Source organism: Pseudanabaena sp. Chao 1811 (genome assembly GCF_027942295.1).
Classification (GTDB): Bacteria; Cyanobacteriota; Cyanobacteriia; order Pseudanabaenales; family Pseudanabaenaceae; genus Pseudanabaena.
In genome coordinates, this window is the sequence record NZ_CP101416.1 from 1,900,001 (window position 1) to 1,957,671 (window position 57,671).

A 57,671-nucleotide genomic window follows, 5' to 3' on the forward strand; every position below is an offset into this window, starting at 1 on the left:
GATAGATCGAAGTCCCCAACTACTTCTTGCCCTTCAGGGTCAGGAGAGGCATCAAGAATAAATAACCTACCTTGATCGATTAATTCTTGGAGATCCCAATTAAAGCTATAGGCATTTTTAATAATGTCTGAGGGAGATTCTTCAAAGGTGACAAATACACCATGCTCATCTAACCCTGTGATGCCGTTATAGAGAAATTGCATGGCTAAAAGTGTTTTACCAGTACCAGAAGTACCGCTTACCAGAGTCGATCGCCCCTTTGGTAGTCCACCATGAGTGATGTCATCTAACCCCTCAATCATGGTGCGTAACTTCTGTACACCTAGCTCTTGCCTTTTGTTATCGTTAATTTCGTTGTTATTATTAGGGGTGGTTGAGCTAGTCATTGCCAATTAGTTCCTCATATAGTAAATCTAGTCCAATTAAAACCTTTTCGCGATCGGACAAATCGCCAATAATTTTTCTAACAGGGGGAGGTAAAACCTTAGCTAAAGTTGGGGTCGCTAATATTTTGTCTTCTTCAGCTAATTGTGGGTTTTTCAGCACATCAATTACCTTTAATGTATAAACTCCCTGAAACTCTTTTTCAAGGATATCGTTGAGCATCTTCAGCGCCCGTACAGAGTTTGGCGTGTTGCCTGCGACATAGAGTTTAAGGACGTATGTTTTACGAATCATTTCATTAATTTGGTGTGCTTCGGCTATTTATAACTTAATCTCTTAAACTTCTATAGTTCTATAGAGTAAATTTTTGCATTTAGTCTATAGCTATGGTCAAATATTGATAAAGTTTCAAGATTTGAGATATTTTTTATAGATTTCAATCGAATTTTGCTTAGGATTCTCTAAAACTAGTACTCTAATTTCTTTAGGATCTAGGTATGGAGCGACGGTAGAGTTCGCAGAGGTGAGCAATCATATCAATTAGCGTAATCCGATAATCTAATAAAATTTCATCATTCCTACCTTCTAGTCTTAATTGTTTAGCAAATTCATCCATGAGTTCCATGTGAATTTCGAGAACTTGAGAGACAGAAATATCTGCAAAAAAGGAGAGATTGACAAATTCATCAATTTTCTGATTTAAGTCATTGTGTTTTTCTGAGAAATATTCCAATATGATGGATCGATAGATGCTTCTTAAGCGTCCGATATACTCCTGCCTATCTTCAGGAGATAGGTTTCGTAAGAATAACCGTGAATCGCGTTTGTAATACACCCCCAAATACCCTAATCGCTCATTGAGTTTATCAGCTAGTCTTTGTTGTTGGACACTTAAGGATTCGGAAACTGGAGTATCGGGAATATTGACATAGACTTGATGGCGAACTTGTGGGGAGATCTTGATAAAGGTGGCGATCGCCTGATCAATAATGGTTGGTAAATCATGGAGCTGATCGAAGCTGATGCTGATACTGGCTCTATAAAAGTCTCTTGATTCGCTTTGTTCATGAGGTTCGCTTTGTTCATAAAGATCTTCTAGAACAAGTATGGTCGGCATAAAAATATTTAGCATACCGAGGTGATCGACGACAGCCTCCACATCTCTGAATATAACTAAACAATCTTGTGCATTTTTGTTTTTTTTCAATAAATTTACAAGAGATTCTAAGTCCGAAACGACCGTTACGGTGTATCGATCCTCAGGCAAAAATTTTGCGAGATCTGATTTTGTTTGGATGACATCAGTTTCTGCCACCAAACAGCATACTTGTAAATTAGTCAAAACAGGCACAGGCTACTTGGTGGTTTGAGTGGCACGAAGTTTATCTTAAGCTTTATTTTCGCACTTAAATAGCAAAATCATGTGAGATTGATGATCGTACTATATAGAAAAATATACTAGCCGTTAGTGACAACAGACACCTATTAACAATAACCCGTAAGGGTTACAGCTTATGGACTCCCTCATCTTAAATCAGTCTTTAGAAATATATGGGCAGTCTCTGGTGGCAATTTGCCGATTGCCTGCCAGAACTTCCGAAGCATTAAACCTTCTGAAAAAGGGCTGGTCTAGTGTAGTGGTGCTGGATCAAAATGATCAGCCCCAAGGGTTGTTTAGTGCGCGTTGTTTGTTAAATTGGCAAGCTGAGTCCGATCAATGTACGTTTGTTGCACCTGCGATTGCTCTAGAGGATATTGATCTTGAGCCATTGCCTGCGATCTCAATCTCGATGACCGTGGCGGACTTTCTGCAAAGAATTTCGCAATATCGGCATTCGGCGGAGACTTGGGCTTTGGTTAGTGGAGATGGTAAATTTGCAGGTATCTTAGAGGTTTCTAGCCTATTAAGATTGCTCGTAAGAACTGAAGAGAGCGAGAAAACTTCGGTTATCTCGTTATTGCTACCTTTAATTTATCAAATACCTTTGCCTGTGATGGTGAGCGATCACGATGGGGCAATTGTGGGTATGAATTCTGCATGGCGCAATAGTCTCTATGAAATATCGCCGCGATCGGAAGTGCAGCGTTTAGATAGTGGGAGGGATGTAGCTCTTGAGCTAGCCTCTATGGAGGATTCTCCTCAAATACTGCAAGCGAATTTGCCAGAAACCCATGAATTTTGTACGACTGATGGTGCTTCTTTTACTTGGCAAGTCGTGAATGTGGCTTTGCAAGGTAGCCTTCAAGGGTTAGAAATGGCGATCGCCTATGATATTACAGCTCAAAAAAATCTGGCTCAAGAACTATCGGGGCTGAGTCGGCTCAAAGATGAATTTTTGACCTGTATTAACCATGAATTAAAAACACCATTGACTTCAGTGATTGGTATTGCCAGTTTGCTTAGCAACAATACCTTTGGAGAGCTAAATGAGCGTCAAAGTCGTTATGTGAAAATGATCCACCAAAGTGGTAGACAGCTAGTTTCGATCATTGACAATATGTTTGACCTTGCTAAAGCAGAAGCAGGGCAACTTGAACTATACTCTGAAACTATTTCGGTCAAAGATGTTTGCCTGAAAAGTATTCAACAAGTTAGAAAATTGGTGCAGCAAGACTCAGCCATTTCCCGCAATTATAACTTTGAGGAAGGCTGGGAATTGGATATTAATTTGGATATTGATCCAACTATCCAAACTATTTTGGCGGATGAAGCAAGATTGCAGCAAATGCTGGTGAATCTTCTATCTAATGCCTTTAAATTTAGTGTTTTGCCATCGGGATTGGTCGGGGATTTACCCCATAACGCGCCCCAAATCGGTATTACTGTACGCTGGTGGGAAGGTTGGCTAGCGATCACTGTATGGGATCAAGGGATTGGGATTCCTGAAGATAAGCAATCTTTGGTATTTCAAAAATTCCAACAGATGGAAAATGTATTGACTCGACGTTTTGAAGGTACAGGTTCCAGTCTTCTATTAACTAGACATCTCGCCCGTTTGCATGGCGGGGATATTACTTTTGTTTCCCAAGTCGATGTGGGTAGCCAGTTTACAATTTTGCTGCCTCCTGAGCCTGTGAATCCTGATACACAAACATCTCGAATTGATGGTGCGCGTACTCGGTTGGTCTTAATTGTCGAGACTTCATCTGAGGAAGTAGAAGTGCTGAGAAAGACCCTTGCAGATCTGGATTATCAAGTTGTAATTGCGCGATCGGGTACTGAAGCTCTAGAAAAAGCGCGACGGTTGCAGCCTTGTCTGATTCTGTTAAGTCCAAATTTACCGATGTTGTCGGGTTGGGATGTGTTAGCCCTGCTTAAGGGGGATCCTGTCACACAGCATATTCGGATGGTGATGATGAAACGTGTAGATGAGCCACGGATTAACACTCATCAAGCTGATGGAATTTTGTTAAAGCCAATTAAGGCTGCGGAACTTAATATTTTCTTACCCCACTATGCAAATATTCCTAAATCCCTCAAATTTGTATATTTAAATCAAAATTTGGACGATACGATCATTCACTTGTTGCAAGACCTCGGTCATTGCCTACTAGAGGCTGATGATTTGACACAATGTGATGTTTTATCTAAGATTTGGCAACCAGATTTATTTTTGCTTGATGGTGACAATCATTTTCTGTTGAAGCATCTGGAAACCATTAGTCATTTAGAGGTACTTGCAAATCTACCGATCTTGATCATTACGCGGTCGTCGGTTGCTGAGATCGATTGGTTGAAAAAACGCTTTCCGAGTTTGGGTTTGCATGATTGTATTGGTTTGCAATTAGAGCATTTAGACTCAAATCGAGCAGAAATTTTGCTGGCTTTACATCAGTCAATTACCAATGCAGTGAGTTATGTTACAACTCACGTACTAACGCACACTTTAAATAATTGAGTTTGAGCCATTTCGCCGAACATAATTTGTGGGTGATCGAGCTAAATTTGTTGTATGCGTGCTTTTTTTTGCTTTCTTTAATGATTTATTTAGAAACTATTAAAAAAAAACTTCTAATTCTGGTTAAGATTTGAAGTTTTTTTTAAGAATATTTCTGAGAAACCCGATGCCGCCAATGCCAATAATGACTTTTATCTTACTTAGACAGTGTTGGTATTTTTATTATTCAGAACTCTCTTAATGTAAGGAGCATCAGCCATTATGAATCGAGAGACTAAGTCCTCACATCCTGAAATTAATCATAGGACTGATGTCATACGAGTTGGAATTATGCACTTTCTCAGTGGGAGCTTAAGCTCTAGAGAAGTGCTAGTTAAAGATGCGACATTAATGGCGATCGCTGAAATTAATCAGTCTGGTGGAATATTAGGAAAAACAATTGAGCCAGTTGTTTTTGATATGACTCCCCATGAGCAGAATATTGCGGTTCAAGTTAGCTATTTTCTTGATGAATTAGAAATTAGTAACTTATTTGGAGTTTGTACATCTTCAGCTCGGAAAAGCTTGATCTCAATTCTCGAAAAGAAACATGCCCAGCTTTGGTATCCCTATTCCTATGAAGGACTGGAATTTTCTAAAAATATCTTTTATACAGGTGCATGTCCGAATCAGGTCGTGCAGCCAGCGATTGCTTGGTTAGCCCAAAATAAAGGCGATCGCATTTATCTGATTGGGACAGATGGCATTTATTCCCGTACTGTTAACAAAATTATTCGTGCTCAACTAAATCAACAAAATAGTTTGTTGTTGTGTGAAGACTATGTACCGCGCAATATTTATGACTATCAAGATAGTATTGCCAAAATTAAAAATATTGCCCCTGACATAGTCATTAGCACCTTAACTCCAGATAATTCGGTGGCGTTTTTGCAGCAGTACGCGATATCAGATATCAATGTTAGGGATATGCCAATCCTGTCGCTGCGCTTAACAGATATAGAACTATGTCAACTTACTCAAAGCCTTTATCCCTCATCTCTTGCAGGACATCTTGTAAGTGCTAATTATTTTCAGAGTCTAGATACTACTCAAAACCACGATTTTTTGCGTAAGGCTGCGGCTTGGTTTGGAGCAGATAATGGTCAAGTACCAGCCATTAACAATGTTATGCAAACTGCCTATGCTCAGGTATTTTTGTGGAAGATGGCAGTGGAAACGGCTCAAACTTTTAATATTGAATCAATGCGGCAGGCGGCTTATGGACAGAGTTTTTTAGCGCCTATGGGTAAAATTGCCATTGAGAGTAATCATCATATTTCGACAGCTTGTCGAATTGCCGAAGTAACCTCGACGGGGAAATTGGAAATTATATATACCGTTGATCCGATTAAACCCATGCCTTGGTTGGGTGTAGAGGAGCTAAATGGCAATACATCTAATGTGATTATGGAAATGTTAGCGGAAATCCCCCAAAGCATTCATCAAAGTTGGCAAATAGAAAAAGACGCTCAAGAACTAGAATTTACGATCGCAGAGTTATTAGGAAGGGGGCAAGGTAAAGGGCGGAATCAACTTGCGCCTGAAATTACTCGTGCTGCGATGTCAAAGCTTTTTAAGGCAAATCAGCGATTACTCAAGGCACAGACAGATCTATTAAATGTTGAAGGAGCCTTGCGTGAGGCAAATGAACGACTAGAGCAACGCATTGAACAGCGGACGATCCAGTTGCAACAAACGATCCAGCATCTTCAAACTGAAGCGACGGAACGGCAACAGGCAGAAATACTCTTACGGGAGAGTCAACAGCGCTTTTCGGCGATCGCAGACAATGTGCCTGGGGTTGTGTATCGAGCCGTGCTGCACCCTAATGGTGAAGTCTCCATGCCCTATATCAGTCCCCGTACTCAGGAAATTTTTGGTATTTCTGTGGAGGAATTTTCGGAGCATTTAGAATGGGTGTTTGATATGGCACATCCAGAAGATCGGGCTGATCTCAATGAGATTGTCCGAAGATCTGCTGAAGAACTGAGGTTATTTGAGCATGAATATCGGGTCTCTAGCTTATTTGTGAATGTGAAATGGGTTCGTATCATCTCACAACCCCATCGCAATGAAAATGGCGACACGGTTTGGGATGGTGTAATTATTGATATTAGCCATCAAAAGCAGATTGAGGCATCCCTCCGTGAGGCTGAAGAGAAGTATCGCAGTATTTTTGAAAATGCTATTGAAGGGATCTTCCAAGCACAGCCCGATGGGTGCTATATCAATGCTAATCCTGCATTGGCAAAGATCTATGGCTATGATTCGCCTGCAGAGCTACTTACTGGTGTGGCTTTAGATGAATATCGTCTGTTTGTGGATCCTAAGTGTTATCAAGAATTTCTCGATCAGCTTGCAACTAATGGCTCTGTGGTTAGTTTTGAAGCTCTAGCTTATAAGCGCGATCGCACGATAATTTGGGTTTTGATTAGTGCTAGTGCTAACTATGACGAACAGGGAAATTTCATTTCCTATGAAGGTATTGTCCAAGATATTACAGAGCGTAAAGAGTCAGAGCAAGCGCTTAAGGCTGAGCAAGAAAAATCAGAAAGCTTATTATTAAATATCCTGCCTAAAGCGATCGTGCATCAACTCAAGCATGGTGATAGCACGATCGCGTCTCGCTCCGATAATGTCTCGATTTTGTTTGCGGATATTGTGGACTTTACCGAGCTAGCCTCAAGTATTTCTCCTAATGAATTGGTTAATAAACTCAATGGTATTTTCTCTTCTTTTGATCGGCTGGCTGATCAGTTGGGATTAGAGAAAATCAAAACCATTGGTGATGCCTATATGGTTGTTGGTGGTTTGCCAACGGCGCGTCCCGATCATGCGGAGGCGATCGCTGAAATGGCTCTGGCGATGCAAAGAGAAATTGCTAACTTCAAGCGTGGTGATGATGGTAGTGCCTTCCGTCTGCGAATTGGGATTAATACTGGCTCAGTCGTTGCAGGGGTAATAGGTATCCGTAAGTTTATCTATGATCTTTGGGGAGATGCTGTGAATCTTGCCAGTCGCATGGAATCCCATGGCTTAGCGGGAGGAATTCAGGTTACGGAAGTAACTTACGAGTTACTCAAGGACAAGTATTCTTTCTGGCATCGAGGCAAAGTATATATCAAAGGCAGAGGTGAGATGGAAACCTATATGTTGCTAGATCAAAAGGAAAAAGTAAAATCTCTCGATCCGTCTTTAGAAATTGCGGCAATGGCATTAGAGCAAGCGCATCTAGTGACTCTAAAAACCCCATAGCAAATCATGAAAATTATTTGAAATGTAAGGGAAGCCATAGCAAAAAGAAACTGTTTAATGCCAGTTCTCGTTAAGCTGGCAAAATAGCCTTGCGTAGCAAGGCTGTTACTTTTGTGCTTTGAGAGAGAGTTTGCTACGCAAACCCTCTCTCAAAGCACGTTTCAAATTCGCGTTAGTTACTAGCTGCTAGTTTCTGGAGTTTGACCTCAAAGCGCTCCCAAGGTTTGGGTTCGATAATTTGAGTAGTAATATTCTTCGCGGTAAATAGCGATCGCAATGATTCAATACTTCCTTCAGCTTTTAAAAACTTAAGTAAAAGGCCACTGTAGCTTAGATCGCCACCTGCGGCAGTTGGCAGCAGTACTTGAGGCTTAAGCCATTGGGCTAGTTGTACAGCACTCTGTTGACCTTTGATCACCGTACCAACCAGAGGTAGCTTTAGATCGATAGTTGGCGTAATTACCACATCAATAGGTGCGAAGTCTTGAACAGATTGGGTATGATAACCGTGGGGTTCGTAATAAAGAGATGTGCCTTCTGAGAGATCTCTTAGAATATAACCATTCTCAATTGTTGTTGGTCCTGTGGGGGAACCAACTACTGCTTTAATTTCTAAAAGATGGGGGATGCTAAAAATTTCGCCGTGGGCAAGGGCTGTAACTTGGGTATAGCCCAATTCCCTAACTAGCTTGGCGGCACTAGGTGAACCGACGACAGGAATTTGACGATCCAGTTGCTTTAATGTGGCGGGATGAGCGTGATCTTCTAACCCTTGGGATAGCAAGATTAGGTCAATATTTTGGGGGATTTGTCTAGGTGTCAAGCGATCAGATTTGAAAAACCATGCAGCATTCCCAAACATCATTGAACCAACTAGCCAAGGATCAAGCAAAATGTGTTTACCAGCTATTTCGATGAGCCATGAGTTACTGTCTAGCCATGTTAAATACATAATTTCCTGCGTTATTCTTTGCGTTGGTAACTGTGCTAAAAATATTGTAACGAATTCTTTACAAATACAGCCATAAAAAACCCGCAGGAGGCATTCTTGCGGGGAAATTTATGTAGATACGTCGCTAGTGAATTAAGTATCTTTCTTTTTTCTACTGTGAGCAGTGACTAAGCTCACCCTAAACTTGCGATCGCAAAGCTGGCTTCCTGTGACTGTGATCACATGGGTTATTCATCTCTTAAAATCTTGTCAATACAGGCTTTGTGTAGTTTAGCGTTACTGTGCTAACCGATTAGTGATGATCTTAACTGTACTAATGGACACTTTTGCCGCGTAACCTTAAACGTATAAGAAATTATGGCTTTGCTAGCATTACCAAATTCTAAAAGAATAATTCTCACTATAGAAACATCAAAGTAGCAGATGAGCTTGTGCGGTTGATATGGGCTATTGCCGCAGATAATGCAAAACTCTGACCATATAGTAGTTTGCATTTTGTCGTAGGTAAAATGCAAACTAAAAGTCTTACTGGGTTTGATTTTTAGTTTGTAGATGAGCAAATCTTCATGTGCAAACTGCTATAGGAGGTAATTGCTTAGCAAGCCAACTAGCGGTGTATGGATATAATCATGGCAAAGGCAATTAAAAAAAAGAATCAGTGGGCGCGTTTTTTGGCGATCGCGATCGGGGCAGCAATTTTCGCCGCATTTACACCATCGATCGCCCATGCGGTAGAGACAGGTACATTGGAATCTTTGAGTAAATCCACAGGTGAACTCAAGCTATCAGTCAATACGAGTTGGGTCTTAATCACGGGATTTTTAGTTTTCTTTATGCAGTGTGGTTTTGCCATGCTAGAGGCAGGTTTAGTCAGACAGACCGCAGTGGTCAATACATTGACTGAAAACTTCATAGATGCTGGTGTAACTCTTCTCGCATGGTGGTCTACAGGATTTGCGATCGCCTTTGGTACAACTAGTAATGGTTTTTGGGGATTAGATGGCTTCTTCTTAAATAATGCCTTTACTCTAAGCAATAGTGGGACATTCGAATATGCAATGGGAGCAGGTGGTTCCACTGCACCAGTCAGTACCTTATCCCTGTTCTTTTTTCAGTTTGCCTTCTCCGCAACAGCCAGTACAATTACCACAGGCGCAATGGCTGAGCGAACAGACTTTAGGGGAGACTTAATTTATGCTTTCATCATGGGTGCTGTCATGTATCCCGTGGTAGTGCATTGGGTGTGGAACAATGGTGGTTGGCTCAATAAACTCAGCTTTCATGATTTTGCAGGGAGCGCGGTTGTACATACGGTGGGTGGATGGACATCGCTAATTGGAGCCTATCTGTTAGGACCTCGTCCTAATCGTGTATGGGGACAAATCCCGCCAGCACATAATCTTGGCTATGCCACAATCGGCACTATGATTTTGTGGTTTGGATGGTATGGATTTAATTGTGGTTCAACTTTGAGCTTGAGCAATCCGGGGTTAGTCAGCTTAATTGCGGTGAATACAACTCTAGCGGCTTCGACTGGAGCGATCGCTGCATTTCTCTATATATATTTCCGCTTTCGCCAGTGGCACCTATTTTGTGGACTGAATGGTTCCCTAGCAGGGTTAGTCGGTGTGACCGCAGGTTGCGCTTACATTATGCCTTGGGCAGCAGCACTTATTGGCTTAGTAGCTGGTGTACTTGTCTTGTTGGTCGTAGACATCATTGAGTGGTTTGAAATTGACGATCCTGTGGGAGCCTTTGCTGTTCATGGGGCATGTGGCATGTTGGGCGTGATCGCAGTTGGTTTATTGGGGCATCCAGCACTGACGATCAATAAAAAAGCTGGTCTATTCTTGGGTGGCGGCTTTGACTTGCTGGGAGTTCAGCTTGCGGGTGAAGTGGCAATTATTATTTTTGTCGTTATCTTTTCTTTTGTGATGTTTGGAGTAATCAATTCGATGGGACTATTGCGGGTTAATCCTGAAGCGGATCTCATTGGTATTGATGTCTACGAACATGGGGCATCTGCTTGGCCAGATGTTTACCCGATTGATGATCTGCAATTTGTGGGAGAGGCTGATGACGATGCAGATATAGAAGACTAGAGCTTGATGCTGCGAGGTATTGGTTGCTATTGTTTGTGCTTCTGAACTTCTGCCGAAGTACAAACAATAGGAGGGAAAGTGCGATAAGTTTTAGTTTTTAGGATTTTTCTGAGGTGATTTTGCTAGTATTGTTCGCATAGCTTGTACTGCTAAGGCTAAGTAATAGTTAATTAGTTTTATCGCAATCCTAAAAGGTTTGTGGAAGATTATCCTCTGACAGATTACTCTTCTCCAAATCTAAAAATCTACAAATGATTGAGGACTGCTATATTGAGATTTTATTTAGGTTGAGCAGGGAATTACAAAGATATTGGCAACATCCATGACTCCTGATTTCGGCTGGCAATTAGAATCATCTGAGGATCTGTCCCACGTAAGTCCTCAGTTATTAATCGAGCAACTGTACCATTACAAAGGCTTGCTTGAGGATCTGCTTGCTTTAGGGCTGTCTCTATCGAGTACTGACGATTTAAGGACTTTTTTGGAGTCGGTGTTAGGGACTGCCAGAAAAATGACGAGGAGTGATGCAGGCAGTATTTATCTAATCGATCGCACTGCGCCAGTACATACTGTCTGTTTTGAAGTGTCCCAAAATTCTTCACAGCCCGATCGCTCATTGGTGAATTTTGCAGTACCGCTTAATCAAGACAGCATTGTTGGTTACGTTGCACTGACTGGGGAAACTCTGAATCTATCGGATGCCCATGATTTGCCAGAGGATGCTAGCTACTGCCATCACAAAACCTTTGATTACGATATTGAATATCACACCCGTTCGGTTTTAGCCGTACCAATGTTTGACTCTCAAAAAAGAACAATTGGTGTATTTCAGTTAATAAATCGTAAAGTTCAGGATATTTCAATTACGAAAGAAAATGTGCAAGAAATTACCCTTGCCTATTCCGCTTTTGATGAAAAATTATTGAGATCGATCGCTAGTCAGGTGTCTTTGTATATTGAGCGATCGCAACTTTTAGGACAAGTCTTTAAGGCTTGAGTATTTATACTTAACTTGAAATAGCGATTCTGAAGGAAGTATCAGGAATTCCCATCTTTTCCTATAAGATTTAACATAGGATGAATTCTTAAATGAATTCTTAAATATTTATACGGAGATTATTTATATATGCTCACTTTAAAAATAGTGGTCTACATCACTGTCATATTCTTCATCAGTTTGTTTGTGTTTGGCTTCCTGAACAGCGATCCATCTCGCAATCCCGGTAACAGAGATCTCGAATAGTGCCTAATACCTCCAAAGATAGCTCTGCTATGGCTCAACATGTAAATCGTCCCAAGAGTAATGATGGGCGTTTACTGTTGAGTCTATTGCCCTATGCAAAGAAAAATTCTCAACAGCTACTGATATCGCTGTTTTTACTTGTACCTTTATCGATAGCTAGTGCGGTGCAACCTATTCTGGTGCAGCAGGCGATCGATGGGCCAATTAAGAATGGAGACCTGTTTGGTTTGCGGTGGATTTGTGTAGTTATCCTGCTTACAATTGCAGTGCGACTAATGTTTCAGGCATGGCAGGGCTACTTGGTGCAAAAGGTTGGACAAAAAATCACGGCGGATATTCGCCAAGATTTATTCCAGCATGTTACGTCTCTATCGACCAGTTTTTTTGACCGTACTCCCGTCGGTAAACTGATTACACGTTTAACTAGTGATGTGGAGGCGTTGGGGGATGTTTTTGCCACTGGTGCTGTGGGTGTACTCAGCGATCTAGCCGCGATCGCTACCATTGCGGTATTTATGTTTTTGCTGCGGTGGGATTTAGCACTGCTGCTAGTGATGATGGTTTTACCTGTCACAGCTTTAATCGTTTATTTTCAGTACGAATATCGCAAGGCGAATTTCAAAGCACGCGATCGCCTGTCCGAACTGAACTCGATCCTCCAAGAAAATATTATTGGCGCGAATATTGTCCAGCTATTTCGCCGCGAAAAGTTTAACTCTGACCAACATCTCAAGGTCAATCAGCAATATGTCGCTGAGGTTAATCGCACGGTTTTCCATGATTCGGCTGTGTCGGCAACGCTGGAATGGATCGCCCTAGTGGCGATCGCGGGTGTACTCTGGCTCGGTGGTGGGCAAATCGTGCAGAATAACCTCACCTTTGGCGAGCTTTCAGCATTTATCCTATTCTCGCAGCGTCTCTTTGACCCGATCCGTCAGCTAGCCGAGAAATTTACTACGATTCAGTCAGGATTTACGGCGGTTGAGCGGATCAATGCCATTCTTCAAGAACCCATCGAAATTCGTGATCCTGAACATCCTAAGTCTTTACCCATTGATGGCACAGGGGAAATTTGTTTTGACCATGTATGGTTTGGTTATAAGCCCGATGAATATGTGCTTAAGGATGTAAACTTCACCCTGAAGGCTGGTGAAAAAATTGCGCTCGTAGGTCCAACGGGGGCAGGTAAAAGCTCGATTATTCGTTTAATATCGCGCCTGTATGAACCAACTAAGGGCAGAATTTTAATCGACGGTATTGATATTCGCGAAATTACCCAAGCGGAACTGCGGCGCTATGTGGGTGTGATTTTGCAAGATGCCTTTTTGTTTTCTGGGGATATCAAAGAAAATATTACGCTCGGTGAGGACTATGCGATCGAGCAGGTGATCGAAGCTGCCGAGTTGATGAATGTCGATCGCTTTATCCGAGAGTTGCCAGATGCCTATGCAACGCAAGTGCGCGAACGTGGGACAAATCTGTCGGGTGGACAAAAGCAATTACTCGCCTTTGCTAGAGCCGCAATCCGCGATCCCCGCATTTTAATTCTCGATGAAGCTACGGCTAGCCTTGATGTCAGTACCGAATTTTTGATTCAACAGGCGTTAGATCGTCTATTGCGCGATCGCACCACGATCATCATTGCCCACCGTTTATCGACGATCCGCAATGTGGATCGCATTCTTGTCCTCAAGCAAGGTGAAGTGATCGAATCAGGCAGCCACGATCAGCTAATTGCTAAAAATGGTTTATATGCCAGTCTCTACCAATTAGAAATGATGGCAACTCATTAAAAAAGCGGTGCTTTGCGCCGCTTTTTTAATGGATTTAATGATTTTTCATAACCCGTTCGATATCACGTTTATCATCGCGCTTCTTCATGTCATCGCGCTTGTCGTGAAGTTTCTTTTGTCTCACTACTGCTATATCAACTTTAATCCAATTGTCCTTTTGGTAAACCTTGAGAGGGACTAAGGTTAATCCCTTCTGTTGCACTGATGCGATCAACTTACGGATTTCATCCTTATGCAGCAACAGGCGACGGGTGCGGGTTGGCTCATGGTTAAAGTACACACTAGTTGTATGGTGCGGTGAAATATACATATTCAGCAGCATGATCTGCCCCTTCCGCACAATGCCATAGGCATCCCTGAGATTGGCTTTTCCCCCTTTAATAGATTTAACTTCCGTGCCAAGTAGCTCGATCCCTGCTTCGTGGGTTTCGAGAATTTCGTAATTAAATCTAGCTTGCCGATTTTCGGCGAGAACACGATAATAATTTGCCATTGATTCCCATTACAGACTGTCTAATATCCTGATATTTCTAATAGCTTCCATTCTGGACTATCACTGAATGCCTTAGAAACGCGATCGGAGATGCTTTGACAGTGATTATTAACGCGCAGTGGTAACTCGGCGTTTTTAGTAACGCTAGTCAATTTTGCTTGATTGCCTTCGATTTCAGAGCGATGGATCAAAACTTCCACAGTCACGATTTTGGCGTGGGAAGTAGTTTCTGTCTCTTGAGCAATTACATAGTCATCGGTTTCATAGGTAATTACCAAGCTACAGGATTCCAACGTTTTGATAATCGTTGAATGCAAGTTTTCGGGAGCGATTTCAACTAAGAAATGTTGAGTGTATCTAGCCATAAATCATCAAAACAACTGGTGCGGCTAGCAGTTTACTAGTCCTTGTCTACAAACCGTTTCTAAAAGCTATATACCTATTCTAGGCTATGTCGTTTGTGGACATAGACACTTTGAGGAGTACAGCCTAACCATCATAAACCAACGTGTACTTCTATTGGTAAGGATATGAAGCTAGCAAGAAGCCTAACTTTTATTCTCTATACAGCGCAAAGCGCTGACTTGAAACGCAGAGGAATTTTTGAAAGTGCGGCGAAGCCGCACTTTCAAAAATTCCTCTGTACTACTTTAAGCCTCCACAGGCTGTAATCTCAAAGAGAGTTGTGGTATATCGCACCGCAACTCTCGATCTATCAAGGCAAGACGATGCACCTTGATAGATCTGGTTTTTTGCTATATTTATTGCAAAATTGGAGTGAGTGGGCATGATTGGTCAATTACTAGATGGGCGCTATCGCATTGCTAGCAAGCTGGGTGAGGGTGGTTTTGGGCATACATATTTAGCCCATGATACGCGCATACCCAATGAGCCACTTTGTGTAGTTAAGCACCTGAAGCCCGCTAGTGGCGATCGCGAATATCTCAAAGTCGCCAATCGCTTATTTACCAGTGAGGCGCAAGTCCTTGCCAAATTGGGCGATCACGATCGCATTCCGCGCTTACTTGCCTATTTTGAGCAGGCGGGAGAATTTTACTTAGTAGAAGAATTTGTCGAGGGGCGATCGCTAGAATTGGAATTAGTACGCGGCTATCGAATGGGGGAAGCCCAAGTAATTCAAATATTAGATGATTTATTAAGTATTTTGGAATATACCCATGCTCAAGGGGTAATTCACCGAGATCTGAAGCCAGACAATATTATTCGCCGTAAATCTGACGGTAAATTGGTACTGATTGATTTTGGTGCGATTAAACAGGTACAAAATCAGATGGCGCAGGAGGGACAAACTGTTGCCACAGTAGCGATTGGTACTCTAGGTTATATGCCCAGTGAGCAAGCCCAAGGAAAACCGCGCCCTAGTAGTGATTTATATGCGATCGGTGTTATTGGCATTCAGGCACTCACTGGCTTGCAGCCTCGTGAATTACAAGAGGACTATCAAACGGGGGAATTAATTTGGCAGCATCTTGTACCCAATAAAACAGGGTTAGTTGATGTATTAACTAAGATGACCCGCTATCACTACAAAGATCGCTATGAGTCGGCGGCGGAAATTCGCAAAGTGCTAGCAAATTTGGGATCACATCATTTACCAACCCATCAATCAGTGCAGTCTGCCAATGGTATTCAGTCTACGATTGTGAGTACTAATAGCGGCAATGATTTAGGGACTGAGGTTTTACCTAAGGTTCCACCGACACAACCCCATAGTCCTGCGATCGCCCAATCGCCAATGCCATCAATTCAACCTTTAGTCCAGCCTTTACCTGCCCCGACCACACCACCACCCACTACGCCCGTTAATCTCCATCCTGCTCCCTCCGAAAATTCTCCACAGCATACGGTACAGGTATCTGCCCCCTATCAAACTAGTGATCATAAAGGTAGTAATAAGGGCTTATGGATTGCGGTCTGGGTGGCTGCCTTTGCTACCGCGATCGCGATCGGGGCAGTGATGGCAACTCGTAATGGATCTAATACCTTGAATCCTGTTGCCAATAACTCAACTAGTAAGCCTACAGTCACACCTAGTCCCAATTCTCCAACTGTCGCCAGTCCTTCAACGCCTACTGAAACTGCTAGTCCTACCTCTACTCCTAAGGATTCTCCCTCTGCTACGGTTAGCCCTACCGCTACACCTACTACTAAGCCAACGAAAACAGCGATCGCGCCTTTATCGGAGGCAGAGGCGGTGGATCTTGTGAATAATTTAGTAGCGGCTAAAAATCAAATGTTTGCCCCACCTTTTGATCGCCAGCTATTAGCAGAACTCACTACAGGTGAAGCCTACGAAAAACGCAAAGGTTCAATTGACTGGTTGCAAAGTAATAATGCTTTTTATAGCTATGGTGACTTTAAGGTAAGCCGCGCAGGATCGTTTGGAATTCAAGATAATCAAGCAAATGTAACGGTCGAAATTTTTGAAAGTCCCACCCTTTACGTCAATGGCAAGATTGATCGATCGCAGTCGCAGCCATCAAGGGGGCGATATATTTGCAACCTAAAGTTTGAGGATGGCAAATGGAAAATTGCCAACTTAACTAAGGTGGACTAATACCAAAGATAGCTGTGATGCTTTTTAAGCAAGGGTTTATTTGCCCGCCTTCGGCGGGCAAATAAACCCTTGCTTAAAAAGCGCTATATCATAGATTTATTGAGATGTATTGAATGTGATAACTAGAATTTGGGTAATGTTTTGTATAGCTTAAATTCTAGAAACCTATAGTTGAATTATGGTGATGTTTTGAAGCCATTGAGCAACAAAAACATTACAACACGGGACTAATTACTCAAACTAGGACTCAATAAACTGAAGAGAGGATTGTATGTCCACACCAGAATCAGAATTTCCCCATTCAGAATTACCTCATAAGGCGGGGCGTGCCGATCAAGTTGGTGCAAGCCTCGTCACAGCTAAAATTGCAGGTAATCTTGCCCTTGCCTCTAGTATTACGATCGCCCTACTTGTGGGGATTGTATTTTCCCTAGTCACGGCAACAATTTTTATCGTCAATAGCCCCAATCCGATCCTTGGATTTGGCGTTGCGGTAATCGTCACTGTTTTAGTCAATGCGATCATCTTCTTTGTATCGCCTTGGATCATGGACTTGACTCAAGGTTGGCTCTATCACACCCGCTGGGTCAAGATCGAAGAAATTGAACGCCTCAGCCCTGAATCAGCTCGCACCATTCAACGTGTTTGCAATCTCAAAAAGATTACCCAGCCACGTTTAGGGATTATTGATGATAACAATCCGACTGCTTTTACCTATGGGGCTTTGCCTAATAGCGCTCGTCTAGTGGTCAGTGCAGGTTTATTCAAATATCTAGATGATGACGAAGCTGCCACTGTCTATGCCCATGAACTAGGGCATATTGTCCATTGGGACTTTGCGGTGATGACCGTTGCCTCGACATTGGTGCAAATTACTTATTTGCTCTATGTCACCATTCGCGAGGTTGGTAAAAGAATTAATGATGAACGGGCAGAAAATGCCGCGATGATTACTGCCTTTATTGCCTATGGCTTTTATATCGTCGGCACATATTTGCTGCTCTATCTATCGCGTACCAGAGAATATTTTGCTGACCATTTCGCTGCCGAGCAAACGGGTAATCCCAATGCTTTGTCACGCGCTTTGGTCAAAATTGCCTATGGCATCGTCCAAGAAACTGAAAAAGCAACGGAGCCAAGTCGTTTGATGCAGGGTACTCGCGCCCTTGGTATCTATGATGCTAAGGCAGCAGCTTCTACGGGTACGGCTTATCAAATTTCATCTTCTCCAGAAAAAATTGGTCGTCTCTTCCTGTGGGATTTGTTTAATCCTTGGGGTTGGTGGATGGAGCTAAACTCGACCCATCCGCTCACGGGCAAGCGAGTTCGTGCTCTCAGTAACTATGCTGAGCAGCTTGGTTTAGATATGGAGTTTGATATGGGGCGTGTAGTTGCTGAGGGTAAACGCCTCGACAAAAAACGCCTTTATGGTACGTTCTATCAAGATGTTCTGCTCTATGGTGCAGAATTCATTGCGATTATCCTTGGTTTAGCGATCGGTGCAGTTCTATTTAAGAGTATTGGTGGCTTAAAAGCATTTGTGGCGATTCCATTACTATTGCTAGGTGCAGTGATGATCTTTAAACGGTCGGTCATGTATCCCAGTTCCAAGAATGCGCCAGCAACTGATGTAATTACCCTGATGTCCGATGCCTATGCTAGCCCTCTACGTGGTCAACCTGTGCAATTGGAAGGAACTCTGATCGGTCGTGGTGATGCAGGTTATGTATTTGGTTCCGATCTGAAGTTACAGGACAAATCAGGGATGATGTATCTGCTCTATGCATCCCGTTGGGGTCCTCTTGGTAATTTCTTCTTTGGCATGAAGCGGGTACAGGGTTTGATTGGAATGGAAACTACTGCTAAGGGTTGGTTCCGTCGTGGTATTGCCTCTTGGATGGATTTAGAACTTCTATCTACTACTAATGGTAATAAAGTATCCAGTCATCCCGCTTTTTGGGGACTAGTCTGGTCAATCATCTTTTTAGCGATCGGCGCATTGCTATTTCTTACGAAATAACTTGCTAAACAAGTAGTTCAGATTAGATATTCCAATAAAAGAGAGGGCGATCGCCCTCTCTTTTATTATGGCAGCGACCTTGATCGCCTTTACTACTGACGCACAATACGATTCTCGATTTTTACCTGTAATGGTGAGCTAGCACTGATATATTCGGCGATCGCATCTGATAGCAGATACCCAGTTTCTAAAAGATTTTTACCTTCAGCAAAGGCGCGATAACCATCACCACCAGAGGCGAGGAAGTTATTTGTGGCTACCTTATAAATTGCATTGGGATTCAACAATTGGAATGTCCCTGAAGCATCCTTTACTTCTACCTTCGTAACGCGCTTACCTGCGGGAAGTTTCGCATCCCAGACAAAGCGAACTCCTGCCACTTGGGGAAATCTGCCTTCCTCTTGCTCTGCCATGCTCACACCACTTTCTAGGGCTTCCTTTAACTGCTTACCAGTCAATTCCACCCTTGTAATCGTATTGCCAAAGGGAAGTGCTTCCAAGACATTGCCCATCGTGATATTGCCTAAAGGGAAACCGTTGCGAATGCCTCCCGCATTAATCAGAGCTACTTGGACTTGATCAGCCTTTGTTTTTGCCAAGATCGCATCAGCAATCAAGTTACCTAAAGCCGTTTCGCTAGTTCGCATTTTCACGCGATCGCCATCTAGCGCCACCAAAGATTTACCAATAATCTTTTGACGTAATGCCTCAATTGGTGCTGCATATGCCTTGAGTTTATCGGCAAATTCTTGATTAGACTTGATACTGGCATCAAGGGCATGGGGCTTTCCTGCCCAAGCAATTAACTTACCTGTGCGATCGAAACTCACCGACAGATCTCCTAAGTATTTGCCCCATTCCCAATCCGTAACTACTAGTACAGGTTCCTTGGTTCCATTCTTCTCAACCAATGGATAGGGATGATTAGCATTGGGAATATTGCCGACTGGCGTATGACTATGAGCGCCAATGATGATATCGATGTCAGGGACTTTTTGCGCCAGTAACACATCATTGTCAAAACCAATGTGAGTCAGGGCAATAATTTTATTAATTCCTTGTTGCTTAAGGTTTTGGACTGATTTACGCGCCGCCGCGATCGGATCGGTAAACTTCACACCATCCCCAACGCTAGATAAAATCGCTGTATCGGGAGTTGTCAAGCCAAATACTCCAATCTTTTCGCCTTTGACATTGAGAATATGCCAAGGAAGAACTTTGCCATAGAGAGGCGATTCGGGCGCGATGTCGAGATTCGCAGAAATGATGGGGAATTTTGCCTTAGCGATGAAGTCGGCAAGGACTTGCTGACCGCGATCGAATTCATGATTGCCAATGGTTCCAGCATCGTAGGCAAGGGCATTATAAAAATCGAGGTCAGCCTGTCCGAGATATTGATTGAAATAGAGAGTACCTTGAAAAATATCCCCTGCATCCAAGAGCAGCAAAGGTTCTTGATTGGTTGTATTCTCCGCACGGATTTGATCGATGAGAGTACGGCGACGGGCGATTCCACCCAATAAGCGATCGCCATATTTGACAGGTTCCAAATGCGCGTGATGATCGTTGGTATGCAAAATTCTGAGGGAGAAGCGACTTTCCTGTGCAACAACATTTAACAGCGTAGGAGACACGGCAATCAGAAAGGTAATCACGAAAGCTACGAATATCTGAAAAGATCGCCTCATCTGAAGTTTCAGTTTTAAGTATTTAGCGATCGCTTTTAAACTATTCTTCGCTTTCACAGTCATCACCCTCAAGTTCACAGGTTTTTCTATGCCAGTTTAGCGCTTGTTTTTAGCAATAGTTCACTTGCTCAATTGATTGTCACATTCAGTCTTTTTGTTAGGAAAGGCAGCGCTGCGCTTAAAATTTAATCCGCCGATAAATTTCTGACATTGGCAGTTCCAAGTTTAAGCTCTGTAAATGAATAGTCTGCTCTAAGCGATCGCATATTTGTAATTGCCAGCGATCGTTATTATTTTGGCGATCCAGTTGGTAGTACTGTTCTACATAAGGGTCTACTTGACTAACAAGCAAATATTCACAGAAGCTAGGAATTGAGCGATATTTTCTAAACTTATCGCCGCGATCGTAGCCTTCGGTGGAAGGAGATAGAACTTCCACAATTAATAAAGGATTTAGAATTTCATCGGTACGATCACCGTTAAATTCTGGCTCACCGTTAATTACTAGAACATCAGCATAGGTTCCATGATTAAAAGTAGGAACCCAAATACGCAGATCGCCATTGTAAATTTGAAAATTGGTTTTACGAACCGCGATATTCAAGAATGTGGTGATGTCTACAGCAATACAACTGTGAGCAGACGATCCTCCTGTCATAGCAATAATTTCTCCGTTGCAATATTCATAACGTCCTTCAGATGTTTCGGCGATCGCCCGATATTCCTCTAGGGTCATACGAACTTTGCCATCTGAAGGTTCAGATTCTGGAGATATATTTTTTGCGATCGGTTTAGCTTGAGCGATGACCATGATCGTACCTCTGACGTAACGTTAAGAGCTAATTATAGCGTAGGGGAAATTCATGAACTTCCCCTACAGCAAGAATCTCTGTGCAAAGCACAGAGATTCTTGCTATTTGAACTTATCGAGAATACGACGCATGGCTTCATTCACATTATCGCGACTGTTGAAAGCTGAGATACGGAAGTAACCTTCACCTGCTGCACCAAAACCAGAACCGGGGGTTCCCACTACATTACAGGTTTGCAAGAGCTTATCAAAGAAATCCCAACTGGTCAGCCCTGCGGGAGTCTGCACCCATACATAGGGAGCGTTCTCACCACCATAGACAGCCAATCCTGCTTCAGTCAACTTCTCGCGGATAATCTTGGCATTTTCCATATAGAAGTCAATCAAGGCTCTAGTTTGTGCCTTTCCTTCTTCAGAATAGACGGCTTCTGCGCCACGTTGGACGATATAGGAAACACCATTAAACTTAGTGGATTGACGACGATTCCAGAGCTTCCATAATTCTACGTTAGAACCATCTTTCGCCTTACCAATCAAGTTCTTAGGCACAACGGTTAACGCGCAACGAGTACCTGTAAATCCTGCATTCTTGGAGAAAGAACGGAATTCGATCGCACATTCTTTTGCGCCTTCAATTTCGTAAATAGAATGAGGAAGGCTAGGATCGGTGATAAATGCTTCGTAGGCAGCATCAAAGAAGATAATTGAGCCATTAGCACGCGCATAATCAACCCATGCTTGCAAATGCTCCTTTGTTGCGGTTGCGCCTGTGGGATTGTTGGGGAAGCAGAGATAGATTAAATCGACTTTTTTGGTGGGAATCTCGGCTGTGAAATTATTTTCGGCAGTTACAGGCAAATAAACTAAGCCTTCGTATTCACCTTTATCGTTGATGTCGCCTGTGTGTCCTGCCATGACGTTCGTATCCACATACACGGGATAGACAGGATCTGTGACAGCAATGATATTGTCATCGCCAAAAATATCGAGAATGTTGCCGCAGTCGCACTTAGAGCCATCGGAAATAAAAATCTCGGAAGCGTCAATATCACAGCCTCTTGCCTGAAAATCATTTGCGGCAATCTTTTCACGCAACCATGCGTAGCCTTGTTCGGGTCCATATCCCTTAAATGAACTGCGATCGCCCATATCTTCAACCGCTTTGATCATGGCATCACGACATGCCTCTGGCAAGGGTTCGGTGACATCGCCAATGCCAAGACGGATCACTTTTGCGTCAGGATTTGCCTCGATAAAGGCGTTTACCCGTCTTGCAATTTCGGGAAACAGGTAGCCTGCCTTGAGTTTGAGATAGTTGTCGTTAACGGTAGCCATGATGGATGAGTTAATCTTTTTTGATTTTTGTATAGTTTTATATTATGCCTTGATGAAGTTGCTAATGCGATCAATCAATATGGGACAAGTGCGATCTCTGTATTTCTAGTCTGGACTACAATTTATACAAGTAATCTTTAGGTAAGTCTTTGCGATGACATCACAAGAACTACAAAAACAAGCCTTGCAATTGCCAATTAGCGATCGCTGGCAGTTGGTGCAAACTCTCCTAGAGTCTCTAAAACGGGAGTCTCAACCAATTGTAAAACGTGGTAACCTATCGAGCCTTAGAGGTATAGCCAAAAGTTCGGCTGGAATGGATGAACTTGATGCTAAGGATGATTATGTTAACTATCTCACTAAGAAACACACGTAATGCGAGTTCCTATTGATACTACTAATGTTGTTCTTGATTGTAGCAAAGAGAGCAGTTGGCAAAAGATACAGCGAAATTGTTTGGGAAGATTGATTCTGGTAGATCGGAGATTTTCTTGCTACGCCCACTATTATCTAACTAAAAAGTGTTTAGAAAAGAGCTATCTTTTTGTCTAATTATCATATATACTCCACTAAAGATACACAAAAAACATATCTATTATTTAGCTTACATGCAATGGTCTAATCATTTCCCAGACTCTTGTCCACCCAACGATGCTGATTGTAAATCTATAACTGTATATAGATTTTTAGGGGATAACGAAATTAAATCTGAGCATTTTTTAACAGTGAGGGAACTCTATCCTAAGAGAAAATTTCCAGAAACGGAGAAAGAATGCCGAGCATGTAGTTTGTCAGTTTTAGTAAGCAGAGATGAGGCTATTAGACTACAGAAAACAATACCGAATTACATGAAGAAATCAATAGCAGAAGGAAAACTAGAAGAATCTTCGGGTAAAATAAAGCATACTCCATCTGCTGGAAAAAATGACTCGTCACATCATAGTTGGTGGGTTCCAAGTGATGTAAAACCTTGGACATTATTTCAGGAGATTATTGAACCACCCCAAAGTGCATAATCGGGTGCTATTTTTATAAAATTATGAACCTCTTACCTAAATATACTTATCTAGGGAAATTAAATATAGTCGAGGTTTATGAAGCGTATGATGAACCTTGCCTTTTTGCATGTAAAAATGCATCTGGGCAAATTTTTCTTGCTGTTTTAATAGATGAAGATGAGGAGTATAAACACTGGCTTTATACTCCTTTATCACAAAAAAGGTTTGAGTATGTAAGATCTGGAGGGATTGATTTACATGATAGTTTTAAACTTGCAGAAGACGGATTTGTCCATAGAGTAAAAGTTCCTTTTATCGATGAACAAATTAGCGAAATTGAAGTATTACCTTGTGAAAATCTATCTAAAGATATGCTTCCTTTGGCGGGTGAATTTATCCATTTGGAAACTCAGACATTACCTATTTTGCTTGCTGAAGAATTAAAACAAACTGCATTGTCTTTATGGCGCGAAGTCTTAAGATTTAAGGTAAAATTTCCAAAATATACACGCAATGAAGCACCTATAAAGATGTGGGGTAATATGCTATCTTCCCTACAAGAAGTTATTGATTCCATAGGGTATCAAATTGAAGATAATACAAAAAAAATTATTTCTCAACAAACTGAGCTTTTATCAACAGCTACTTCAGGGGGATCTTATGCTGTTGATCTAGTTGCAGCTACTAATGTTAACCTCCTGAGAGATTCACTAATAGGAGAGGCTCTAGATGTATTTTTTAAGTTAATCGATGCTAGTAATAGCAGTAATATAAATACTGAAGTTGATTCTAGGAATAATGATTTTATTGAGATAGTAAATACTTTAGGTAGACGTTTTGCATCAAAATATCGCATCTTCTTAAATTTTGTAGCAGATGCAGAAAGTGATGTTAACTTTGATTGGGGTTCTCCTCATCCTGAAAAAGGAGGATCCACTATGCTCACTTATAGAAATGCCATTAATGCACTCTATTTAATTAGCAAAATGGAGATAACTGCTCCTGAAATTCTTGAGGTCAGTGGTGTTTTAGTTGGAGGAAATATAGAATCGAAGAGATTTGAGCTTAGGAGTATTTCTGAAGAGTTTAAGTATAAAGGTGAGATTGCAGATTCTTTACTTACAAGTGATATAGATATGACACTTGAGGATATTTATAAAGCTACAATCGAAGAGACTATCGAAGTAAATAAAGTAACGGGAGAAACAAAAGCAAAGTATAAATTAGTAAATCTAGAACTTCTTAAGCTTGAAATAAATAAGGATTCTTAATGGATTTAAAGTGTTAAGAATACTTCATAGAGCCGTAGTTTTTACAGATTGGATTCATATTCAACTTATCCTCATAATGATCGCAAGTTTAAACTTAGCGCAGGTAAGACATCCTCATCAGATAACACATCAGAATTCGTGAGGGCTTCCATATTAAAACTGATAGCCTAAGCTAAAGTATAAGGAAGATTCTTGTAAGTTTGTACCGCGATCGCTGAGATTGACAAAAGGAATTGCATAATCTAAACGCATATTTAAGCGTTCAACTGGTGTAAATAGCAAACCAACACCACCACCAGCCAAAAAGTTTTGACTTGGCAAAGTATTAGGATTGCTAGAATTGTTCCATACTGCACCAGCATCGAGAAAAGGAATGATTTGTAATAATGGAGCGTTTTTCTCATTGCGTAGTGCGGCAATGCGGTTTTCTAAGGAGAAGCGAATTCCATTATCCCCAGTGCGCGCATTTTGGCGATAACCCCGCAATGACTGACCACCACCAATCGTAAATTGCTGCGAAGACAATAATGAATTTGGCGATAACTGCAAATCCAAGGAGCCGATTAAGAGCGAATCTGGACTCAAAGACTGGACTCGCTGAACTTGTCCTAACCAACTCAAAAATGTACCATTAGGGATCGTCACTTGGGTTGCACCAAAGATGCCAAGTCCTAAATTAAACTGCGATCGCAAAGACCATGCTCCAAATGTATCGCGTGAGCTATAGTCTTGACCGAATCTAACCACACTAGTGCGACTAGTTCCATCAGCTTCTGGCCCAATACCAAAGGGAGTGGCTAAGTTGTTAAAGGCAAATGTCTGCCCTTGTTGATAGCTAAAACCCAAGGACAAAGCAAATTCTTCAATAGTTGAGCGGACTAGTGGCTGACGAAAATTTACATCAAATAAATTGCTATTACCACGGATGTTTAACACATCAAACGGAGCTTGGGTAATGCGATAGTTGCTGGGAGCATATCGCAGGGTCAAGGTTCCATTCATCGGATTGACAGGCAAACTGTAGGATAGATCGTATTGATTGGAACCACTGGTGGTTGTGCCATAATAGGAAGCTGTCAGAGTATCGCCATTCCCAGAAAGATTACGGAAAAACAAGCCACCACCATAGCGCTCTGAACCGACTGCGGGTGGAGAATAGTTGTCAAACGAAGCAAATCCACCAAATTGACTTGCTTCTTTGACTCGCACAACGAGAATACTGCTATCAGCTAAACTGCCTGCTTTTAAACTAGCTTCTACATCACTAAAAATGGGATCTGCTCGGAGTAATCGCAATTGTTCTTCGATTTGAGTCGTATTGACAGGAACACTAACTCCTAACGCCACTCGCGATCGCACATAATCTAGATTGGTATGCGTTAACCCCTCGATTTCAATCTTTTCAACTTTGCCTTCAATAACTTGAATAGTAACGACACCATCAACTATTTTCTGGGTATCGACTATTGCTTGGGACGTGATATAGCCACGATTTGCATAAATTTGGGTAATTGATTGAGCCGCTTTTTGAATCTGCTCATCAGTTACTTGTTTCCCCTCTAGACTTTGCAAAATCGGCGCTAGATCATCCTGATTTAATATAGTACTGCCAACAATATTGACTTTTTTAATTGCGATCGCTTGAGCAATAAGCGATCGCACTGTTGACAAAGGTACTAGAGAATGATCATTACGATCAACTTTAGTACTTGTATTACTCAGCTTAGAGCGATGACTAACAGGTTCAGAAGCGGCTATTTCTATTGAATTAATGATCAAAGTAATACTAATACAGCTGAATATTAAAGAACGTGATAGTGTCAGACTAAGGAAGTTAGATAATTTCATGCTGTTAATATTAATTTTCTGTTAGCAAAGATTTACGCAAGAATAACTAATAATGTTAAAAATGAGCAAATTTCTTTGTCAACAATATACAACAGTTAACAAAAATTACAATATTGATTATGTGTTTAAATGCTATAAAAATCTTCTAAGCCCTTTACAATTATATATAGCAATCCTAAATGGTTTATGGAGACGTACCTCTTCTGGGTGTACTCCACAAAACCAAAATCTACAAATGATTTAGGACTGCTATATTTAAGTATATTGAGGCAGTAATTAGTTGGGCTTAATTATTTGTAGGTTTTGTTAGTGCAGTAACGCATCAATTGGTTAAAGGGGATGTGTAAGCGATCCCATCCTGCATTTAATTCCAACAAACTACTTATAGACATCCCAACGGATTTGTGGAAGAGTACTAGGAAAGCTATTCCATAAACCCAAAAATCTCCAAATGATATAGGCTTACTACATTTGAGATTCTTGAAGTAACAAGCCATTTCATCAGTAATTATCAGAATCTAAGCAATTAATATCTGTTCCTTCGCTTCCCTCATCAACATAAGGAGAAACCGCAATGCTCACAGCAGTCAAACGTAATTCCCAAGCCATTGGACAAGCTGCGATCGCCTTACTGTTAATGCATCCTTTGGTGACGAGTAGTGCCGTTTTTGCCCAAGCTAACCCATCAATTGTGCCATCTAGTGATTTAGGCACAAAGGTAAACTCGGCAACTAATCATCCTCAACAAATAGATATTACGGGTGGCACGCAGGCTGGGGCAAATCTCTATCACAGCTTTCAGCAATTTGGCTTAAATCAAGGACAAATTGCTAATTTTTTATCTAATCCTAATATTCAAAATATTCTAGGGCGAGTTGTTGGTGGTAATCCATCTGTCATTAATGGTTTGATTCAAGTTACAGGTGGCAATTCTAATCTGTATCTATTAAATCCTGCGGGAATTATTTTCGGTGCAAATGCTAGCTTGAATGTTCCTGCTGCCTTTACCGCAACTACCGCTAATGGTATTCAGGTGGGCAATGGCTGGTTTGGGGTGAATACCAGTGTAGATGCGATCAAAAATTTAACTGGTAATCCACAGGCTTTTGGATTTGCTGCTAACCCATCTATGCCTAATTCCTCGCCGACTGCACCAGTGGTGAACGCAGGCAATCTCTCAGTCAATCATGGACAAAGCATTACGCTCATTGGTGGCTTAGTGATTAACACTGGCACGATCACCTCCCCATCAGGGAAAGTAACCATCGCCGCAATTCCCAATGGTAAATATGTAAAAATCACACCAGAAGGAAGTCTGTTGAGTTTAGAACTTCCCATTGCTGCCCAGAATGAATTAGGAAAGTCACCGATTGTAGCGCAGGATTTGCCAAGCTTGCTCACTGGTTCTGTAACCCTACGGAATATGACGGGCTTAGATAGGGATACCGCAGGTAATGTGTTGGTGTCAAGAACACCAATTCCTAACGTTGCAGGAACAGCGATCGCATCAGGCGTGATTGATGTATCTAGCCATATTGGTAAAGGTGGCGAGATTAATGTCCTAGGCGATCGCGTGGGACTAATCTCGGCAAAGCTCAATGCTTCAGGTGCGATCGGTGGTGGAACAATTTTAATTGGTGGGAATTTACAAGGAAAAGGAACAGTTCCCAATGCTCAATATACATTTGTCAGTCAAGATTCTACGATTCTTGCTGATGCGCTTAGTCATGGCAATGGTGGCAAAGTGATTGCTTGGAGCGATCTTTCGACTGGATATTTGGGAAATATCTCGGTCAAGGGTGGCGCAGTTAGTGGAAATGGTGGCTTTGTAGAAGTATCGGGCAAAGAAAACTTACTGTTTCAAGGGAAAGTGAATACAACAGCACCGAACGGCATTGCTGGAACGCTTTTGCTTGACCCAAATAACATTACTATTAGCAGTGCAGTAAGTAGTGCAGGTGTTGCAGTCCAAATTGCAACAGGAACAATACCGTTTGCATTTTTAGCTGGAACTGATATCAATATTCAAGATTCTGATCTTCGTGGTGTAGCAGGCAATGTATTACTTCAAGCAACTAACAACATCACTTTAGATAACACAATAAACTTCAACAATACTCAAGCTACTTCCCTTACTTTTCAAGCTGGGAATAACATTAATATCAATGTTCCTAATAATGGGGGGAATGGTTTTGACTTTAATGGTAGCAATACCCAGTCTTTGAGCTTTATTGCAGGGAATAATATTATTGTTAATAGCAGTGCTGTTAGTGGTGGTGGGTTCAGTACCTCTTTTCGGTTTGCCTCGACTCCAAGTCCTACACTTTCATTAACCGCACAGAATGGGAACATTAACATTGTAGGGAATTTTGTAGTTCGCAATAACTTTGTGGGTACTGGCACAACCGTAAATTTAAATGCTCCTAACGGTGCTGTGCTAGTTAATAATGGGTACCTGCAAGTAGGGCAGAATGCGAGTACCACTGATAATATTCTTAACATTACCGCAGGTCGATTTCAGGTGACGGGAACGCCCATCAATGGTGCTCCCACTGGTGCAATAGCAAATACTCGGTACAGTATTTATGTTTTTGTTGCCAATCCCACTGCGGCAAGTCCAACGCCAAATGCTAAGGGCAATATTTCTCTCCAGTTTGGCAATGAAGCGCCAATTATTACTCCAACTAGCAATGGACTGGGGGGAAATAATTTGATTAATATTCGACTCCTTCAGGATACTAATTTTGTAGTTGGCAAAACTCCGATTACCAGTGGCGTAGATGGTCAAATTGGCATTGGCGTTGATAGCATCCCACCGCAAGTACTGACATTACTATCTGACCAGTCGTTTAGCTCTAATATTGGGCTTGCTAATACCGTGACTGCTAATGCATTGAATGGAGATGCGATCGCGACTGCGCGTACAGCGAATCTATCGGCAAATGCTGGTGAAATTAAAGACTGTGAGCCGACAGGAAATAAGAAGCCATCTCTGACGATCACCGCATCTGTCCCTTCTGCGGTAGTAACGCGCACAACTACCCGATCTAATTTGCCACCTTGCAAAGAGTAATCATCTGCTATGACGAATCAAGGCTATGCGATCGCCATCTCTTTTCTAATTTGCTTGATGACACCAAGTACTTCCTTGGCAACAGGCATTAGTAATCCTGTTTTTCCATCGCAAGATGTGCGATCAACAGCCGATGAACTTGTCCAAACTGGTGTGCAGCAATTTCTCGACCAAAAGTTTGATCAAGCGATCGCTAGTTGGCAGCAAGCATTGCGGCTCTATCAACAACAACAAAATAGCAAGGGTGAACTCAATGTCCTTGAGATCATGGCAGAAGCTTCAAAAAGGCTCGGTAAGTACGAGCAAGCGATCGCCTACTTGCAGAAATCCTTAGACTTAGCGCAAAGCGTAGGAGATCGGCAAGCTGAAGCCAATGCCCTAGGCAATCTTGGCAATAACTATCGTGTTGTTGGTAATTATGTCAAAGCGATCGAACTACATAACCAAGGATTAGCAATTAGGAAAGAACTAGGCGATCGTCAAGGCGAAGGACAGGTTCTCGCAAGTCTGGGAAATATTTACTATGATCTTGGCAACTATGATAAAGCTGATGCTCTGTATCGGCAGAGCCTAAAAATCGCGCAATCAGTTGGGAATAATACGGGTGTAGTTCTCTTACTGAATAGTTTGGGATTAATTGCCGCAACTAGAGAAGAATATACAGAAGCGATCGACTATTACAAGCAAAGTTTGATGATCGCTCAGAAAATTGGTCTAAGGTCAGCCGTAGGGGAGGCACTCAATAATGTTGGTTCTGGATATCATGTTCAGAAAAAATATAAAGAAGCGATCGCCTATTATGAACAAGCCTTGGCAGTTGGGAAGGAAATTAAAAATCCACGTATTGAAGGCGCGGCAATTGGTGGATTGGCATTAGCCTATGTATTTTTGGAAGAATACGATAAGGCGTTATCTTTTCAAGAGCAAAGTTGGCAATTAACGAAACAAATCGGTGATCGGCGATTAGAAGCGCTCGCTTTGAGCAATTGGGGTTATATCCTTTGGCGATCGCAAAAATATGCGGCGGCAGAACAAAAATTTCGGACTACGCTGAGCTTATTAGACTCTCTCCGTTCTAATTTAAATGACAGTGACAAGGTTTCCATCTTTGACACCCAACTTCATGCCTTCAATCTACTTCAGCAAATTATGATCGCGCAGGGTAAACCCGAAGAAGCACTAGAAATTGCTGAACATGGACGCGCCCGTGCTTTTTCCGAGCTTCTTTCCCGTCGTCTCAAAACAAGTGCAGGAGTGAAATCTGAACCCAAAATAGAATCAAAAATAGAACAAAAAATAGAACAAAATGGCAATATCGATTTACGCGCTCTCTCATCAGTCAATATTGCAGATATTCGGCGTATTGCCCAACAACAAAAAGCTGTACTCGTAGAGTATTCACTCATTTCCAATCCTAACTTTATTGGGCAAGGGAAACTCAAGGGCGAATATATCAAACTCTATATCTGGGTAGTCCAACCTTCGGGGGCGATCGCTTTTAGGGAAGTCGATCTCACCAAATTAAACGTGTCAATAATTGATCTCGTCAGCGATATCCGTAGTTTGTTTAATGATGCTGGCTCAGTTGAGCAAAATCCTAAGGATGTTTTAGTTAAATACGCGCAACTCAAACAGCTACACTCCATTCTCGTTCAACCAATCCAAGACCTATTACCGAAAGATGCCCAGACACGAATAATTTTCTTACCGCAATCACTGCTGTTTTTAGTTCCCTTTGCTGCTTTGATTGATCCACAAAATAATTTTCTCGTTGATAACTACATGGTGCAAATTGCTCCTGCTATTCAGGTGCTAGACTTCACGCACCAAATTCGCCACCAGTTACAACAAGTTAATTTAAAGGAAATGCTAATTGTCGGTAATCCCGCGATGCCAAGTCTCGGCAATCCACCTGTCCAATTACCAACTTTGCGAGGGGCTGCCAAAGAAGCAGAGGCGATCGCTGCTTTACTTAATACGACCTTTTTAACAGGTAAGCAAGCCACGAAAGTAGAAGTTGTCGCAAAAATGAAATCGGCACGGTTTATTCATCTAGCAACCCACGGACTATTAGAGGAATATCGTAGTGGGGATATCCCCGGAGCGATCGCCCTTGCTCCTAGTCAAATAGATGGTCACAATGATGATGGTTTTCTCACGGCTAGCGAGATTATTACGATGCATCTGAATGCTGAAATGGTGGTACTAAGTGCCTGCAAAACTGGACAGGGGCTATTAACGGGTGATGGGGTAATCGGTCTATCGCGATCGCTAATTGCCGCAGGTGTACCTAGTGTGGTGGTATCGCTATGGTCAGTACCTGACGATCCAACTGCGCTACTAATGACTATGTTTTATACAAAATTTCAGACAATTCCTAACAAGGCGGAGGCTTTACGCCAAGCAATGCTTGTGACTAAAGCCAAATATCCCGATCCGCTTAATTGGGCTGCTTTTACATTAATTGGTGAAGCCGAATAGCAAAGAGGGTGATGCAAAGCATCACCCTCTTTAAGCTTATAGTCCGTTACGTCCCCAGACAACAAAAGCGATCGACAATGTGAACATACCTAATAAACTGAACCAGCCAAATGACAAGATATCCATAGTTTTGTAACAATTTAAAAATTTTTTTCTAAATACTATAATACGCTTTCCTGTGCCAAAGGCAAATTGGTTGGGTTGTGGCGATCTCTAGCTCGAATTAGGCAAAATCTCAAATTAGATAATATTCAGTCGAATGTCTATAGCAACTTTTTCGTAGAAGTTGCATTCTTATTTAATTATCTTAGGATCTCAAGGTTATGATCTTTAGCGCATTATGCCTTGCGTCATAACTACATAGATTCAGCAGTAGATCACTTTTTTGGAGGCGATCGCATCATGTCTTCTGTATCACATTTGTCAAAAAAAATATTAGTAGCATCGGTTTTTTCTTGCCTAGTTACTAGTACAGCCATTCTTGCACCCCTAAACCTATTTTCCCCTTTAGCTCAAGCGCAGTCCCGTAGAGTCGTCTATGTCCCCCCTAGTGATCTTGATGCGCCTAAGACTTCAGCATCAGGTATTACACGCAGTTCAGGTTGTCTCATTTCTTGTTTAATTGCTTTGGTTCCAAATTTAGAAATAAATAAGAACCCAGTTCCTCGAACTATTTCTGAACGTCCTATAATCTATTTTCTCAGTCCTAAACATCGTGGATCGGTAAGATTCCGTCTTTATGAAGATAGTGCCGAAACACCCAATAAACCCATTTATCAAACTTCCTTCGATATCAATAATGATGCAGGGATCATTGCTTTCAAATTACCTGAAGATGCTCCGACACTAGCAATTGGAAAAATATATTCATGGGAGTTTACAGTTCTCACTGCAACCAATAAAACACCCTATGGCAGCGCGACGATACCTGACAATAAGACAGTGTATGGCTCAGTACGTCGCATTTTACCAACGAAAAAATTGACAGAGCAACTATCAAAACTATCAAAACCTATTGATCGAGCGGCTTTGTTTGCTCAAGAAAGCCTGTGGTTTGAGACCTTGACGACTTTGGCAGATGCGCAACGAACTGTACCCAAAAGCTCTGAAGTTACTGATGAATGGATAGCGATATTAAAGTCAGCAAGTCTTGATCGCGTTCTTTCATATGCTTTTGTCTCACAAAAGTGATGCTTTACAGCCTCTTGTAAGAAATTGTAAGCAGAGAAATTTTCTAAAAAGATTGGGTAGTGCTAAATAGGTAAGGATGGGCGGCGCGAAGCGCCGCCCATCCTTACCTCAATAAATCCTTTCCTTTGTAGTACTACCAAAGATTGCAGAATCATCTTTTTAGAAAATTTCTTTGGTTTGGAGACCATAATCAGTCAGCAGGAGTAAACTTTATGGCGATTCGCTCCCAATTAAAAAATGTCTTATGGAAATGGCGAGGCATTGCGATCGCTGCACCGACAATCTCCATATTGGCGATTGGATTGCGGATAATTGGAGTGCTAGAGCCATTGGAATTAGCAATGCTCGATCAGTTCTTTCGGTGGCGATCGCCTGAGCCTGAAGATAGCCGTATTGTGATTATTGGCATTGATGAAGCAGATGTCCGTCAATATGCTTGGCCCATTGATGATGCTTTACTGACCCAATTATTAGACAAAGTACGTAAACAAAAACCACGGGCGATCGGTCTTGATCTTGCCCGTGATAAACCTGTCGGTGCTGGCTATTCACAACTGGAAGCCTTGTTTAAAAGTACGCCAAATCTAGTTGGTGCAACCAAAACAGCCGATCTCGTTGATTCTAATTTTGCGATCGCCAGTTCTAATATTAATCCCCCACCTGCCCTTCCTCCCGAACAAATTGGGGCAATCAATCTTCCAGTTGATACCGATGGTAGGGTTCGCAGAGGTTTGCTAGCTTTACGTTCATCCGATGGCAAAGTTTCCCCTAGTTTCAGCTTACAAATATCTTTACTCTATCTAGATGGCGAAAAAATAGTTCCCTTTGAGAAAGCGCTCAATCCCCCCAGATTACGCACCAATGATGGAGGCTATAGCCATGCTGATGTAGGTGGACATCAATTTATCGTGAACTATCGTCGCTCTCTTAATGGTTTTCAGACTGTACGGATGGCAGATGTGCTAGAAGGTAAAATTGCCCCTGATTTACTGCGCGATCGCGTGGTGATGATTGGCGTAACAGCAGTCAGTTTAAGGGATTGGTTTTTCACTCCCCTTGATAGCGGCATTGGCAGTACCCGCATCTTTACCTCAGGAATTGAAGTTCATGCCCAACTAGTGAGTCATATTCTGAGTAGTTCTCTTGACGGACGTGTAGGAATTCACACTTGGGAAAAGCATTGGGAATGGTTATGGATTTTTGGTTGGTCGTTGACTGGTTCCCTCTTAATTTGGCAATGGCGTAATGTCAAGGTAAAGGAACGCGAATTTCAGCTTTTAATGTTGCGATCGCTCAGTGTATTAGCACTGGGTGGCAGTCTCTTTGCTGCTTGTTTTATTGCCTTAGGCTATGGTTGGTGGTTGCCCTTTGTGCCTGCAATGATTGGCTTTTTAGGTGGTGGTGCAATCGTGACCAGCTATCTAGCAATTACGGCAGCGCAAATTCGGGCTTACTTTAGTCGCTATTTAACTGATGCTGTCGTCAAAAGTTTATTAGAAACCCCCGAAGGTCTCAAATTTGGAGGCGATCGCCGCAAAGTCACAATTCTCATGTGCGATCTCCGTGGTTTCTCAACTATTTCCGAGAAAATGCCTCCCGAAAAAGTAGTAGAAATTCTCAATGTATTTTTAGGAACGATGACCGAGGCGATCGCTACCTATCAAGGCACCATTGATGAATTTATCGGTGATGCCATTTTGGTTCTCTTTGGTGCGCCCATCCATCGTGAAGATGATGCGGCAAGGGCAGTCGCTAGTGCGATCGCGATGCAACTTGCCATGCGATCGGTAAATGCCCAACTCACCCAACTAGGCTTACCAGAAATCGCGATGGGAATTGGCATTAATACGGGCGAAGTGGTTGCAGGCAATATCGGTTCCCATTCGCGGGCGAAATATGCTGTTGTTGGCAATCATGTCAATCTCACGGCAAGGATTGAATCCTATACTGTCGGTGGTCAGATTTTGATATCGGAAACAACCTATAACGAAATACAGGCGATCGTCAAAACTAATGGCTCAATGGAAGTGGAACCTAAGGGCGTGTCGCATCCCATTTCAATCTACGATATTTGTGGCATTGGCGGTATTTATAATCTCGAACTTCCTTCTATTAATGATTCTCTACAAATATTGCCTCAGCCAATTGCAATTACCTATCGTATTTTAGAAGAGAAACATCTCGGCACAGAAATCTTTGAAGGTGAGATCCGACGACTATCACCCTACGGAGCAGAGATCTTGGCGAAAGAGGATCTACCTGTATTAACTAACATCAAACTACATCTTCAAGTGTCTGCTCCTGACCAACTCAATCCTTCTCAAACCGTCACAATCGAAGGCGAAATCTATGCCAAAGTCTTAAAGCATCATCAACCCGATCAAGCAACATCAGATAAATTGGAATTAGAGAACAATCTCACGATTTCTGCAATTTCTCAACAGCGATCGCATCCTATCAAACAAATTTATCTACATTTCACTACAGTCCCTAACGATCTCAAAGCGTGGATTAACTGGCAAACAAGTATCTAAAATTAGCTGTCTAACGCCAAAACAATACGATTGCGTCCTTCCCGTTTCGCCTGATAGAGAGCTTTGTCAGCCAAAGAAATCGGCATATCCACCAAAAGATTAGAATTAGGAACAACACAGGAAATACCAATACTCAAAGTAATGCGATCGCTGACTAAGGATTTGACATGAGTAAAATTGAGATCATTAATTACTGCTATGATTTGCTCAGCGACCTTCTTTGCTCCTTCGATTTGGGTATGGGGTAATACCACCACAAACTCTTCCCCACCATAACGTGCTACCAAATCTTGAGGACGCATTAATAAGTTACTAATTCCTTGAGCAACTTGCCGTAAACATTCATCTCCAGCTAAATGTCCATAATGATCATTATAGTTCTTAAAATAGTCTATATCGATCAACATCAATGAGATGGGTTGCTGCTCCTGCTGGAGCATATTCCACTGTTGGAGCCAATATTCATCAAAGCAACGACGATTTGCTACTTGAGTTAATCCATCTATTTGTGCTAGTCGCTGAAGTCTTCGATTTGCTAGCTCTAGAGCTGAAGTCCGATCCGCAATTTTCTTTTCCAGACTATAAGTATATTCTTCCAGTTGCAGTTGTACTTTTTGCAAATTTTTAAAAGCTTGTGCGAGTTTAATTTTTTGCTGCTCTATGATCGTGATATCTCGATAAGCCCTAAGGGATGCCAGTACTGTTGTCAGTAGATTTTGACGAGTTAATTCTATCTTTAGCTTGTAATCATTAATATCGTAATTAAGTATCACTGACTCTTCAGGAGCTTCCCCCGGATGACCTGTTCGCAAAATAATACGGATTTGATGATTATTTAATTCTTCCCGAATATACTTGACTAAGTTTAATCCTGCATTGTTAGTTTCCATAACTACATCTAACAAAACCAAAGCGGCATCAGGATGAGTATCTGTAATTAATCGCTTACATTCTTCTCCTGAATAAGCAGAAAAGAAAACTACTAACTTACCTTCAAATACAAGATTTTTAAGAGCTATCCGTGTTGCCCGATGTACATCAGGGTCATCATCAGCAATTATTACTTTCCATTTATCTATATCTAATTCTTGAGGGTTTATATCTAAATTATGGGAGGATTCTAGAACTAGATCATCTTCATCATGAAAAGTGATTTTATCATCTTCATCACTAGATGTATCTATTTGGTTGTTTTTTGAATTAGAATTTTCTGGAGTCAAATTAGATAACATGGCTATATGGAAAATATATAGAAAAATATATAGAGATTTATATATGAAGTATATTTGGTTTCAAATACATATGAGAATATCCCATTGAAATAATGGACTATATTTAGCAAAAACCACAAATTCTCTAAGCTAAGAATTTATAGAATTTGGCAAAGTTATAGTAAATAGTGTACCTTTTCCGATTTCACTTTCACAATCAATACTTCCTTGTAATTTTTGAGTAACTAAATTATAGGTAATGTGTAGACCTAATCCTGTTCCACCTTTCTCGCGAGCAGTGGTAAAAAATGGTTCAAATATTCGACCAGATATTTGTGGGTCAATCCCAAAACCATCATCTTTGTATTTAATAATTACTTGATCTGCTTGTTTGTGAACCTCAATATGAATATTCCCAGACTGCTCAGGTAAGTAAGCATGAAGAGTAGAATTATCTACTAAATTAGTAATTACTTGGGCTAAAGCTCCGGGATAGCTATAGATATTAATCAAGTCATCACCTGTAATCGCTACTTTATATAAATTCTGTTTAAATTTAGGAGAAATACTGATTACGACTTCTTCTATATATTCTTTGACTTTAAAATTTCTTTTCTCGGAATTAGCTTGATCGACAGCAACTTGCTTAAAACTATGCACTAATTCACCAGCCCGATTTAAATTACTCAGGATTAAACTACTTACTTCTGAGGCAACTTCTATATAATGATTTAATAGTGACTTCTTGAGACAACCAGTTTCTACCAATGTGATTAACAACTGAGTCTCATCCCTCAAGGTAGAGGCAAGGGTGATACTTGTTCCTACGGGAGTGTTGATTTCATGGGCAACACCAGCGACTAAACTGCCCAAAGCTGCCATCTTTTCCGCCTCAACTAATTTATTCTGCATAAGTGATAAATCATTTAAGGTTTGTTCTAGATCAAGGCTTTTCTTTTCGAGAATGACTTGATATTCCTGTAAATCACAAATCACTTTTTTGAGCAAAGTCTCTTTATTGCGATTAGTAGTTTCGAGACTGGAGCGATCAATTTCTGAACGTTCTAATTTCTTTTTGAGAATCCGATTCTCTTTCTCTAACCTTTTGATTTTATCTTCATTCTCTTCCATTAATACACCTCTAAATGAATGGTTCAAAGTGCTACCCATTCTGATTTTATCAGGGTTTTTTGGGTTTCATTTTTCTGTGATTAAGCTTATTTAATATATAAAACTTTAGAATCTACATCGCAGATTCTAGATTTAAATTATGCCAAAGTAATAGAAAAAATGTGAACTTCTATAAAACATCTTTACTAGTTACCAAGTAGTAGAGTTAAAAACGTTGTGTTATGGAAAAAAGTTTGTCCATGCTCACTTAACGGCGAAATTTCTCCATAGGTATAAAATCCACAACTGGGGAGAACTGGTGTGGACAAATCTGCGATCGCTTGATATTCCTCATTGGCTCTAGTCCCCAAAATTTGTCTACGCCAAGCGCAGGAGAAAAGAAGAGCCGCCTCTGGAGATTGACCTGCATAATTTGCTTTTGCCTCAGCGAAAGAAGTTTGTGATGCGGCAATCACATCTTCAAGGCAGGTATCAGTAATTTGGACAATCGAATTTTCAGGAATATCCCCTGAAACAGTGATGCTACCTGTATTTTTATCGTAGGAAATAGCTCCGCGTAGAAAAAAGTTTTCTTCATCAGGCGGAAATACTGCTAAAGGATAGACAGAATCTGGCTCGTCAATATTTAGATAATAATAATAAAAATCTAAGGCAGGTTTATGGTCTATTTCATAGATGATATTTTTATCAACTTTGGTAACTAAGCTCCGTTTCCCAATTGGTCTCCATCCACCAGACCTACCATGAGAAAAAACAATATTTCCAGCAAATAATAGGGTTACGACAGCATCGCTAAGTACTTCATTTTTATAAAATTGATAAGTCTGTTTATATCGCCATTGGTCAGCAGTAGCTCCTCCAAAGATTGGGATATTCTTAAGGGCTAAGTCTAAACCTTGCAAAATCGAAACTGTACTCGTAGTCAAGCTCTCGATCATGGTAATACAAAACTTGATTGGTAAGGTAAGTTGTTGCTTTATTGATTCAATCGATTGACGGGCAATTTCCACGGGATTTTGAGAAACATTTTTGCCAATGGCTGCCCGAATTTCGATTTCATCGGAACAGAAAAGCATTAAGGTTATCGAGTCTTGCTGAAATTCCAAAACAGAAGAGACTTCACCATCCGTAGAGCCTCCAATCAGTTCGATATTGGGAAATGTGTCATTAATGCGTTGCAGAATCAAGCTATAGTCAAAATCGATCGCGGCAAATAAGATACCTGCTCGTGGTAGTACTCCACCAAGCGATATGAGGCATTGTTCTAAAGTTTCATTAATAGCTTCCAAACTGTCAGGATCATTACTGTGACCAACAGCTACTTTGAACATATTATTTACCTAGTATTTTGATCAAGGATTAAACGCGAGTTTAATTTATTCTATAGCTATAGCCATTAATGTGATGATAAAAACAAAACCCAAGAGAGAGTTGGCGTGCTTTGCGTCGCTAACTCTCTCTTGGGTTTTATGTCATGCCGTGAGCGACTACAGTAAATTTGAAACCGCGATATCTGTAACGATCGCTTAGCGATCGTTACAGATATCGCGGTTTTGTTGATAACTATGCTGAGTTAGTTATTCCGAGTGTTTATTTTGTCGTGAGTAATTCAGCATAGTTGTCAACATGCAAAGATGTTTCGCGATGTTTGATTAAGGTTTCCACTGGCAAAGCACTGCGAAGATGTTGCCAAGGCAGAACTTGATGGACATCCCAATCTTCATGGACATACCAAGATAAGGGCGGCAACTGTCCACGTAATTCCTTAAAGGCGCGTTTGTAGGAACCATCACTAGGCACATCACCATCGCTGTAGCTACAAGCCAAGCGTAATAATTTCGTCAGACGGCGATCGCCTCTAGAAATAAGTGCTTGCACAAGCGAATCTTTGTAACTTTCAGGACGAAAATCAATTCCCTTTGGTAAAAGTTTCTTACGAAAATACTGCATTTTCTTTTCGGCAGTCGTACTAACTCCCTGCCATTGCCAAGGGGTATGGGACTTAGGCACAAAGGTACTGCAACCAAAGGTAATCTTTAATTTTGGGGCAAGTTTGCGAAGGGAAATCAGCATATCGATCGTTTGTTCGATATCGTCATCATTTTCCATTGGCACACCTGCCATCCCATAGAGTTTCAGAGATTTTAAACCACCTGCCTGAGCATTAATTGCTGCTTGTCTGATTTCGTCATTATGCAGTTTTTTGTTAATGATTTCTCGTAAACGTTCAGAACCGCTTTCGATCGCAATGGTAACGGAGCGACTATCACGGGTAGAGAGAATTCGCGCTAATTTTTCGGTTAAGGTATTGGTGCGAACAGAAGCAAGGCTGAGGCGAACATCATCAAACTGCGGTTGCGCGAGATAGTCTAGTAATGTATCAAATTCAGGATGTTGAGTGATTGATGCGCCTAGTAATCCTAATCGTTTGGTTACTTCTAGTCCTTTAGTGATCGCAGGCATCAGACTAGTCTCTAAACTCGCAGTCCGAAATGGGAGTGTGAGATAGCTCGCTAAACAGAAGCGACACATCTCTGGACAACTTCGCACTACTTCCACCATGAAGATACTTTCCCAAGCAGCTCTTTCCGTAACGACTGTGGAAGCGGAGAGAGTATTGCCTTTGTAGGTTTGCTTATGGATGATTGCAGGAATATCGGAATCTATGGGTTGAATGGAAGCGATCGCTCCATCTGCTGCTTCGTAGGTAACTGTATATAGCTGTGGAACATATATTCCATCTAATTTTGCTAAATGACGCAATTTCACTGTACGGCTAGCATGACGTACTTCTTGATAAGCATTGAGGAAGTTACCAATTAGTTCTTCGCCATCACCGAGCAAGACAATGTCAAACCATGTGGCAAATGGTTCCGGATTAGCGGTGAGAACTGGCCCCCCACCAAATACTAATGGATGCTCATCAGTGCGATCGCAGCTATCAATGGGAATATCGAATTTCTTTAATGCAGCGAGAATATTGACGTAATCCAATTCCCATGAAAATGAAAAGCCTAATATCTCAATCTGGCGTGGTAAATCCTCATGGGCATCGGTAAACCATCGACTGACATTAACCTGCGATCGCGTTGCTAAATTTGCCCATACTCCTTGATATCCTAAGCTCGTAATTCCTACGGTGTAGGTGCTGGGAAAAGCAAAAACGATATTAACCGCATCATGTTCTGGTGTGGTGGGTTCAAATAGTAAATATTCGGACTGGAAGTAGGATTGATTCAAGGTTTCAGCAATAGATCGCAGTATCGCCATTATGCCATATCCAAGGTGAACGACACTTTGCCTTAATTCAGTGTGTTTTTGGGATTATCACGATCACATTAACAATCCATCTCCTCAAGGCGATCGCAGTTAGAAATTATTTCTGTTTTGTCAATGCCTCTGAATTACTTTTACAATTTTGCGCCTGTTTTGTCGGGGGATCTTTCGCAAAGACTATTTGAGTGACACTCACACCGTTTTAAAACCCTTTATATTTTATATTCTTGTTGTTCTTGAATCTCTTGCATTTCTTCATCAGCAAGTAATTCTGCTAGGAACTCATTTTCTTGTTCTTGAATCCCTTGAATTTCCTCAGTAGTAAGAAATTTTGCTCGGAGATCACTCAGTTTAGGCGCACCATTTTTCTGAAAAAGAATTGCACCGAGAGAATGAATCCATGATTGAAGAACAACATCGTGATATCTATATTGATCTAAAGAGAAGCAATAAATATTTAGATCAATTATGTGCCCACCGCGCAGCATATTCATCAGGCGAGATTCCAAATGGCATCATCTCTTGCACAACATGCTTCATCCTGACAGTTGCTAATGGCATATCAAACTCGCTCAGATCTAACTGATTAGAAGTCATAATGCAACTGAGTTTTAATTATGCCTAGCTACTTAGATGGCAAAATTAAGAGAGTAGCGATCTGCAAGAATTAACCGAAAAATAAATAATTTCTCAGTCAGCCGATCGCTTGAAATTGCATTTCCAAATTAAATATTTCAGCGAAGGTTTGCGCGATCGCCTTTTTTACATCTACAAAATCAACATTAGGCGCGAATTGATTGAGATTACATACTTGGCAATCGCTAATGCCACAGGGAACAATGCGCTCAAACCCTGATAGATCCATACAAATATTTAAAGCAAAGCCGTGCATCGTAATCCATTGGCTGACTTTGATACCGACTTGCGCGATTTTTTGTGATTGACCAATATGATCAATCCATACACCCGTTAAACCTTGAATACGTTGCGAAGAAACTCCATAACTAGCTAAAACTTGAATAATCACCTCTTCTAGTTGTCGCAAGTACCAATGTAGATCGCGTTGATGGTGATCGAGATTGAGAATGGGATAAGCAACTAATTGACCGATCGCATGGTGCGTAACTTCACCACCTCGCTCAATGCGATGGCATTCGATATCGGGATCATCGGGATCAAATTTGAGAAATTCCAAGCTTGAACCTTGCCCCAATGTATACACAGCAGGATGTTCTACCAGCAATAAAACATCGGGCAAATCCTTACCCTCACGCCTTGCTTGTTTGCGCTCCTCCACAAATTCTTTTTGCCATTGCCAAGCAGTCAAGTACGGAATGGGGCGATCGCTTTGGTAAAGCAAACAAGTGCGGCGCATATCAAAATCCTAAATGAGTCGTGAGTAATAAAAGTCTATAACAAGGGGCTTAAGCCCCTTGTCTTTCTCGTAGCTTGCCCAAGAAATAGGTGGCGGCGCTTCGCGCCGCCACCTATTTCTTGGGTTTTAATGCGAGTGACGGCAGCTATTCAATAAGTATTGATCAACAAACGTGGGGATACCGACAGGGATCTAGTCTGCTAGAATCAGGGCTAGGTATTTACTCTCCTGTTTATAGTTATTGCCCCACTTGTAGGGCATCCCCACTTGTAAGGAATCATATAGAGCCACGTCACCGCCATGATGCAATCGGAAAATCTTCGTCAACGTGCCGCCGTTTTGGGTTTGCAGGTCTTCAGCAAGCGATCAGCCATTCGACTTGGCATCGTAACGCAAATCTGGCTAGATGTTGATCAGCGTCGTGTTACAGGGGTGACAGTCGCTGAACGCTTCGTCCCCGGCACACCGATTGGTATAGGTGACACATTTTTTATGTCCCTTGACAATATTGATTTGTTAGGACCCGATGCGATTTTGGTTGATGACGAGTCGGTTCTCGAAGATATTTTAATTACTGAGCGTTACACCACTTTAATTAATAACGAAGTCGTAACTGAGTCGGGGGAATTACTGGGTAAGGTACGCGATTTTAAATTTGATCCTGAAACAGGGGATCTGATGTTTTTGATTGTAGCTTCGGTCGGTAATCCCATTATTCCTGCCAGCTTAATTAGTACTTACGAAATTGATGTGAATGAAATTATCGCCGTTGGGCGCGATCGCATCATCGTTACTGAGGGCATGGAAGATCGGATGACCCAACTGAGCAAAGGTCTATTAGAGCGTCTCGGTTTGGGCAAAGCACCTTGGGAAGACGATTTCGAGGATGACTATCTGCCACCTACCACCACCATGCGTGATAATGCGCTGTCATCGGGAGCCAGAAGCACCTATTCGCCACCACCACAGCAGCAACGCCCCGTCTATCGTCAAGAACAATCCTGGGATGACGGTGACAATTGGGCGGAGGAGCGCGTTCCCGTAAACCCACCACAGCAGCAACGTCGCCAAGCTAGAGCTGAAGTCCGTCCTGAGCCACCAGCTCGCCCAATTACACCACCAAAGCCCATCGATAATTACGATGATGATTACGATGATTTTGAGGATGATTACCCCACCACCTCAAAGCCCGATTTTCGTAATGAAACTCAACAGCAAATCCGCGATGCTTGGGGCGAAACTAAAATTCCTGACAAGTCCAAACAACGTATTCCCGAAGAGGAATTTGACGAAATTTAATGCTACCTCGTGACCTATTAAATCATGTTGAAAATCGCGACACCCTTAGCCGCTTGCTAGATTTGGGTGATCGCGCAGTTCAAACATGGGAAGTTGTATGTAGTGATTTCCTATCACCACCCGAAATTACCGAAGCTTTGCAAGTATTCGGCAAGATGACCGAAATCCATTGCTTGGCATGGGGTGGCTATGAGCAAGCCGAACGCCAAAGATTAGCGATCGCCCGTGCAGAGTTGCCCCTTGATTCAACCCTAGTCAGCCTCACCCCGATCTCAATTTCAGGAAATTTCCTGTTTGATACAGCAACCCATCGCGATTTTCTGGGCGCAATCCTTGGCACAGGCATCGAGCGTCAAAAGGTTGGCGATATCAATGTTTTGGGCGAAAAAGGTGCACAGGCGATCGTTGTTCCTGAATTAGTAGAATACTTGCAACTGCATTTCAATCAAGTACGGACAGTTCCCGTCAAGGTCAATGCGATCGCTTGGGAAGAGTTAAAAATTCGCATCCCTGTAACCAAAGAACTCACTTCCACTGAGGCATCCTTGAGACTCGATGCGATCGCCTCTTTTGGTTTTGGGATGTCTCGCAGCAAAATGGTGGACTTGATTAATAGTGAAGATGTGCGCGTCAACTGGAAAACGATCTCGCAACCTAGCTATCAAGTGAAAACAGGCGATCTGATCGCAATTCGCGGCAAAGGGCGCGTTACCATCGGCGACATCATGATTACCAAAAAAGAACGCTATCGGGTGCAAATGACGCGATCAGTTTAATATCAAAATTAAATCCCCAAAAGGCAGAGGTAATTCATGAATTACCTCTGCCTTTTTTTGTGATCGCTATTATTTTTTAGGTGTTTAAGATTTTTTCGTAGAGAGCTTTTGGAGTTTTTGCACCTGCTTAGCTGTTAGTCCAGTTACTTGAGCAACGACTTCTGGTGCAATGTTAGAACGCAGCATATTCAAAGCAATTTGATTTCGCTCTTCTGCCTTACCTTTAGCTAAACCTCTAGCCTCACCTTCAGCTAAACCTCTAGCTTTACCTTCAGCTAAACCTTCATGTAATATCTCTTGATAAATTACTGATTCTTTCATGATGTCGCTCCTGAGTAATCTCTTGATGATTTCTTTGCTTAGGGCTATACCAGATATTATAGCGGTCGAGGCGGCGACGTTACTTTGCAGTTGATGATCAGCGATATTTTCAATTTGTCTCGCCACTTGTCTTAAGGTTTCTTCGGGGTTACTGGTTTGAGATAGCGCGGCAAAGGGAAATAGACCTTGATATTGCTGAAATATTTCTATCGATCATTGCGAGGTCTAAATTATCTCAAAAGAATATATGACTAATGGATAATCCGTAGGCATTAGCCTCCATAGTATTCCCAAAGCTTTAGCAAGTGCTACTTTTAGCAAAAATTCTTGAGTTTCACATTATCCCAAATCACTGTAAAATTCTAAACAAAGTTTATAAAGTTATTCTTAAAAATGTCATATCCACAACTACCTACAGTTATTATTACAGGCGCATCTTCAGGGGTGGGGCTTTGGTCAGCCAAGGCTCTCGCCGATAAAGGTTGGTTCATCGTCATGGCTTGCCGCAATGTTGATAAAACCCACAAAGCGGCGGAATCCGTAGGCATTTCCAAAGATAAATACGAAGTCATTCAAGTTGATCTTGGCTCCTTGGTAAGTGTACGTGAGTTTGTGGCTAAATTCCGTGCTACGGGCAGATCTCTTGAAGCAATCGTGGTTAATGCCGCTATTTATACTCCTCTACTCAAAGAACCCCAGCGATCGCCTGAAGGCTTTGAGCTAACTATGACCACCAATCATCTGAGCCATTTCTTGCTTGTCAATCTTCTTCTAGAAGACATGAAAAAATCCACCTATAGCGATCGCCGTGTCGTCATTTTAGGAACCGTCACCCATAACCCTGACGAATTGGGCGGTAAGATTCCACCACAGCCAGATCTTGGTAATCTTGAAGGATTTGAAAAAGGCTTCAAACCACCAATTTCGATGGCAAATGGCAAGAAATTTGAACCAGTTCGAGCCTATAAAGAGAGCAAGGTTTGCAACATCTTAACCATGAGAGAATTGCACCGTCGTTTCCACGATTCCACAGGCATTACCTTCACTTCTCTCTACCCTGGTTGCGTTGCCGATACTCCTCTATTCCGCAATCACTATCCTCTCTTCCAGAAGTTATTCCCCTTATTCCAAAAGAACATAACTAAGGGTTATGTAACTCAAGAACTATCAGGTCAGAGAGTTGCTGCGGTAGTTGCCGATCCTGAATATCGTCAATCAGGAGCTTATTGGAGTTGGGGTAATCGCCAGAAACAAGATGGCAAGTCTTTTGTCCAGACCGTTTCGCCTCAAGCTCGTGATGATGCCAGAGCAGAGAAAATGTGGGATCTGAGTGCGAAGCTAGTCAGACTCGTTTAAAAAAAGAGGTTCGCTAAGCGAACCTCTTTTTTTATCAAAAAACAATACAATTTTCACTATCATTGATAATCTAAATTAATAAGGTTATTTTATATTTATTTCCCAAATTAAATCAGGCATCAATGCATATGAAGATTTTGTGGACATCAGCGATCGCTACTAGTGTTTTCTTTACTGGAGCAATTAGTGTAAACGCATTCGGTATAACTACACTATATGATGGCAGCCTTAGTCAAACTCCTGATACTCAGAATGCCGCAATAAGATCTGGAGCAATTTGTGCTGCAAGTTCTCCATTTGGTCCCTGTGCTACAGGGGGAGCTTTTCCATTTCAAGTTTCAACATCTCAAACGGTAGTTACAGGGGGAGTCCAGTTAAATACAGCCGCAAACTCTGCGGAATATTCTGGATATAGCAATTATCAACCTGCTAACCCTCTAACCATGAAACCTGCTAGTTATTTTGGCAGTTTTAATGCGAATACCCTCGATCAGACTACTGGTTATTCGATTACTTTTACAGTTCAGATCGATCCTTCTAGCAGCAATAATACAACAGGTACTAATCCGAGAGCGCCTTTTAGCATAATCGCTGTCAGCAAAGACATAACAAAAGCGATCGAAATTGGGTTTAGAGTTAACGAAATTTTTGCCCAGTCCTCTTCAAATTTTACTTCTCAGGATCCCCTCCAAACAAAAGCATTTAATACAACCGCTAATCCTACAACATACAAACTTACAGTTTTAAATAGCGGTTATACTTTAACTAATGAGACTAGCTCAACTCTAGTTATTAGTGGAAACTTAGTGGACTATAGTAGTTTTGTATCCACAACTCCCCCACTACCCTTTAATCCATACGCCACCCAAAGCTTTGTATTTCTTGGAGACGATACAAGTAAAGAATCAGGCACTTTTACCCTTGGCACTGTTCAATTAGATACCACACCTGTACCATTTGATTTTTCACCAAACAATGGTTTAGCAGTAGTATTAGGAGCGATCACAGGATTGAAATATTGGCGGAATAAAGTAAAAGATAAGCAAAGTAAGTAGTTAATTAATATTGCCTTTGCTATCTTAAACTTGATTTTGTAGAGATTATTACTTGTTCTATTTTCGTAAAGCTCCAGAAATCTGATACATTTGGCTTACATTAAAAGATACTTTAGGGTAAGCATCCGAGGTTGCTTGGTTATGGCACAAAATCCACTCATCGAACAGGCTAAACAGGGCAATGTTAATGCGATCGCTTCATTAATGAACCGTTTGCTCAAGTCGCAGGGAATGCTCGCCAATGTTGAACGTGATGGCGATCGCCTTGAAGTTTTAATCGAGTCGGACTTGCGATCGCTCGATGATGAAGTGCGTATCCCCAAGCGTCAAGTATTAGTGGGAATGTTGAAAAAATGGTTCCTGACCCTCGAAGTGCCGTCTATTTCCAGCATCACTGTTTCTTGGCAGCAAACTGGCTTTGAGGAGCCTGCATGGACAGAGGAAATTTCTTTAGTTGAACGCAAAGATCTCAACATTAGTGAAAATGGCGGAGTTAATAAATCCCCAGAAAGATCTAGAATACCTCCTTTACCTGTGTTCCCCGTCAAGCCTATGCCTAATGACGAGCGTAATGAATTTTCTCGCGATCGCGCTGAAGATGATAATAGATCAGTCGCATCAACCACTGATTTAGATGAAATGTTTGGCGATGGTTCCCCTACTGCTTTACCAAATCTCACACCAATGCAGGCTCAAATCTCAGAGTTAACAAATTCTAATTCTTCCCAAGATTCAGATTTTCTCGTTCTGTCTGATATTCCTGCAATTCCAAATGAAGAAAGTATTAGTGATTTTCAGTCTGAGACAACATTCTCCTCTAACAGTTTGTCTTGGCAAAATTTACTCACAACACCCAGATTTGCAATTCAATTTGTGCAATATCTGGTAGTTTGCGGAATTATAATTCTGACATTGCGCGGCATTCACGCTGCCTTTGGTAGTAGCAAAGCACCGAAAGCTGCTTCTGTTACAACTCAAATCGTTTTGTTATAAGGGAGATTATTTTGCCAACTCAATTTCATGTCTGCGTTACTTTAGGCACTCGTCCAGAAGCAATTAAGCTTGCACCTGTCATCCATTTATTTAGAAATAATCCTCAATTCCAAACTTCAGTTGTGTTAACTGGGCAGCATCGGGAAATGGTGGAACAGGTGATGCAATTGTTTGACCTCAAGGCAGATTATGATTTGGGAATCATGCGTCCGAAGCAAACCCTCACTGAGATTACCTGCAATAGCTTAATTGGTTTGGAGAATTTATATAAAGAGATTCAACCCAATATTGTCTTAGTCCAAGGGGATACGACCACTGCTTTTGCGGCGGCACTGGCGGCTTTTTATCAACAAATTCCAATTGGACATGTGGAAGCGGGACTCCGCACCGATAATCTGTTTAATCCATTTCCAGAAGAAGCCAATCGTCGCCTAGTTTCTCAGATAGCTCAACTGCATTTTGCACCTACTACTGCTTCTGTGACAAATCTCCAAACGTCAGGAGTAAAAGAAGGAATTCATCACACGGGTAATACAGTTATTGATGCGTTGCTGTATGTTTCAGGGCGATCGCCAAAGTGTGAAATCAAAGGGTTGGACTGGTCATCCCATCGGGTGATTCTTGCCACTGTCCATCGTCGCGAAAATTGGGGACAGCCCTTAGAGCAAATCATTCAAGCATGGTTGCAGATTTTGGCGGAATTTCCTGATGTGGCTTTAGTTCTGCCCATGCATATGAATCCTGTGGTACGGGAGCCGTTAATCGCCAAACTAGGCAATCATCCACGCATTTTCTTAGTGGAGCCATTGGACTATGAGCAATTGGTCGGGGCAATGCAGCGATGCTATTTGATCATGAGCGATTCAGGAGGCTTGCAAGAGGAAGCTCCTAGCCTTGGCAAACCTGTTTTGGTCTTGCGTACTACGACTGAGCGTCCAGAGGCAGTTGCCGCAGGGACAAGTAAGCTGGTGGGTACGGACACTCAAGAGATCGTGGCAGCAGCTTCTAAATTATTAGGCGATCGCAATGCCTATGAACAGATGGCAAATATTGCTAATCCCTTTGGCGATGGCAAATCGAGTCAGCGTATCCTAGATATAGTTCATGATTTTTTAGCTTAAACAATCTCTCATATTTTGAGACAAGATAGCAAAGCCATCTTGTCTCAAAATATGAGGCTATGGATTTAGTACTATGAATCCACTTTCTCGACGGAAATTTATTACTACCTTTGGGATTGCTGCCAGTACAGTCTTGCTGAATAACTGTACGTCTAAACCCTTGGCAAATGATTTATTACAACCAACACCGCATACAAAGATTTCCGATAATCCTGAAATTCAATCGGTGCGTCTAGGTATAATTCCATCGTTTGAAGTTGCTCCTTTGCTAGTCGCGAAACATAAACAGCTATTTGCAAAATACGGCATGACTGATGTGGAGTTAGTTCCCTTTCAGTCATGGGCAGAGATTAGTGATCGCACCGAAATCGGCACAGAACTGGGGACAAATAGCGATGGCATTGATGGTGGACATTTTTATAGTCCTTTGCCTGAGATGATGAATGAGGGGATTAATCCTAACAAGCGCAAAACTGCCATGTATATGCTGATGCGCCTGCATACTCATGGAGGATATATCGTTGTTTCTAAACGCCTAAAACCCTTTGGCATTCAAATACAACGCGCTCCCTTTTCGCCTTGGCAGGATGTAGCGAAGTTATTCGGCAGTCCCATGAATTGCGCGATCGCTGAAATCGGTACTAATTACGATCTCTGGTTACGTTATTGGCTCGCCTCGATGAATGTTGTTCCGAAGCTCAATATTGATGTGCTAGCAATTCCTTTTGCTGAGATGCGTAATCAGATTAAGCGCAGTAGAGCCGATTTGCTTTGTCTCGATAGCTGGCGTATGTTGAAACTACTGGAAGCGAACTTGACCTATCCTGCGATCGCTACTGGCGAGATTTGGCGCAATCATCCGGGGGAATGCTTGGCAATGCGTGCCGATTGGGTGGATAAATATCCCATTGCCACGCAAGCCTTACTTCAAGGAATTATGGAAGCTCAGATCTGGTGTGATAATCCTGCGAATGAGATAGAATTGAATACATTAATAGCCTTGAGCTTTAGTAATGGAGCTAATTTAATTGCGGAACCTCTGAAAATGTTCTCTCAGCTTTTTAAAAATAGTCCACAGCAGACTAAGGGAATACTGAGAGCAAATAGTTCTAAGAACTCTCCTAATCCACTTGCCATTAAGTATTGGTCAAATGATGGTATCTCCGTTTCTTATCCCTATAAGAGTCATGATCTATGGTTCTTAAACGAATATAGAAGATGGCAATTACTACCTGACAATTTTGAGATCAAAGAAACTATTGATGCGGTTAATCGCGAGGATCTATGGAAAAATGCAGCGAAAGCGATCGGCGTTCCTGATACGAATATTCCCATATCCACTTCAAGGGGAGTAGAAGTCTTTTTTGATGGCTCAAGTTTTGATCCGAATAGCCCTCAATAAGATTGCCGTGCTTCGCACGACTCAAATATGCGATCGCGTAACACAGAATACTGCATAGATTCCTTTTTAATAACACAATCTTTAAGTAAAGATAAAAAATATAAATTTATGCATAACCAATTACTAGCATAAGAAATCTTGGCGATTTCCTTGTTGCAGGTCTTAGATTGGCATAGACAAGGCAAAAACCATAAATATGTAGGATAAATGGGATCTAGACTGAACAGTTGAAGGATGGAGGTAATAAAATGAAATTTGAGACACCTGTACAAAAGGCTTGCTATGAGAAGATTCAACCTTGGTTGAAGGACTTATATGACAATGTTTATTCACCTCCATACGACATGCCTGTATTTGTTTTGCCCCTAGGTTCCGCAACAGCGACAGTTGAGGTTTTGCCTTGGGGAAGTTCTGAAGCAATCATTTCTACTTGGTCATATGTAGTTACGGGAGCAGAGATTACTCAGGACTTAATGCGATTTTTACTTAAAAAAAATTCGGAACTTCAGTTTGGGGTATTTAGTATTGATGATGATGGGGATATTCGCTTTCATACAACTTTAGTTGGCTCTACCTGCGATCGCCAAGAATTACAAACTTTAGTATCTTCAGTCCTAGAAACTGCTGATCAGTATGATGATGCGATTGTCGCAACTTGGGGTGGTGAGCGCTCTTTAGATCGTAGCCTTTAATCATATTGATACAGGATTGTGTCCCCACCGCAGGCGGGGACACAATCCTCTGTACCTCGCTTGCTTGATTTAATCATAAATAATTATTAAGAGAGGTATGCTCACAAAGGGAGTATACCTCTCAAGTCTTGAAAACTTCTGAGATTGGGTTAAACTTTTAGTGGTTTTGATCAATGGTAAATTTGAAGCGTGAATTTTCAGACAGAGGCACAAAAAACCTGTTATCAAAAAGTAGCTGATTGGCTACCAGAGCTTTGCGATCGCATATCCTATCCCGTCGCCCACAATCCCATCTTCAGCTTACAGGTTGGCTCCGCAACGGTGCTGGTGGAAATTCGACCTTTTTATGAAACAGAATCGATTATTTATATTTGGGCATATGTCGCAACGGAAGTGGAAGTGAGTGATGATCTGATGCTCTATTTGCTCAAGCAGAATGATGTATTCCGTTTTGGGGGCTTTAGTATGCCAGAGGATGGGGATGTCAGATTTCATGTGACTTTGCTCGGTGCATCTTGCCAACAAAATGAGTTTAAGCTCGCGCTGACTGAAGTTTTAGAAAGTGCTGATCGCTATGATGATCTGATTGTGAAGCGTTGGGGTGGTAGAAGGGCAGCCGATTCTCTATTTGATATTTGAGGGATTTCATGCTTTTACCTTTGCCACAGTCTAGTCGCGATCGCCATCCGAAATACCTTGCAGAGGTTGTGGCAACTTCCACCACAGAATTTCTCGCGCAGTGCCTTGAGCCTGATAATTTAGATTTTCCTGTGATGCCTGCTTTCGGCAGTTGGGTGAAATCCCAACAGGAAGAAAATAGCGATATCGTTGCCTATGGGGTGGTTTATCATGCAACGACTGCACCGATTGATTCTGTGCATCGAGCAGTGGCTTTAGGTTTGAGCCTCCAAGAGTTACGCGAACAGCAACCGCAAATTTTCGCCATGCTCCGTTCGGAAATCAAAGTCGTACTACTTGGTTTTAGTGCTGTTGGCAATGTCTATCAGCATCTTCCCTCGCAACCACCACAAATCCATCAAGCCGTTTATGCTTGCGAAGAAGAGGAAATTGAGAACTTCACGGAAGAGTTGAATTTTTTGAGAACTTTAGTCCAAATGACCAATGCTCCTGTCGATGAGTTAATTGCCGCTGTCTTACGCAATGTCTATCAGGTGCGTAAATGCGATCGCAATTGGTTAGTCCAAGCAGGACGCAAGCTGAGCATTTTACTCAAAGACGACTACGATCGCCTCGGTGCAATTTTAGGTCAAGTTCATCCTTAAGGAAGCTAGTTTTAACAAAAGTCCAAAAGTAAAAGCCTTGCTACGCAAGACTTTTACTTTTGGGAGTTGAGAGAGGGTTTGCGTAGCCAAACCCTCTCTCAACGCTAGTTTCAAATTATCCCCAACTCGCGTCAACTATTTATATCTACTTTTAGTTCTTGAAGTAGATAATGCATTTCTATACAAAATCCGTTTGAGCGCTGTTGACATTCAATTAAGGTCGGGGTTTCAACGGATAATAAACCTTGAAAACCCGCAATAAATTCAAGATCTTGAATATCGGCAGCATGACATAAATCGATTAACAACCTATTGCTAGGATCGCTGACCAAAATCCCCAACTTGCTTACTCCTGAAGATGTTAACCATATTGAAATAGATAAGTCCCCCTCTGATTCAGCCAAAATTGCCCCTATTGCAGATTCAGGAGGATCAGGAAGTTTGAGTGCTGAAAACAACTCTAAAGCAATATATATTTGCTCCTCGATATTATCTCTTAACAAAGGAATTTGGATCGCTGTGTAGGGAGATCCATCAGCTAATGTTGCACCTAAGCGATCGCAAATATCTAGATCAAATTCATCAGCCCAGTCTGAGACTATATCGTTCGCATCACTCGGACTAGCGATATCTAAGGCTTGCTGAAGAGGTATTTCAAAGGGAAAGTACCACCCCGTATCTATACCCGATTCGGTTGCTTCGATCCAAGAACCTAATATGTCAGGCAATAACTTTTTTCCCACTTTCTGTAATTTTTCTAGCTCCAGATCTGAAGCCCCCACATCATGCCAATAATCATTCATGACAGGCATAAAATCTTGAGGTAGCCCTGATGCTCTCCATGTCAAGCGATCGCCTGTACCTGTAACCGATACTTCATACTCAATCCCTGAATCTTTGGACATGGTTGCTAGTAATGGCAAGCTATCCAACCAATCATCTAATTGCTGATCTCGTGGTGGCTTAGAAGCGGGAACTCCTAACCTCGCCGCCTGCATCCTGATTCTAGGAATTAAAAATTGTTCAACAACTTCAGTGCTATTTATTTCCATTTTGGTTCATAATTTACTGCGATTTTTAAACACTAGGAACTTGCGCGATTTGCACTGCATAAAACTTATACAGTGCTTTGATCTGAATTTATTTTTTTTGCAATTTAAGCTGTTCTTTTTTCTTCTTCTCCTCTTCTTCTAGATTTTTCTTCTCTAGCTCACTCTTTTTCTTTTGGGCATCTTTGAGGTTTTCGTCAGCAATTTTGACTAGTTTTTCCGAGTTTTTACACTCTTTTTCAAGCTTTTTCAAAATCATCTCAAGATTTTTCTTCTCTTCCTTATTGTCAAGTATTGCTTTTTTGTTGTCTGTGACAGATTTATCTACATCAATTTTTCTTGATTTCATCTCTTCGAGAGATTCATTAAGAGACCTTAGCTCCATATTATTAGCATTAATGAGCTTGTATGTGTTGGTGTCTCCATCATTTCCTTTTAAAGTTTTGACAAGTTCATTATCTTTCTTCTTAATATTAGCAATTGCATCTTCGGTCGATTTTATGTTCTTGCTCAACTCATCTCTCTGTTCTCGCACTTGCTTTAAAGTAGTTTCCAAAGACTTGTCTGTTTCTCCACACACTTTAATTTTTTGCTTTGCTTCATCTATTTCACGTAACTTTAAAGCGCTGTTAGTTTTAGCTTGTTTGAGATCTATCTCAAGTTTTTTCACAGGATCTTGGACATTTTTAACCGTGTTAACTGTGTTAACTGAATCTTGGACGTTGCCAGAAGAAGAATTTTGTTGAGATTCTTCCTGTTGCTTTCTTTCTTCAGTTTCTTGGAGTTGCTTTCTTTCCAAAAATTTCTTCTCAGCTTCTAATTCTTGAGTATATCTAGCGCTTTGAAGTCTCTCATTCTCCTCCTTTTCAAGGTCTTTTTGAAGTTCCTTGTCTTTTTTGAGTTGTTCTTTATGTTCCTCTAATTTTTCCTTGCGAGATTTGAGTCTCTCTAGATCTATCCGAATGATTTGTTTCTTTTGCTCGTCTAGTTCTAGTTCTAGTTGCTTTGTCAGTTGTTTTTCTTCTCGTTTGATTGCTTCTTTTTCTTTCCTTAATTTTGTTGCCATTTCTAGAATATCTGGGCGGATAGGTACTGAAAATACTGATGTTGATTGCTGTTCTTTCTGTAATGGCTCAAGGGAAACTGGAGTGTTTTCGCCGCGACGAATTCTTTCAAGTCGATCACGACGATCTCCTTTTTCATTTTTATCAGAATCAATCAAGAGGCGCTCGCCTGCCTTACCTTTATTGATCTTCGGTGCAACATCTTTGACAACTGTCTTTTTAATGTCTTTTGTTAAGACTTGATCTAGCTTGTGTGGATCATTTTCAGTGGTAAAAACGTCCTTGTTTGCAGTTGCAAAATCTTTGTGTGGCTTACTATTGTTTTGCATAGGTATGCCAGTAATTTGTGATAAGGCTTGTTCTTCACCTTCAGTAATAGAAGCATTACGTATTCCATTAACAGTCTTCAATATATTTTTCATGATTACTTTTTTTAATTCTTTTTTAAAGTTTTGAACTACCGTTTTCTCTTTACCTTTATCCACTACATCTCCTAGTGGCTGGCGATCAAATAACTCTTTGTAAATTACTTTGGGCAATGCCAAAACAGCCCCTTTCATAGTTCCGACCATGCCTTTAGATAAAACAGGAGCTAAGAAATCACCCTGACCAAGATTTTGTGTACTCAATAAACTAGCTTGTAGGGCATCACCAAGATTTAGTCCCACCAACATCGTCGCGGATGTTACGAAATCTAATACTCCGATTCCAACTGTCTTACCAATATTTTCTTTTAAGACAAAGTAACGAACTCCCGCATTGATAAAGGCTTGTGCGGCTAATAGTGCAACTTGAATACCAATCGTAATTGCACCACCTGCTCCCATTGTTGCCGCCATGATTGCTGCGGTCGTGAGGATTTTAGCCAGCAACATCACTCGAGCATTGTATCTTGATTGAATATCTTTGAATTGAGATTCAAGGGTTTTCCGTTCCTGTAAATCCTCTTCGCCTTGCTTGCTGTATTTGCTTTTGAGTTCTTTTATTTTAAGTTTTTTCTCTTCTGGAGAGAGTTTTTGATCGTTTTCAACTTCTTTAATGTCTGTATCCCCAGATCGCACAGTACCCACAACCATGCGAGTCCCTTCATCCAATTGTGAAGACTTATTATGAAAGCTATCCCACTGACGAGTTTTATCGATTTTCCGTTGCTTTAAAATGGCATTGGTACTCATCAGCTTTGTTGCCATCCACTGATCAAATGGCAACCCAGAATCTAATAATAGTTGTTGAGCGTCAGTATCGGACGAAATAGCCTCAACCAGCTTTTCGTTGAACAATTGTTCGATTTGTAAGCGATCTTCAGTCGTCATGCGCTTCATTTTGATTAGCTGCAAGCGCTTAGATTCACTCATGCCTAAAACAAAAGACTTGTTTTTCAATTCCATCTTTTCAATTTCAGCTGTAATTGCTTCCGACTGCTCCTCTTTGGATTTAATTTTTATTTCAAATCCTTCGACTGTCTTGGCATTACTAGGCTTCTTATCAAGATTTAGTTCATATTTTTTTTGTTCTAGTTTAAGCCAAGCGATATCTTCTTCTAGCTTTGCTTTTTTGATTTGATTATCTTTTAAATTGGGGGTATTAGATTTGTAATCTTTCAGATTAGACCACTGCTCCAAAAGGGTTCTGCCATCAAGATCATTAAATGCAAATACAGTCTTAGCTCTATCGACAGATATCTTGCGATCATTTGCTTTTTTAAGCAAATAATTAACTTCTAGATCTTTATCTTCATAAAGTGCTTTGTAAAGATCTGGATCGCTTTCAGATAATGGCTTATCAAAATTGTCTTTTTTAGAGTCTAGTTTTGACTGAAAATAAATATTTTGCAAAAATTCTTTAGTATAGTTTTCGTTAGAGTTGTCTTCTTTTGCAAATTGACGCTGTTTAGCCCTAGCCACACGCTGGGCGCGGAAGAAAATAGAATAATCAGGTTTGTCCTTTATTAATAAAAGTGAAACCCAATAATTAACGTCGTGTTCACGATTAGCTTTAGAAATCACCTCTTCGTTAGTGTATGGAGCATTTGTCTCAGGATTAATATTTAGTTGATCGTTTTCATCCTTCATTCCTAATAGTTTGAGAGCTTGTTCAAAGCCTGATGAGCCTATAACCCCTTTCATCTCAACCAAGAGCTTTTGATTCTGGCGCACCTGAGCGTATTCTTCGTCCCTAAGCCTAGCCAAAATTTTCAAGATCTTTTTCTTGCATCTATCCTTAGTAAGTGCTCTTTTTTTATTACGCTTATCCCATTTGTCAGCGAATGTATAACGAAG

46 protein-coding genes (2 of these 46 running past the window's edge) are annotated in these 57,671 nt (G+C 41.4%); 25 read left to right on the forward strand and 21 right to left on the reverse strand.

Features of this window, described 5'->3' with window-relative positions:
- From kaiC to NMG48_RS08850, 3 genes are all read right to left on the reverse strand, one after another.
- Positions 1 to 386: the start of a circadian clock protein KaiC gene (gene kaiC, locus NMG48_RS08840; protein WP_126389899.1), read on the reverse strand. 1,186 nt of this gene lie to the left of the window's left edge; 386 of the gene's 1,572 nt are visible here — the first part of the coding sequence; the start codon lies at positions 384 to 386; its stop codon lies off the left edge, out of view.
- The gene (kaiB, locus tag NMG48_RS08845) at positions 379 to 678 is read right to left on the reverse strand and encodes a circadian clock protein KaiB (RefSeq protein ID WP_009626105.1); all 300 of its coding nucleotides are present in this window, start codon (positions 676 to 678) and stop codon (positions 379 to 381) included. Before kaiB ends, kaiC begins: the two co-directional genes overlap by 8 nt.
- 190 nt (positions 679 to 868) lie before the next feature.
- On the reverse strand, positions 869 to 1,735 hold the full coding sequence (locus NMG48_RS08850) for a circadian clock protein KaiA (protein ID WP_271254881.1): 867 nt from the start codon (positions 1,733 to 1,735) through the stop codon (positions 869 to 871).
- A gap of 163 nt (positions 1,736 to 1,898) precedes the next feature.
- Between NMG48_RS08850 and NMG48_RS08855 the strand changes: the two genes are divergently transcribed.
- Both NMG48_RS08855 and NMG48_RS08860 read left to right on the forward strand, forming a co-directional pair.
- Entirely contained in the window at positions 1,899 to 4,283 is a 2,385-nt protein-coding gene (locus NMG48_RS08855) for an ATP-binding protein (protein ID WP_271254882.1), read from the forward strand.
- Positions 4,284 to 4,544: 261 nt separating this feature from the next.
- Positions 4,545 to 7,577 (forward strand): transporter substrate-binding protein, encoded by a 3,033-nt coding sequence (locus NMG48_RS08860; protein ID WP_271254883.1) that lies wholly within the window; start codon positions 4,545 to 4,547, stop codon positions 7,575 to 7,577.
- A 172-nt stretch (positions 7,578 to 7,749) separates the two neighbouring features.
- Here the strand turns inward: NMG48_RS08860 and NMG48_RS08865 are convergent, their stop codons facing one another.
- Complete coding sequence (locus NMG48_RS08865; protein ID WP_271254884.1) at positions 7,750 to 8,529, reverse strand: MBL fold metallo-hydrolase; 780 nt, start codon at positions 8,527 to 8,529, stop codon at positions 7,750 to 7,752.
- A gap of 629 nt (positions 8,530 to 9,158) precedes the next feature.
- Here NMG48_RS08865 and NMG48_RS08870 point away from each other — a divergent pair.
- From NMG48_RS08870 to NMG48_RS08885, 4 genes are all read left to right on the forward strand, one after another.
- On the forward strand, positions 9,159 to 10,631 hold the full coding sequence (locus NMG48_RS08870; RefSeq protein ID WP_271254885.1) for an ammonium transporter: 1,473 nt from the start codon (positions 9,159 to 9,161) through the stop codon (positions 10,629 to 10,631).
- A gap of 322 nt (positions 10,632 to 10,953) precedes the next feature.
- On the forward strand, positions 10,954 to 11,628 hold the full coding sequence (locus NMG48_RS08875; protein ID WP_271254886.1) for a GAF domain-containing protein: 675 nt from the start codon (positions 10,954 to 10,956) through the stop codon (positions 11,626 to 11,628).
- 129 nt (positions 11,629 to 11,757) lie between these two features.
- Positions 11,758 to 11,874 carry a photosystem II reaction center protein I gene (locus NMG48_RS08880; protein ID WP_071590106.1) on the forward strand — a complete coding sequence of 39 codons (117 nt, stop codon included), beginning with the start codon at positions 11,758 to 11,760 and terminating at the stop codon, positions 11,872 to 11,874.
- A 29-nt stretch (positions 11,875 to 11,903) separates the two neighbouring features.
- Complete coding sequence (locus NMG48_RS08885) at positions 11,904 to 13,667, forward strand: ABC transporter ATP-binding protein (protein ID WP_271254887.1); 1,764 nt, start codon at positions 11,904 to 11,906, stop codon at positions 13,665 to 13,667.
- A 34-nt stretch (positions 13,668 to 13,701) separates the two neighbouring features.
- Here the strand turns inward: NMG48_RS08885 and smpB are convergent, their stop codons facing one another.
- Complete coding sequence (gene smpB, locus NMG48_RS08890; RefSeq protein ID WP_271254888.1) at positions 13,702 to 14,160, reverse strand: SsrA-binding protein SmpB; 459 nt, start codon at positions 14,158 to 14,160, stop codon at positions 13,702 to 13,704.
- 20 nt (positions 14,161 to 14,180) lie between these two features.
- Positions 14,181 to 14,525, reverse strand: a complete 345-nt coding sequence (locus tag NMG48_RS08895) for a hypothetical protein (RefSeq protein ID WP_126389875.1) — start codon at positions 14,523 to 14,525, stop codon at positions 14,181 to 14,183.
- Between the two features lie 422 nt (positions 14,526 to 14,947).
- Here NMG48_RS08895 and NMG48_RS08900 point away from each other — a divergent pair, with 422 nt between their 5' ends.
- Both NMG48_RS08900 and NMG48_RS08905 read left to right on the forward strand, forming a co-directional pair.
- Positions 14,948 to 16,738 (forward strand): protein kinase domain-containing protein, encoded by a 1,791-nt coding sequence (locus NMG48_RS08900; RefSeq protein ID WP_271254889.1) that lies wholly within the window; start codon positions 14,948 to 14,950, stop codon positions 16,736 to 16,738.
- A gap of 271 nt (positions 16,739 to 17,009) precedes the next feature.
- The gene (locus tag NMG48_RS08905) at positions 17,010 to 18,758 is read left to right on the forward strand and encodes a zinc metalloprotease HtpX (RefSeq protein WP_271254890.1); all 1,749 of its coding nucleotides are present in this window, start codon (positions 17,010 to 17,012) and stop codon (positions 18,756 to 18,758) included.
- A gap of 92 nt (positions 18,759 to 18,850) precedes the next feature.
- Here the strand turns inward: NMG48_RS08905 and NMG48_RS08910 are convergent, their stop codons facing one another.
- The 3 genes from NMG48_RS08910 to NMG48_RS08920 form a co-directional block, all read right to left on the reverse strand.
- Positions 18,851 to 20,503: a bifunctional metallophosphatase/5'-nucleotidase gene (locus NMG48_RS08910; protein WP_271254891.1), complete on the reverse strand. Its 1,653-nt coding sequence runs from the start codon at positions 20,501 to 20,503 to the stop codon at positions 18,851 to 18,853.
- 121 nt (positions 20,504 to 20,624) lie between these two features.
- Positions 20,625 to 21,257, reverse strand: a complete 633-nt coding sequence (locus NMG48_RS08915; protein ID WP_271254892.1) for a Uma2 family endonuclease — start codon at positions 21,255 to 21,257, stop codon at positions 20,625 to 20,627.
- 102 nt (positions 21,258 to 21,359) lie between these two features.
- The gene (locus NMG48_RS08920; protein WP_271254893.1) at positions 21,360 to 22,592 is read right to left on the reverse strand and encodes an LL-diaminopimelate aminotransferase; all 1,233 of its coding nucleotides are present in this window, start codon (positions 22,590 to 22,592) and stop codon (positions 21,360 to 21,362) included.
- Positions 22,593 to 22,746: 154 nt separating this feature from the next.
- Between NMG48_RS08920 and NMG48_RS08925 the strand changes: the two genes are divergently transcribed.
- The 3 genes from NMG48_RS08925 (at position 22,747) to NMG48_RS08935 (ending at position 24,861) form a co-directional block, all read left to right on the forward strand.
- Positions 22,747 to 22,968, forward strand: coding sequence for a hypothetical protein (locus tag NMG48_RS08925; protein WP_271254894.1), 222 nt, complete (start codon positions 22,747 to 22,749; stop codon positions 22,966 to 22,968).
- 232 nt (positions 22,969 to 23,200) lie between these two features.
- Complete coding sequence (locus NMG48_RS08930; protein ID WP_271254895.1) at positions 23,201 to 23,608, forward strand: hypothetical protein; 408 nt, start codon at positions 23,201 to 23,203, stop codon at positions 23,606 to 23,608.
- 23 nt (positions 23,609 to 23,631) lie between these two features.
- Positions 23,632 to 24,861, forward strand: coding sequence for a DUF6575 domain-containing protein (locus NMG48_RS08935; protein WP_271254896.1), 1,230 nt, complete (start codon positions 23,632 to 23,634; stop codon positions 24,859 to 24,861).
- 153 nt (positions 24,862 to 25,014) lie between these two features.
- Here NMG48_RS08935 and NMG48_RS08940 read toward each other — a convergent pair whose 3' ends face one another.
- Entirely contained in the window at positions 25,015 to 26,640 is a 1,626-nt protein-coding gene (locus NMG48_RS08940) for a ShlB/FhaC/HecB family hemolysin secretion/activation protein (RefSeq protein WP_271254897.1), read from the reverse strand.
- 643 nt (positions 26,641 to 27,283) lie between these two features.
- On the opposite strand from NMG48_RS08940, the gene NMG48_RS08945 reads away from it, so the two are divergent.
- Positions 27,284 to 29,782 (forward strand): two-partner secretion domain-containing protein, encoded by a 2,499-nt coding sequence (locus NMG48_RS08945; protein WP_271254898.1) that lies wholly within the window; start codon positions 27,284 to 27,286, stop codon positions 29,780 to 29,782.
- Positions 29,783 to 29,791: 9 nt separating this feature from the next.
- Positions 29,792 to 32,263 (forward strand): CHAT domain-containing protein, encoded by a 2,472-nt coding sequence (locus NMG48_RS08950; protein ID WP_271254899.1) that lies wholly within the window; start codon positions 29,792 to 29,794, stop codon positions 32,261 to 32,263.
- A 36-nt stretch (positions 32,264 to 32,299) separates the two neighbouring features.
- Here NMG48_RS08950 and NMG48_RS08955 read toward each other — a convergent pair whose 3' ends face one another.
- A complete protein-coding gene (locus NMG48_RS08955) occupies positions 32,300 to 32,389 on the reverse strand; it encodes a cytochrome b6-f complex subunit PetN (RefSeq protein WP_126389856.1) in 90 nt (29 codons plus the stop codon).
- Positions 32,390 to 32,665: 276 nt separating this feature from the next.
- Between NMG48_RS08955 and NMG48_RS08960 the strand changes: the two genes are divergently transcribed.
- Both NMG48_RS08960 and NMG48_RS08965 read left to right on the forward strand, forming a co-directional pair.
- Entirely contained in the window at positions 32,666 to 33,454 is a 789-nt protein-coding gene (locus tag NMG48_RS08960) for a DUF928 domain-containing protein (protein WP_271254900.1), read from the forward strand.
- 212 nt (positions 33,455 to 33,666) lie between these two features.
- On the forward strand, positions 33,667 to 35,988 hold the full coding sequence (locus NMG48_RS08965) for a CHASE2 domain-containing protein (RefSeq protein WP_271254901.1): 2,322 nt from the start codon (positions 33,667 to 33,669) through the stop codon (positions 35,986 to 35,988).
- A gap of 2 nt (positions 35,989 to 35,990) precedes the next feature.
- Here NMG48_RS08965 and NMG48_RS08970 read toward each other — a convergent pair whose 3' ends face one another.
- From NMG48_RS08970 to lipB, 7 genes are all read right to left on the reverse strand, one after another.
- The gene (locus NMG48_RS08970) at positions 35,991 to 37,220 is read right to left on the reverse strand and encodes a diguanylate cyclase domain-containing protein (RefSeq protein WP_271254902.1); all 1,230 of its coding nucleotides are present in this window, start codon (positions 37,218 to 37,220) and stop codon (positions 35,991 to 35,993) included.
- Between the two features lie 129 nt (positions 37,221 to 37,349).
- Entirely contained in the window at positions 37,350 to 38,330 is a 981-nt protein-coding gene (locus NMG48_RS08975; RefSeq protein WP_271254903.1) for an ATP-binding protein, read from the reverse strand.
- Positions 38,331 to 38,515: 185 nt separating this feature from the next.
- Positions 38,516 to 39,661, reverse strand: coding sequence for an FIST signal transduction protein (locus NMG48_RS08980; RefSeq protein ID WP_271254904.1), 1,146 nt, complete (start codon positions 39,659 to 39,661; stop codon positions 38,516 to 38,518).
- 259 nt (positions 39,662 to 39,920) lie between these two features.
- Positions 39,921 to 41,600, reverse strand: a complete 1,680-nt coding sequence (locus NMG48_RS08985; protein WP_271254905.1) for a B12-binding domain-containing radical SAM protein — start codon at positions 41,598 to 41,600, stop codon at positions 39,921 to 39,923.
- Between the two features lie 218 nt (positions 41,601 to 41,818).
- Positions 41,819 to 42,100: a hypothetical protein gene (locus tag NMG48_RS08990; protein ID WP_271254906.1), complete on the reverse strand. Its 282-nt coding sequence runs from the start codon at positions 42,098 to 42,100 to the stop codon at positions 41,819 to 41,821.
- Positions 42,069 to 42,203 carry a hypothetical protein gene (locus NMG48_RS08995; RefSeq protein WP_271254907.1) on the reverse strand — a complete coding sequence of 45 codons (135 nt, stop codon included), beginning with the start codon at positions 42,201 to 42,203 and terminating at the stop codon, positions 42,069 to 42,071. The genes NMG48_RS08990 and NMG48_RS08995 overlap by 32 nt, the downstream gene beginning before the upstream one ends.
- 97 nt (positions 42,204 to 42,300) lie before the next feature.
- Positions 42,301 to 42,981 (reverse strand): lipoyl(octanoyl) transferase LipB, encoded by a 681-nt coding sequence (gene lipB / locus NMG48_RS09000; protein ID WP_271254908.1) that lies wholly within the window; start codon positions 42,979 to 42,981, stop codon positions 42,301 to 42,303.
- Positions 42,982 to 43,281: 300 nt separating this feature from the next.
- On the opposite strand from lipB, the gene NMG48_RS09005 reads away from it, so the two are divergent.
- Positions 43,282 to 44,280, forward strand: a complete 999-nt coding sequence (locus NMG48_RS09005) for a PRC-barrel domain-containing protein (RefSeq protein ID WP_271254909.1) — start codon at positions 43,282 to 43,284, stop codon at positions 44,278 to 44,280.
- Positions 44,280 to 45,056 carry a photosystem II S4 domain protein gene (locus NMG48_RS09010; RefSeq protein ID WP_271254910.1) on the forward strand — a complete coding sequence of 259 codons (777 nt, stop codon included), beginning with the start codon at positions 44,280 to 44,282 and terminating at the stop codon, positions 45,054 to 45,056. Before NMG48_RS09005 ends, NMG48_RS09010 begins: the two co-directional genes overlap by 1 nt.
- Positions 45,057 to 45,140: 84 nt before the next feature.
- Here NMG48_RS09010 and NMG48_RS09015 read toward each other — a convergent pair whose 3' ends face one another.
- Positions 45,141 to 45,377, reverse strand: a complete 237-nt coding sequence (locus NMG48_RS09015) for a hypothetical protein (RefSeq protein WP_271254911.1) — start codon at positions 45,375 to 45,377, stop codon at positions 45,141 to 45,143.
- Between the two features lie 393 nt (positions 45,378 to 45,770).
- On the opposite strand from NMG48_RS09015, the gene NMG48_RS09020 reads away from it, so the two are divergent.
- The 8 genes from NMG48_RS09020 to NMG48_RS09055 all read left to right on the forward strand — a co-directional run bounded on the left by NMG48_RS09020 (position 45,771) and on the right by NMG48_RS09055 (position 53,279).
- On the forward strand, positions 45,771 to 46,733 hold the full coding sequence (locus NMG48_RS09020; protein ID WP_271254912.1) for a protochlorophyllide reductase: 963 nt from the start codon (positions 45,771 to 45,773) through the stop codon (positions 46,731 to 46,733).
- A gap of 128 nt (positions 46,734 to 46,861) precedes the next feature.
- Positions 46,862 to 47,788 (forward strand): PFE-CTERM domain-containing protein, encoded by a 927-nt coding sequence (locus NMG48_RS09025; protein WP_271254913.1) that lies wholly within the window; start codon positions 46,862 to 46,864, stop codon positions 47,786 to 47,788.
- 141 nt (positions 47,789 to 47,929) lie between these two features.
- Positions 47,930 to 48,781, forward strand: coding sequence for a hypothetical protein (locus tag NMG48_RS09030; protein WP_271254914.1), 852 nt, complete (start codon positions 47,930 to 47,932; stop codon positions 48,779 to 48,781).
- Positions 48,782 to 48,792: 11 nt separating this feature from the next.
- Positions 48,793 to 49,902 carry a non-hydrolyzing UDP-N-acetylglucosamine 2-epimerase gene (gene wecB, locus NMG48_RS09035; RefSeq protein WP_271254915.1) on the forward strand — a complete coding sequence of 370 codons (1,110 nt, stop codon included), beginning with the start codon at positions 48,793 to 48,795 and terminating at the stop codon, positions 49,900 to 49,902.
- A 73-nt stretch (positions 49,903 to 49,975) separates the two neighbouring features.
- Positions 49,976 to 51,304, forward strand: coding sequence for a CmpA/NrtA family ABC transporter substrate-binding protein (locus NMG48_RS09040; RefSeq protein WP_271254916.1), 1,329 nt, complete (start codon positions 49,976 to 49,978; stop codon positions 51,302 to 51,304).
- 248 nt (positions 51,305 to 51,552) lie between these two features.
- Positions 51,553 to 51,996: a T3SS (YopN, CesT) and YbjN peptide-binding chaperone 1 gene (locus NMG48_RS09045; protein ID WP_126384156.1), complete on the forward strand. Its 444-nt coding sequence runs from the start codon at positions 51,553 to 51,555 to the stop codon at positions 51,994 to 51,996.
- A gap of 189 nt (positions 51,997 to 52,185) precedes the next feature.
- On the forward strand, positions 52,186 to 52,635 hold the full coding sequence (locus tag NMG48_RS09050; RefSeq protein WP_271254917.1) for a T3SS (YopN, CesT) and YbjN peptide-binding chaperone 1: 450 nt from the start codon (positions 52,186 to 52,188) through the stop codon (positions 52,633 to 52,635).
- Positions 52,636 to 52,643: 8 nt separating this feature from the next.
- On the forward strand, positions 52,644 to 53,279 hold the full coding sequence (locus NMG48_RS09055; protein ID WP_271254918.1) for a hypothetical protein: 636 nt from the start codon (positions 52,644 to 52,646) through the stop codon (positions 53,277 to 53,279).
- 131 nt (positions 53,280 to 53,410) lie between these two features.
- Here NMG48_RS09055 and NMG48_RS09060 read toward each other — a convergent pair whose 3' ends face one another.
- Positions 53,411 to 54,331, reverse strand: a complete 921-nt coding sequence (locus NMG48_RS09060; protein WP_271254919.1) for a hypothetical protein — start codon at positions 54,329 to 54,331, stop codon at positions 53,411 to 53,413.
- A gap of 88 nt (positions 54,332 to 54,419) precedes the next feature.
- Positions 54,420 to 57,671: the 3' portion of an eCIS core domain-containing protein gene (locus NMG48_RS09065; protein ID WP_271254920.1), read on the reverse strand. Its footprint extends 2,184 nt past the window's final position; 3,252 of the gene's 5,436 nt are visible here — the last part of the coding sequence; its start codon lies off the right edge, out of view — the gene reads right to left on this strand; the stop codon is at positions 54,420 to 54,422.

Excerpts from the sequence above, each read along its gene's own strand:
- NMG48_RS08905 (WP_271254890.1), top strand. The coding sequence starts at position 17,010 with ATGTCCACACCAGAATCAGAATTTCCCCATTCAGAATTACCTCATAAG.
- lipB (WP_271254908.1), bottom strand. The coding sequence starts at position 42,981 with ATGCGCCGCACTTGTTTGCTTTACCAAAGCGATCGCCCCATTCCGTAC.
- NMG48_RS08955 (WP_126389856.1), bottom strand. The coding sequence starts at position 32,389 with ATGGATATCTTGTCATTTGGCTGGTTCAGTTTATTAGGTATGTTCACA.
- NMG48_RS09055 (WP_271254918.1), top strand. The coding sequence starts at position 52,644 with ATGCTTTTACCTTTGCCACAGTCTAGTCGCGATCGCCATCCGAAATAC.
- NMG48_RS09040 (WP_271254916.1), top strand. The coding sequence starts at position 49,976 with ATGAATCCACTTTCTCGACGGAAATTTATTACTACCTTTGGGATTGCT.
- NMG48_RS08895 (WP_126389875.1), bottom strand. The coding sequence starts at position 14,525 with ATGGCTAGATACACTCAACATTTCTTAGTTGAAATCGCTCCCGAAAAC.
- NMG48_RS09045 (WP_126384156.1), top strand. The coding sequence starts at position 51,553 with ATGAAATTTGAGACACCTGTACAAAAGGCTTGCTATGAGAAGATTCAA.
- NMG48_RS08900 (WP_271254889.1), top strand. The coding sequence starts at position 14,948 with ATGATTGGTCAATTACTAGATGGGCGCTATCGCATTGCTAGCAAGCTG.
- NMG48_RS08975 (WP_271254903.1), bottom strand. The coding sequence starts at position 38,330 with ATGGAAGAGAATGAAGATAAAATCAAAAGGTTAGAGAAAGAGAATCGG.
- NMG48_RS09015 (WP_271254911.1), bottom strand. The coding sequence starts at position 45,377 with ATGAAAGAATCAGTAATTTATCAAGAGATATTACATGAAGGTTTAGCT.
- NMG48_RS09010 (WP_271254910.1), top strand. The coding sequence starts at position 44,280 with ATGCTACCTCGTGACCTATTAAATCATGTTGAAAATCGCGACACCCTT.
- NMG48_RS08935 (WP_271254896.1), top strand. The coding sequence starts at position 23,632 with ATGAACCTCTTACCTAAATATACTTATCTAGGGAAATTAAATATAGTC.
- NMG48_RS08865 (WP_271254884.1), bottom strand. The coding sequence starts at position 8,529 with ATGTATTTAACATGGCTAGACAGTAACTCATGGCTCATCGAAATAGCT.
- NMG48_RS09005 (WP_271254909.1), top strand. The coding sequence starts at position 43,282 with ATGATGCAATCGGAAAATCTTCGTCAACGTGCCGCCGTTTTGGGTTTG.
- NMG48_RS08855 (WP_271254882.1), top strand. The coding sequence starts at position 1,899 with ATGGACTCCCTCATCTTAAATCAGTCTTTAGAAATATATGGGCAGTCT.
- NMG48_RS08915 (WP_271254892.1), bottom strand. The coding sequence starts at position 21,257 with ATGGTCATCGCTCAAGCTAAACCGATCGCAAAAAATATATCTCCAGAA.
- kaiB (WP_009626105.1), bottom strand. The coding sequence starts at position 678 with ATGATTCGTAAAACATACGTCCTTAAACTCTATGTCGCAGGCAACACG.
- smpB (WP_271254888.1), bottom strand. The coding sequence starts at position 14,160 with ATGGCAAATTATTATCGTGTTCTCGCCGAAAATCGGCAAGCTAGATTT.
- NMG48_RS08925 (WP_271254894.1), top strand. The coding sequence starts at position 22,747 with ATGACATCACAAGAACTACAAAAACAAGCCTTGCAATTGCCAATTAGC.
- NMG48_RS08950 (WP_271254899.1), top strand. The coding sequence starts at position 29,792 with ATGACGAATCAAGGCTATGCGATCGCCATCTCTTTTCTAATTTGCTTG.
- NMG48_RS08980 (WP_271254904.1), bottom strand. The coding sequence starts at position 39,661 with ATGTTCAAAGTAGCTGTTGGTCACAGTAATGATCCTGACAGTTTGGAA.
- NMG48_RS08995 (WP_271254907.1), bottom strand. The coding sequence starts at position 42,203 with ATGACTTCTAATCAGTTAGATCTGAGCGAGTTTGATATGCCATTAGCA.
- NMG48_RS08870 (WP_271254885.1), top strand. The coding sequence starts at position 9,159 with ATGGCAAAGGCAATTAAAAAAAAGAATCAGTGGGCGCGTTTTTTGGCG.
- NMG48_RS08945 (WP_271254898.1), top strand. The coding sequence starts at position 27,284 with ATGCTCACAGCAGTCAAACGTAATTCCCAAGCCATTGGACAAGCTGCG.
- NMG48_RS09060 (WP_271254919.1), bottom strand. The coding sequence starts at position 54,331 with ATGGAAATAAATAGCACTGAAGTTGTTGAACAATTTTTAATTCCTAGA.
- NMG48_RS08880 (WP_071590106.1), top strand. The coding sequence starts at position 11,758 with ATGCTCACTTTAAAAATAGTGGTCTACATCACTGTCATATTCTTCATC.
- NMG48_RS08965 (WP_271254901.1), top strand. The coding sequence starts at position 33,667 with ATGGCGATTCGCTCCCAATTAAAAAATGTCTTATGGAAATGGCGAGGC.
- NMG48_RS09030 (WP_271254914.1), top strand. The coding sequence starts at position 47,930 with ATGGCACAAAATCCACTCATCGAACAGGCTAAACAGGGCAATGTTAAT.
- NMG48_RS08930 (WP_271254895.1), top strand. The coding sequence starts at position 23,201 with ATGCAATGGTCTAATCATTTCCCAGACTCTTGTCCACCCAACGATGCT.
- NMG48_RS08990 (WP_271254906.1), bottom strand. The coding sequence starts at position 42,100 with ATGAATATGCTGCGCGGTGGGCACATAATTGATCTAAATATTTATTGC.
- NMG48_RS08960 (WP_271254900.1), top strand. The coding sequence starts at position 32,666 with ATGTCTTCTGTATCACATTTGTCAAAAAAAATATTAGTAGCATCGGTT.
- NMG48_RS08920 (WP_271254893.1), bottom strand. The coding sequence starts at position 22,592 with ATGGCTACCGTTAACGACAACTATCTCAAACTCAAGGCAGGCTACCTG.
- NMG48_RS08860 (WP_271254883.1), top strand. The coding sequence starts at position 4,545 with ATGAATCGAGAGACTAAGTCCTCACATCCTGAAATTAATCATAGGACT.
- NMG48_RS08875 (WP_271254886.1), top strand. The coding sequence starts at position 10,954 with ATGACTCCTGATTTCGGCTGGCAATTAGAATCATCTGAGGATCTGTCC.
- NMG48_RS08970 (WP_271254902.1), bottom strand. The coding sequence starts at position 37,220 with ATGTTATCTAATTTGACTCCAGAAAATTCTAATTCAAAAAACAACCAA.
- NMG48_RS09020 (WP_271254912.1), top strand. The coding sequence starts at position 45,771 with ATGTCATATCCACAACTACCTACAGTTATTATTACAGGCGCATCTTCA.
- NMG48_RS08985 (WP_271254905.1), bottom strand. The coding sequence starts at position 41,600 with ATGGCGATACTGCGATCTATTGCTGAAACCTTGAATCAATCCTACTTC.
- NMG48_RS08885 (WP_271254887.1), top strand. The coding sequence starts at position 11,904 with ATGGCTCAACATGTAAATCGTCCCAAGAGTAATGATGGGCGTTTACTG.
- NMG48_RS09025 (WP_271254913.1), top strand. The coding sequence starts at position 46,862 with ATGAAGATTTTGTGGACATCAGCGATCGCTACTAGTGTTTTCTTTACT.